We start from the raw sequence: 55,962 nt of genomic DNA on the forward strand, positions 1-55,962 counted from the left end.
TATACCAGTCTCTACGACCACCTGCGGGCAGCGGCGCTCGGAGTGGTCGAGAGCCGGTCACTGATAGCCACGATTGAAGAGGGATACCACGCATGAGCACCACCTTCGAGAACGGGACGACCTGGCGGAAGAGCACCCACAGCGGCGGCAACGGCGCCTGTGTGGAGATCGCCACGCCGGCTGCGGGCGCCGTCGCGGTGCGGGACTCCAAGGATCCCCAGGGTCCTCAGCTGAACTTCTCGGCCGAGGCCTGGAAGGCGTTCGCCGTCGATGCCGGAGCAGGGGTGTTCGGCGGCTTCTGAGCCACCGCGCCGTTCTCGGCGCAGTCGCCCGTAGCGGTGTCCGCCGCCCTCCCCCGGGGCCGCGGGCGCCGCTACCGGCACCTACGCGGCCGCGCGCCGGCGAACCGGGCCGATCGGGCCCAGGGCCCACCGGGCCGGGTGGAACGTCAGCGCAGCACCGGGTAGCGGTCCGCCCAGGCGGCGCCCTCCGGGGTGTCCAGGCCGTGCAGCTCCGGCCCGTGCATCAGCTCCAGGACGAAGTCGTCGGCCAGTTCGAGCAGGGCGCCGCGTCCCTCCAGCGCGGCCACCAGGCCGGGCGGTAGGGCGCTGTCCCCGTGCAGCACCCCGAGCAGGTTGCCGCAGATGGCGCCGGTGGAGTCGCTGTCCCCCGAGTGGTTCACCGCCAGCAGCAGGCCCGAGCGCACGTCGTGGGCGACCAGCGCGCAGTACACCCCGATCGCCAGCGCCTCCTCGGCGACCCAGCCCTCGCCCAGCGCCTCGACCCGTTCCGCCGACGGCTCGCCGGCCCGTACCGCGTCCAGCGCCGCCCGCAGCGCCGCCGTGGTCTCCTCGTGCGCCGGACGCTCGGAGAGCAGGGCGAGCGCCAGGTGGACGCCCTCCTCCAGGGTGCCGCCGCGGGCCACCGTCTGGACGATCACCGCCAGGGCGCCGGCCGAGAGGTAGCCGGTGGGGTGGCCGTGCGTCAGCACCGAGCACTCCACGGCCAGCTGGAACACCAGGCCCGGCTCCCAGGTGGTGAGCAGCCCGAACGGCGCCGCCCGCATCACCGTGCCGCAGCCCTTGGAGTGCGGGTTCTTGGGCACCTCCACGGTGCCGAGGCGGTCAGCGTCCGGGCCGGAGAGGCCGGACAGACAGGCCTGGCCGGGGGCGCGCTGGGCGTACAGCCACTCCTCGCGACCGAGCCAGCCGAGGTCGGTGCGGCGCTCGTCCGGACCCCAGTCCCGCTGGGTGGCGGCCCAGCGCAGATAGGCGAGGTGGAGGTCGGTGGGCGGGTGCCAGCTGCCGGTGTCCCGCCGGATGTGGGCGCGGATCAGCCCGTCGACCGTGAAGAGCACCATCTGGGTGTCGTCGGTGACCGCTCCGAGCCGCCCGTAGGCGGGTATGTAGCCGGTCACGCCGAGCGGGCCGTGCGCGGCCCGGATCTTCTCCAGCGACTCGAACTCGACGCCCGCGCCGAGCGCGTCACCGATCGCCCCACCGAGCAGACAGCCCCGCACCCGGCTGCGGAAGTCCTGCTGCTGGGCTCGTGACCACAGTGGCATCACGACGGAGCGCCTTTCGTCCGGGAACCGGGGAGCGCGACGCTCGGCCGGCCGCGCGCCCTCGCACTGTATTCGAATGACCGAACAAGTCGAGCGATTCCCTCGAACACCACACTTCGACACGATGGTGGCGACCCGCCACGCGCAGGCCGCGGCCGGCCACCCCGGGCTCCCTGCCGTGCCGGGGCCTGCCCGTCTCCGGGCCGGCAGGCCGTGCCGCCGGCGGTCCGCCGGGCAGGGGAGCCCGGCGGGCCGTCACCGGTACCGGGGGGGGAGGTCAGTCCAGGACCGGCAGCAGCTCCGGCAGGTGGCCGTCCGAGGCCAGGGCCGCGGCCAGCCGCTCGGCGGGGACCTCGCCGTAGGTGGTGGTGCGCTGCCGGTGCGGGCGCCCCGCCGCCTCGGCGATCGCCCGCAGGTCCCGGACCGACTTGTAACTGCCGTACGCCGACCCGGCCATCCGCGAGATGGTCTCCTCCATCAGCGTGCCGCCCAGGTCGTTGGCGCCCGAGCGGAGCATCTCGGCCGCGCCCTCGGCCCCCAGCTTCACCCAGCTGGTCTGGATGTTGGGGATGTGCGGGTGCAGGAGCAGCCGCGCCATCGCGACCACCGCCCGGTTGTCCCGCGCGGTCGGCCCGGGCCGGGCGATGCCGGCCAGGTAGACCGGGGCGTTGGTGTGGATGAACGGCAGCGTCACGAACTCGGTGAACCCGCCGGTGCGCTGCTGGATCTCCGCCAGCAGCCGCAGGTGGCCCAGCCAGTGCCCCGGGTTGTCCACGTGGCCGTACATCATCGTGGACGAGGAGCGGATGCCCAGCTCGTGCGCGGTGGTGACGACCTCCACCCAGGTCGCGGCGGGCAGCTTGCCCTTGGTCAGCACCCAGCGGACGTCGTCGTCCAGGATCTCGGCTGCCGTGCCCGGGATGCTGTCCAGCCCCGCCGCCTTCGCCTCCTGGAGCCAGTCGCGGATCGAGAGGCCGGTCCGGGTCGCGCCGTTGACCACCTCCATCGGCGAGAAGGCGTGCACGTGGATGCCGGGCACCCGCTCCTTCACCGCGCGCGCGATGTCGAAGTAGGCCGTCCCGGGCAGGTCGGGGTGGATGCCGCCCTGCATGCAGACCTCGGTGGCGCCGACCTCCCAGGCCTGCGCGGCCCGGTCGGCCACCTGCTCCAGGGAGAGGGTGTAGGCGTCCGCGTCGGTACGGCGCTGGGCGAAGGCGCAGAACCGGCAGCCGGTGTAGCAGACGTTGGTGAAGTTGATGTTCCGGGTGACGCAGTAGGTGACGTCTTCGCCTACCGCGGCGCGGCGCACGTCGTCGGCGATCCGGCAGAGCGCGTCCAGGGCCGGGCCGTCCGCGTGGAACAGCGCCAGCGCCTGGTCGTCCGTCAGCCGGGCGGGGTCGTCGGCGGCCGTCGCCAGCGCCCCGCGCAGATCGCCGGCGAGGCGCTCCGGGGCGCCCTTGGCGAGCACCTGCTCGCGCAGCACCTGCCAGTCCCCGTACACGTCCTCGAAGTCGGCCCGGCGGTCGCCGGTGCGGCCCTCGGTGTCGATGGTGGCGTGCAGGTCCGTCCGCCCGTACGAGGCGGGCAGGTCCTCCGGCTCCTGCCAGGGGAGGCCCTGGACCACGGCGTCCGGGCGGGCCAGCCCGGTCTCCGGGTCGGACAGCGCCCGGACGTGCGGCAGCACCCGCGGATCCAGCCACGGCTCGCCGTGCCGGACGTACTCGGGATAGACGGCGAGCCGCTCGCGCAGCTCGAAGCCGGCCGCCGCCGAACGCTCCGCCAGCCGGTCGATCTGCGGCCAGGGGCGCTCGGGGTTCACGTGGTCGGGCGTCAGCGGCGAGACGCCGCCCCAGTCGTCGATCCCCGCGCCGATGAGCCGCTCGTACTCGCCGTCCACCAGGTTCGGCGGCGCCTGGAGGCAGGCCGCCGGGCCCATGATGTGCCGGGCCACCGCGACGGTGGCGACCAGCTCGTCCAGCTCGGCGTCGGGCATGCCGCGCATCGCCGTGTCCGGCTTGGCGCGGAAGTTCTGCAGGATCAGCTCCTGGATGCCGTGATAGGCCCGGGAGACCCGGCGCAGCGCGAAGAGCGACTCCGCGCGCTCCTCGTACGTCTCGCCGATGCCGATCAGCAGCCCGCTGGTGAACGGCACCGAGCTGCGTCCGGCGTCCTCCAGGACCCGGAGCCGGACGGCCGGCTCCTTGTCCGGCGAGCCGTAGTGCGGGCCGCCGGGCTCGCTCCAGAGCCGGGTCGCGGTGGTCTCCAGCATCATGCCCATGGAGGCCGAGACCGGCTTGAGCCGCTGGAAGTCCGTCCAGCTCAGCACCCCGGGATTGAGGTGCGGCAGCAGGCCGGTCTCCTCCAGGATGCGGATGGACATCGCCCTGACGTAGGCGATGGTGTCGTCGTAGCCGTGCGCGTCCAGCCACTCGCGGGCCTCGGGCCAGCGGTCCTCGGGCTTGTCCCCGAGGGTGATCAGCGCTTCCTTGCACCCCAGTTCGGCCCCGCGCCGGGCCACCTCCAGCACCTCGTCGGGCGACATGAACATCCCGTGGCTGCGCCCGGGGAGCTCCGGCGCCGTGCCCTGCGCGGCCCGGCGCAGCTTGCCGGGGACGGTGGCGAAGGTGCAGTAGTGGCACTTGTCGCGGCAGAGCCGGGTGAGCGGGATGAACACGCTCTTGGAGTAGGTGATGACGCCGGGCCGGCCCGCCGTCGCGAGGCCCGCGTCGCGCACCCGGGCCGCACTCGCGCAGAGGTCCGTCAGGTCCGCGCCTCTGGCCCGGAGCAGCACCGCAGCCTCTGCCGCGTCCAGCGCGACACCGTCCCGGGCACGGCGCAGGGCGCGCCGCATCGCGTTCGCAGTCGGGGTGAAGGTTGCGTCCATGGCGCGACCCTACGCCAGTTCCGGTACCTCCGGAGGAGGTGACCCTGAGGGCCTGTCAGGGTCGTCTGCGCCGGGAGACCGACCCCGATCTGGCCCTGCAGAGCGATGACTCGGGCGCCCCGGGGCCGTGTAATGGAGCGGACAGGCAGTCGGTCACGGTTACGGAGGGGTTGGACGCTATGACGGACGACACGACGACTGAACGACACCCGGGCGGCGGCGTGCCCTACCGCTCGGGCCGGCGCACCGCGGTGCGGGTGGCGGTGCCGCTGGCGGTGGCGGGCACGATCGCCGCGGGCATCGGGCTGGTGCCCGCGCTGGCGGACGACGCCCCGCCGAACCTGCCCGCGTTGACGGCGGAGCAGGTGGTGGCGAAGGCGCTCGGCTCGCAGGCCCAGACGCTCTCCGGGACGGTCTCGGTCTCCGCGGACCTCGGGGTGCCCAGCCAGTTGTTCTCGGCCGCGGGCGGCGGGCTCGGCTCCGGCGGCGCCGGCCAGGGCTCCTCGGCCGCGCCGGAGGCCAAGCTGACCGGCCTGCTCGGCGGGGACCACACCCTGCGGGTCGCGGTGGACGGTCCGGACCGCCAGCGCGTCGGCCTGATCGAGAACCTCTCCGAGTACGAGCTGGTGCACAACGGCGACCAGGTCTGGGCCTGGGACAGCTCCACCAACGAGGCCGTGCACCTGACGGCCCCGCAGGGCGCCCGGTCCGAGGGCCACCGGGGCGGGGCGCCGCTCACCGGGGTGCCGACCACGCCGGCCGAGGCGGCCAAGGAGTTCCTCGCGGCGGGCGCGGGCACCACCGCCTTCACCGTCGACGGCACGGCGAACGTCGCCGGGCAGAAGGCGTACCAGCTCAGCGTGAAGCCCACCCAGTCCGGCTCCACCATCGGCGAGGTGCGGATCGCGGTGGCCGCCGACAACGGCGTACCGCTCGCGGTGGTGGTCAAGGGGACGGACGGCTCCGCCGTGCTGGACGTCCACTTCAAGGACGTCTCCTTCGCCAGGCCGGCCGCCAAGTCCTTCGAGTTCTCGGCCCCCAAGGGCGCCAAGGTGACGGAGCAGCGGGCGGAGGCCGGCGGCGAGGGCCGGCAGGCCCCCGGCGGCGCGCCGGAGCGGGCGGGCGCCGACGGCCTGAACGTCGTCGGCGAGGGCTGGACGACGGTGCTGAGCACCCGGCTGCCCAGCGGCGACGCCGCCCCGGCACCGGCGGAGTCCGGCAAGCAGGGCCGGCACGGGGGCGAGGGCCGGGCGCCGGGCCAGAGCGTGCAGGGCCTGGTCAAGTCGCTCGGCAAGCCCGTCCAGGGCGGCAGCCTGATCAGCACCAAGGTGCTGAACGTGCTGGTCACGGATGACGGCCGGGTGTTCGCCGGTGCGGTGACGCTGCCGGTGCTGCAGAGTGCGGCCGGGGTGAAGTAATGACCCGGGCTCCTGTAACGGGGGACGTTACGGAGCCGGCCGGGGGCCGGGGCGCCGAGGTGCGCCCGGCCCCCGTGGCCGTACCCGCCGTCGCCCCGTCCACTGCTCCCGCCGCCGGCGACGGCCGGTCCGGGTCCGCCGCTCCCTCCGGGTCCGCCGCTCCGTCCGGGTCCGCCGCTCCGTCCTGCTCCCCGTCCGACGCCGTGATCAGCACCCGGGGGCTGACCAAGCGCTTCCGGGGCGGGCAGCTCGCCGTGGACGGGCTGGACCTGACCGTCCCCCGCGGTTCGGTCTTCGGCTTCCTCGGGCCCAACGGCTCCGGCAAGACCACCACCATCCGCATGCTGATGGGCCTGATCGCGCCCACCTCGGGGATGGCCACCGTGCTCGGCGCGTCGATGCCGCAGTCCGTCACCGCGGTGCTGCCGCGGGTCGGCGCACTGATCGAGGGCCCCGCGCTGTACGGCTTCCTCTCCGGCCGGGACAACCTGGCCCGGTTCGACGCGGCCGATCCGACCGCCGACCCGCGCACCCGCCGGCAGCGGGTCACCGACGCGCTGGACCGGGTGGGGCTGACCGCCGCGGCCGGGAAGAAGGCGCGGGCGTACTCGCTCGGCATGAAGCAGCGGCTCGGCCTGGCCTCGGCCCTGCTCCAGCCGCGCGAGCTGCTGGTGCTGGACGAGCCGACCAACGGCCTCGACCCGCAGGGCATGCGGGAGATCCGGGCGCTGATCCGGGAGGTCGCGGCCGAGGGAACGACGGTCTTCCTCTCCTCCCACCTGCTGGACGAGATCGAGCAGGTCTGCACGCACGCCGCGGTGATGTCGCGCGGCCGGCTGCTGGTGCAGGGCACCGTGGCCGAGCTGGCCGCCCGGGCCCAGGGGCGGCTGGTGGTCCGCACCCCCGACGTGGCGCTGGCCGCCGGGGTGCTGGCGGCGCACCGGGTCCGCGACGTGCTGCCGGGCGAGGACCGGGTCGAGGGGGCGCCGGACGCGCTCGCCGAGGACGGCCTGCCGGAGCTCTGCGCGGCGCTGGTCGCGGCCGGGGTGCGGGTGCGGGGCTTCGGAGTGGAGCGGGGCACGTTGGAGGACGCCTTCGTGGCGCTGACCGGGGAGGGCTTCGATGTCGCGGGCTGAGGCTCCGGCCGTACCGGAGACGGTGGGGACAGCGGGTGCGGTGGGTGCGCCGGGCGCGGTGGGTGCGCCGGGCCTGCCGGGCGTTCCCGGGGTGACCGGGCGCCGGGCGCAGACGACGGCCGGGTTCCTGGCGCTGTTCCGCAGCGAGTTGCTGCTGACCTTCCGCCGGATGCGGACGATCGTGCTGCTGGGGATCCTCGGGGTGCTGCCGGTCCTGATCGGTGTGGTGGTCAGGATCGAGACCGACGGGTCGCAGGGCGGCGGGGGCCCGGCCTTCATCGCGCAGGTGACGCAGAACGGCCTCTTCCTTGTCTTCACCTCGCTCGCGGTGGCCCTGCCGATCTTCCTGCCGATGACGGTCGGGGTGGTCGCCGGCGACTCGGTGGCCGGCGAGGCGGCCGGCGGCACCCTGCGCTACCTGCTGGTCGCGCCGGCCGGGCGGACCAGGCTGCTGGCCGCCAAGTTCACGGCCGGTCTGGCGTTCTGCCTGGCGGCGACGGCGACGGTCGCGCTGGCGGCGCTCGCCACCGGCGCCGCGCTGTTCCCGCTCGGGGAGGTCACGCTGATCTCCGGGGAGACCATCGGCCTCGGCCCGGCGCTGCTGCGGGCGGTGCTGGTGGCGCTGGTCGTGGCCGCCTCGCTGTCCGGACTGGTCGCGATCGGGCTCTTCATCTCGACGCTCACCGGCAGCGGCATCGCGGCGATGGCCGCCACCGTCAGCCTGGTGATCACCGTCCAGATCCTCGACAGCTTCCCCCAGCTGCACGCGATCCAGCCGTTCCTCTTCACCCACCACTGGCTGAGCTTCGGGGACCTGCTGCGCGAACCGATGTACTGGGACGGCGTGCTGGAGAACCTCGGGCTGCAGGCCGCGTACGTGGCCGTCTTCGGCTCGGCCGCGTGGTCACGCTTCACCAGCCGGGACATCACCGCGTAGCGGGCCGGCGGGGGCCGGGGCCGCCCCGCCGGCCGGCCCTGCGCGCCCCCGTCAGCGGGTGGGCGCCGGGGCCGCGTCGAGGGGCGGGGTGGGTGCGGTGGCCGGGGCGGTCGGGGCGTCGGCCGGGCTGGCAGTCGGGGCGTCGGCCGGGACGGCGGCGGCCGACCGGGCCAGGACGGCGGCCCGCTCCGCCCGATCGCTCCGCACCCGGCGCAGCGCGTCCCAGGTCAGCAGCGCCAGCGCGGCCCAGACCAGCGAGAAGCCGGCCCAGCGGGCGGGCGGCATGGACTCGTGGAACACCGTGACACCGATCAGGAACTGGAACAACGGCGCCAGGTACTGCAGCAGCCCGAGCACGGTGAGCGGCACCCGGACCGCCGCCGCGCCGAAGCAGAGCAGCGGGATCGCGGTGATCACCCCGCTGAGCATCAGCAGCCCGGAGTGCCCCCAGCCGAACGACCCCGCCACGGTGTGCCCGAAGGTGCCGCGGCCGACGAGTGCCAGGTAGACCAGGTACCCGAGGGCGAACGGGAACATGAAGGCGCTCTCGGCGGCCAGGCTCTCCAGCCCGCTCAGCCCGACCGTCTTCTTGAGCAGCCCGTACGTCCCGAAGGAGAAGGCCAGGGTCAGCGCGATCCAGGGCAGCCGTCCGTAGCCGACGGTCAGCACCGCCACCGCGAGGGCGCCGATGCCGACGGCAGCCCACTGCGCGGGCCGCAGCCGCTCCTTGAGCACCACCACGCCGAAGGCGATGGTGACCAGCGGGTTGATGAAGTAGCCGAGGCTGGTCTCGACGACGTGACCGGCGTTGACCCCCCAGATGTAGACGCCCCAGTTGACCGAGATCACGGCGGCGGCCCCGCCCAGCATGGCGAGCCGGCGGGGCTGGCGCAGCAGCGGGCGTATCCAGCCCCAGTGCCGCTGGGCGAGCAGCAGTACGACGACGGCGACCAGTGACCAGACCATCCGGTTGGCGAGGATGTCGTCGGCGGCGGCCGGCTCCAGCAGCGGCCAGAACAACGGGAAGAGCCCCCACATCCCGTACGCCGCCAGGCCGTACCAAAGGCCCCGGCCGGCCTCCTGCTGGGTTGTCTCCGCCATCGACGGCCTGCCCTCCGCGCGCACCAATGTCGTGCCGACGGTAGCGGGCGCGGGGGCCGACTGTCATCTCCGTATTCGCATTTTGCTCATGACATGAGACGCCGCCCGACCGACCTGCGGTTTCGCGGTCGGCCCGGGCGGTGCTCCGGCGCGTCAGGCGCCCAGCGCCGTGCGCACGCTCTCCGCCAGCGGGACGGTCGGACGGCCGATCAGCCGGGCCAGGTCACCCGGGGTGCCGGCCAGTTCGCCGCGTGCGATACCGGCGTCCACGTCCACCAGGACGTCGGCGAAACCCTCCGGCAGGCCCGCGCCGACCAGGACCGCGCGGTGCTCGGCCGGGGTCACCTCGCGGTGCTCGACGGGTCGGCCGGAGACCCGCGCCAGCTCGGCGGCCAGCTCCGGCAGGCTCCACGCGACGTCACCGCTGAGCTCGTACACGGTGTCCGCGTGACCACCCTCGTCCCCCTCGCCGAGCAGCACCGCGACCGCCGCGGCGGCGTAGTCCGCACGCGGGGCGGTGGCCACCCGGCCCTGCCCGGCGCTGCCGATCACCACGCCGCGCGCCACCGTGCCGGCGGCGTCGCCCAGGTAGTTCTCGGTGTACCAGCCGTTGCGGAGGAACGAGAAGGGCAGCCCGGACTCCCGGATCGCCGCCTCGGTGGCCTTGTGCTCGTCCGCCAGCCGGAAGGTGGCCACGCCGGGCGCACTGGTGTACGCGAGCAGCGCGACGCCGGCGGCGCGCGCCGCCTCGATCACGGCGGTGTGCTGCGGGATGCGGCGGCCGACCTCGCTGCCCGAGATGAACAGCACCCGGTCGCCGGCCGCGAAGGAGCCCGCCAGGCTCTCCGGACGGTCGTAGTCGGCCACCCGGACGGTCACGCCGCGGGCGGCGAGGTCGGCGGCCTTCTCGGCGTCGCGGACGACCACCGCCACCTCGCCGGCGGGGACCTCGGCCAGCAGGCCCTCGACGACCAGTCGGCCGAGCTGTCCGGTGGCACCGGTGACGACGTACATGTTGCTGCTCCCTGGGTCGGGTCAGGTCGGTTCGGTTCGGGCCGTTGCCCGTTGAACTCCCGGTCGGACGGCCGATCCATCTCGGCCTCGACACTCACCCTAGGAGGGGCACTTACTTCTCGAAAGTACGCACTTCAAAGTAGGGTACTGACATGCAGGTAATGACATGCAGGTAATGGCCCAGGGCGCCGCCCCTGCTGCCCCCGCCGCTTCCGACGCCGCCACCCCCTCCCCGGCCCGGCCGGCCGTGCCGCTCGGCGAGCTGCCGCCGCCGGACGTCTACGACCGCATGTGCCCCTCCCGCGGCGTACTGGAGCACGTCACCAGCCGGTGGGGCGTCCTGGTGCTGGCGGCGCTGGACGAACGCGGCTACCGGTTCAGCGAGCTGCGACGGCGGGTGTCCGGGGTGAGCGAGAAGATGCTCGCGCAGACCCTGCAGACCCTGGAGCGCGACGGCTTCGTCCTCCGCGAGGCCCATCCGGTGATCCCGCCACGGGTGGACTACAGCCTCACCCCGCTCGGCCGGGAGGCCGCCCACCTGGTGGCGGCCCTCGCCCGCTGGTCCGAGCAGCGCGTCCCCGTCGTCCAGGAGGCCCGCGCCGGGTACGACGCCCGCCCGCGCTGAGGCGGGGCGGGCTTGAGGGTGGGGCCGGCGCGTTTTATGTCGGTCGGTCTACATATGTCGGTCGGTCTACTGAGATGGGCCTCAAGGGGTGTTTCTGTAGACCGGTCTAGCGATTCCGGGCCCGTGCAGCTGGCGAATATGCAGACCGGTCTACCTAAGGCGTCCAGAATCAACCGACCGGTCTACAGATTCGCGGCCCCGCCGGGTGGCTACCGCTCCGCGATCAGCGCCGCGAACCCGTCCAGCACTCGGGCCAGGCCGAAGGCGTACGCGTGGTCCGCGCTGTACGCGCCGCCGTGCACCTCGCCGGCGGCCGCACCGACACGGGCGGCGACCGGGTACCGCTCGGCGTCGAAGACCCGGGCCAGCAGGTCCGCGTTGGCCGCCCACCACTGCTCGTCGGTCATCGCACTGTCCTGCTGCGCGGCGCGGTCGTCGGCACCCATCCGGGCACAGGTCTGGACGAAACCCAGCAGGTGGGTGAGCGCGGCGTCCAGCTCCACGTCCGGCAGCCCGGTACCCTCCAGGGCGCACAACTCGTACTCGTACTTGGCCATCAGCCCCGGCCCCAGCGGCGGACGGCTGGTCGAGATGCTCGCCACCCAGGGGTGGGCGCGGTAGAGCGCGCGGTTGTCGTCCGCGACCGCGGCGACCCTGGCCCGCCAGCCCTCGTCGGAGGGGGCGCTGCGCGGCATGGTCGCGTAGACGGTGTCCAGCATCAGGTCGAGCAGCTCGGCCTTGCCGGGGACGTACGTGTAGAGCGCCATCGGGGAGACGCCCAGCTCCTGCGCCACTCGCCGCATCGTCACCGCGTCCACGCCGTCGGCGTCGGCCAGCGCGATCGCCACGGCCGCGATCTCCGCGGGCGACTTCGCCTGCCGGGGACCACGACGGCCCGGCTTCTCCTCGGTCGACACGCCCCAGAGCAGTGCCAGCGTCCGCGCCGGATCCCCCGCACTGCTGCGTTCACTCGCCATGGGGGAATCCTTTCACGCGCCCGCCCGGACAGGGCCTGCCGGGCGTACCGCCGGAGCGCACCGGGAGGAGAACAGCGGCGCGTCCGGACTGCGGGGCCGAGCAGGCCCCCGGCGGGCACCGTCGGGCAAGCTCTAGGGTCGACCCATGACCGACCGCGCCCCCGAGCCACTCCCCGGCACCGACTCGGCAGAGGTCGTCCGCTCCCGAGTCACCTGCCGCCGCTGCCACCGCCCGCTGCACGACCCGGAATCCCGCATCCTGCGGCTGGGCCCGGAGTGCCGGGACCCGACCGAACGGGTCGCCCGCCACGAGGTCGACCAGGACCCATTGCCCGGGTTCGGCCCATCCCGGTGACCGGCCGCATCGGCCGGAACCGCAACACCCGGCTCCGCCTCCACCCCGCAGCGTTCCGACGCCGCCTCCTCAGGTGACGCAGGGGCGCTAACGCGGAGCAGGACGTCGGACCGGCCGACTTCCCACTCCGCCCCGGGGCCTTCCGGGCCGGCCGTCACCAGCTCGGTGCGCTCCCGTTGCACGTGGCGCCCGGGCAGCCGGCGGCGTAGAGCTGCGTCACGCCGATCGCCAGCAGGTACCGATGGTTCGCGTAGGCCTTCGCCTGAAGTGCCTCGGCGTCCACGCGCCGCCAGTCCTGGTACACGACCCGCTCGGACTCACCGTCCGCGTAGGGCTTCGCGTCCGGCCCGCGCAGGGTTGACGAGTCGTCCCAACTGCCCCTGATCCTGGGCAGACCCTTGCCGTCCGCGACCGCGACGGTCAGGGTGACGGAGTTCTGCCCGGCGCCGTGCGTGTGGTCGACGGCGACCGAGTTCGGCCGGGCCAGCGCCTCGGCCGTCTGCTCGGCCGAGGCGTCGCCACCCGGGCTGTGCTGGTAGTGCAGCTCCCGCACCAAGTCCCTGCCGCCGCTGCGCGGCTTCCAGCCGTCGCCGGCCAGCGCCCGGTCCAGCTCGGCCAGCCGGGGCTCGATCTCACCGTCGAACGCGGCGTACAGCACCGTCGTCCGCCGGCACATCACCCCCGACCACACCGGCTTGCTGCCGAAGCTGCCGGAGGCGGCCCGGGCCTCGCACAGGTCGGCGACCGAGCTGTCCAGCGCCTCCGCCCAGGGCGCGGCCGCCCGGACCAGTCCGGTCTGCTCGTCGGCGAACGCCACCGCCCGGTCGCGGGCCGCACGCGTGTCGGCGGCCCGGGCGAGCGCGCTCGCGTCCGGTGCGGGGGACACGGTGGTGAGGTCGTGCAGTTGCCAGAGGACGACCGCGACGAGGATCACCGCCCCGGCCACGACCACGCCCGACAACGTCAGCAAGACCCGCCGTACCCCGGCCCAGGCCGATCCGCCCCCCGTACTCATGGCCACCACCGTAGCCAGGCGCGCGGGCGGGGCGTCCGGTCGAGACGCCTCCGAGACGCCTCCGCAACGGGCCCGGCACCCGCCGCGTCCCTCCGTCAGGGCCGGTTCAGCGCCTTGCGGTTCGGCAGCCGGGCGGCCGGGCGCAAGGGGCGCTACTGTACCGGCTCGTCGACAACTCCGACGCGGTCACGTCACATTCGGGCCGAACCGCGCCGAAGCCATGGCCCCCGACCCCCCGGCCCCGCTATCAAGATCTCAGCAGGGCCGCCGCCTGACGGCCCGGAACACGGGGGAACCTCCTATGAACGGCATCCACACCCGCAAGCGCATGTGGACGCTCGTCGGTCTCGCAGCGGTCGGCGCCCTGACCCTCACCGCCTGCAACGACGACCCGGCGGCCGACACGGCGAGCAGCACTCCGCCACCGGCCGCCGCGCCGACGACCCCGGCCGCCTCCGCGAGCACGCCGGCCGCGGCCAGCCCGTCGGGTGCCGCCACCGGCACTCCCACCACCGCGGCCACCAGCGCGCCCGCAGCCGCTCCCGCGGCCGGCGGCGGTACCGACGCCACCCCCGGGCAGACCTTCAAGATCGGCCAGCCCGCCCAGGTGCAGTTCAGCTCCGGCAGCACCAAGGGCGTCATCGCCCTGTCGGTCACCGCGATCGAGACCGGCGACCCGGCCGACCTGGCCGCACTCAAGCTCGGTGACAAGGCCAAGGGGCTCGTCCCGTACTACGTGCGGTACTCGATCACCAACACCGGCACCACCGACCTGGCCTTCACCAGCGTGGACCACGTCAAGGGCCTCCTGCCGGACGGCAGCGAGGCCCAGGAACTGATGATCATCGGCGGCTTCGCCAAGTGCGCGAACCCCTCGCTGCCGAAGGGCTTCACCAACGGCCAGACCGCCCAGGGCTGCGCCGTCGCCCTCGCCCCGGCGGCCACCAAGGTCTCGGGCGCCGAGTACTGGGGCGCGCCCTACAGCCTGGGCAAGGGCGCCATCTTCTGGAAGTAGTGGTGCGAGGTGCGGTCGCCGGGCCGGTCCCACCGGCCCGGTGCCCGCACCTCGCGCTCCGACCCCACCGACTTCACCAACCCCGCCAGCCGCGGCCGCACGCCGACCCCCCGAGGTACCGTCCCCTCATGAACGAGCCCCGCCGCCCGACGCCCCGCCAGGGCCCCGCGGCCCCGCGTGCCGTCCGCTCCGTTCGGGCCCGGTACGCCCGGAACTACCCGTTGCGGGTCGCCGTACTGTTCGCGGGGGCCGCCCGTGACGGGCTCCTCGCCGCCTTCAAGGCCTTCGCCAAGTCGTCCCGCCGCTCCGACCCGGGCGCCTCCGACTCCTGAAGCCCCGCCGCACCCCCACCCCCACCCCCCGGCCCCACTCGGGGTCAGCCCTCGGCCGGCACTGCGACGGGCAGCAGGCCGCGCTCCCCGAAGACCTTCTTGGCGACGAACGTCGCGTTGAGGGCGCGGGGCATCCCGCAGTAGACGGCCGAGTGCAGCAGCGCCTCGACGATCTCCTCCCGACCGAGCCCGACGTTGAGGGCCGCGTTGATGTGCACCTCCAGCTGGGGCTCGCAGCCGCCGAGCGCGGTGAGCATGCCGAGGGTCACCAGCTGCCGGTCGCGCGGCGCCAGGCCCGGGCGGTCGTAGATGTCGCCGAAGGCCCAGGCGACGACCTGGTGGCCGAGTTCCGGCGAGACGTCCGCCAGCGCCTCGATGACCTTCTGGCCGCTCTCGCCGTCGATCCGGGCCAGGACGCCCATGCCGTGGTCGAAGCGCTCCTGCCGGACAGCCGCGGTGGCGGCGGCAGTGGTGGAGGCGGTGGCGATGGCGTTCGTCATGGGTGATCCGTTTCTGCCGTCGGGACGGCCGCAATCAGGGACGGGCGATCGGGCTTCCGGCCCCGGGAGGAGTCCTCCCCGGCCGACATGACGACGGTATGAGTTGGAGTTCACTCCAACACAAGCCCCGATCCCCCGCGCTCCCCGCCCACTCCCCCTCGCAGACCTCTGGCGCAATTCTCCGTACTATGTATAGTGTACTGCGTACGGGATAATCGCCGACGAAAGGGCACTCCTCCATGCAGATCACCGGCGCCGCCGTCTCACTCACCGTCGAGGACGTCACCGCCTCCGCCGACTTCCTCCAGCAGCACTTCGGGTTCGCCGAGCAGATGGCGGCCGACGGCTTCGCCTCGCTCGGGCGCCCGGACTCCGGGATGAACGTCGTCTACCTGCGCCGCGGCCTCGACGTGCTGCCCGAGGGCTTCCGGGACCAGCACGCCGCCGGGCTGATCCTGGCGTTCACCGTGGCGGACGTGGCAGCAGAGGAGGCCCGCCTGCGGGCCGCCGGCGTGGAGATCACCATGCCGCTGCGCGACGAGCCCTGGGGCGAGCGGCTGTTCCAGGTCACCGACCCGAACGGGGTGGTCATCCAGCTGGTCGAGTGGGTCCAGCAGTAGGAGCCCAGCGACAGGAACCGGACGTCCGCGACGACACCCCGGCCGTCGGCCGGGCGACGGGCGCCGGGTCACCCTGGAGCCCGATCCAGTAGCGGCGAACGGCACCGAACTTGGTGTCCTGGACGCTTTCGAGAACACCTCCCCGGCCCTCGATGGTCCGGACCGAGGCGATGTTGTCCACCGCGCAGGCGACCAGGACGCGGTCCAGGCCGACCGTGCGGGCTTCGTCGAGCATCCGGCCCAACGCCCACGCCGCCAGTCCGCGGCGGCGGGCGGAGGGCCGGATGCCGTAGCCGATGTGGCCGAAGTACGGGACGAAGCCGTGCACTCCGTACCGCAGGACGATGCCGCCCAGGACCCGGCCGTCCTCCACGATCCAGCGGTAGCGGAAGGCCAGTGCCCCGGCCTCGGCCGGGTGCGACGGCGCCTCCTCGGCGGCCAGCCGGGAGATCCAGGCGGCGAAGCCGGCCGGGGAGTCGACCTCGTCGCCCGGCGTGAGCCCGAAGCCGTCCTCATGGCTCCCCGGGCCCCATTCCTTGTGCGCCTCAAGCCAGTTGGCGTGCAGACGGGTGGTCGGTGCGATCAGTTCGGCCATACCCGGACGATACCCAGCCGCACCGGACCACGGACCGGCCGACCTCCCCCCGGCCGACCTCCCCCCGACCGACCTCCCCCAACCGACCTCCCTCCGACCGACCGGACGCTCACGACCCCGGGTGCTCACGGGCGGCGGACGCTCACACCGCCGAGCAGGCCCCAGGCCCCCACGTGCACGGTCGGACCGCCGAGTTCGGTACGGCCATCGTCGCGGACGCCGCCGAGGCGCAGACCGCTGACCACGACGCGCACGTTCGGGCGGACCCTCAGCCTCACCCCGCCGATCAGGCTCAGCTTGGTGATCCGGAGCTCGGCGCCGTCGGGGATCTCCACATCCGTCAGGTCGATGTCCGCACCGCCGATCAGCGAGGCGGTCACGGTGCGGCGGTGGACCTCCCGGCCCGCCAGCCGGGTGCCACCGATGATGCTCACGTGGACGTCGGTCCTGGTGTCAACGAGCTTCGTGTTCGTCATGGCAAGAACGGTAGGACCGGGCGGGCGTCGGCCCGTAGTGCCCGGGGACAGCTCTTCGGGATGACACCTGTCATATCGACCCGGCGGTGGCCCCGGCGGGAGGGATCGCTCCCGCCGGGGCGCCGTCGTCCGCCCGGCGACGGTCAGTCGACCGTCCAGGTGTCGCTGCCGGCCAGCAGACCGGCCAGGTCACCGGTGCCGCGCTGCGCCACGGCGGTGGTCAGCTGGGCGGCCATCAGCTCGTCGTAGACCGGCCGGCGGACGCTGCGCAGGACACCGATCGGGGTGTGGTGCAGGGTGTCGGCGTCGGCGATCCGGGAGAGCGCGAACGCCGCCGCGGAGCCTGCGGCGTGGGCGTCGTGGACCACCACCGAGGCCTCGTTGTCGGCCGTGACGGTGTCGACGTACAGCTCGCCGTCGGCGTCCCGGAAGACGCCCTGCGCCCCGTCGGCGCCGAAGCGGATCGGCTGGTCGTGCTCCAGGCGGATCAGGGCCTCGTCCCGGGTGCCGGACTCCTTCAGGATCTCGAAGGCGCCGTCGTTGAAGATGTTGCAGTTCTGGTAGATCTCCACCAGCGCGGTGCCCTCGTGCTCCGCCGCCGCCCGCAGCACGGACTGGAGGTGCTGGCGGTCGGAGTCGATGGTCCGGGCGACGAAGGTGGCCTCCGCGCCGATGGCCAGCGAGAGCGGGTTGAAGGGCGCGTCCAGTGAGCCCATCGGCGTGGACTTGGTGATCTTGCCGACCTCGCTGGTCGGCGAGTACTGGCCCTTGGTGAGGCCGTAGATCCGGTTGTTGAACAGCAGGATCTTCAGATTGACGTTCCGCCGTAGCGCGTGGATCAGATGGTTGCCGCCGATCGAGAGGGCGTCGCCGTCACCCGTCACCACCCAGACGCTCAGGTCCTGCCGGGAGGAGGCCAGCCCGGTGGCGATGGCCGGTGCGCGCCCGTGGATCGAGTGCACCCCATAGGTATTCATGTAGTACGGGAAACGGGAGGAGCACCCGATGCCGGAGACGAAGACGGTGTTCTCCCGCTTGATCCCCAGCTCCGGCATGAAGGCCTGCACCGCCGCCAGGATCGCGTAGTCCCCGCAGCCGGGACACCAGCGGACCTCCTGGTCGGTCTTGAACTCCTTGGCGGTCTGGGGCCCTTCGGCCTTCGGCACCAGCTTCAAGGAGGGGAACTTCTCGCTCATCGGTTGTCCTCCTCGTTCGCCGAAGCAGCACCCGAAGCAGCCCCCGAAGCAGCCGCCGAAGCAGCACCCGAAGCAGCACCCGCCGCGTCCAGGCTGCCGATCGCCGCCCACAGCACGTCCGCCAACTGGGCCGCCTTGAACGGCAGTCCACGCACCTGGTTGTAGGACTGCGCGTCCACCAGGTACTTGGCCCGCAGCAGCAGCGCCAGCTGCCCGAGGTTCATCTCGGGCACGATGACCTTGTCGTAACCCTTCAGCACCGCACCGAGATTGGCCGGAAACGGATTGAGGTTGCGCAGGTGCGCCTGGGCGACCTGCCCGCCGTCGGCCCGGACCCGGCGAACGGCGGCGGTGATCGGCCCGTACGTCGACCCCCAGCCGAGGACCAGGACCCGTGCCTCGCCGCCGGGGTCGTCGACCTCCAGCGCCGGCACCGCGATGCCGTCCACCTTCGCCTGGCGGGTGCGGACCATGAAGTCGTGGTTGGCGGGGTCGTAGGAGATGTTCCCCGTGCCGTCCTGCTTCTCGATCCCGCCGATCCGGTGCTCCAGGCCCGGCGTGCCGGGCACCGCCCAGGGGCGGGCCAGCGTCTGCGGGTCGCGCTGGTAGGGCCAGAACGCGCCGTCCTCGCGATTCGGGCCGGTCGCGAAGTCCGGGGTGATCTCGGGCAGTTCGCCGACTTCGGGGATCCGCCAGGGTTCAGACCCGTTGGCCAGGTAGCCGTCCGACAGCAGGAACACCGGGGTGCGGTAGGTGACGGCGATCCGGGCCGCCTCCAGGGCCGCGTCGAAGCACTCGGCCGGGGTCGCCGGGGCGACGATCGGCACCGGCGCCTCGCCGTTGCGGCCGAACATCGCCTGCAGCAGGTCCGCCTGCTCGGTCTTGGTCGGCAGGCCGGTGGACGGACCGCCGCGCTGGATGTCGACCACCAGCAGGGGCAGTTCGAGCGAGACGGCCAGGCCGATGGTCTCGCTCTTCAGGGCGACGCCCGGGCCGGAGGTGGTGGTCACGCCCAGCGCGCCGCCGAACGAGGCACCGAGCGCCGCACCGATGCCGGCGATCTCGTCCTCCGCCTGGAAGGTCCGTACGTCGAAGTTCTTGTGTCTGCTCAGCTCGTGCAGGATGTCCGAGGCCGGGGTGATCGGGTACGAGCCGAGGTAGAGCGGCAGCCCGGAGCGCTCGGAGGCGGCGATCAGTCCGTACGACAGGGCCAGGTTGCCGGAGATGTTGCGGTAGCGGCCCGGTGGCAGCTTGGCCGGCGGCACCTCGTACGAGACGGCGAAGGACTCCGTGGTCTCCCCGAAGTTCCAGCCCGCCCGGAAGGCGCTGATGTTGGCCTCGGCGATCAGCGGCTTCTTGGCGAACTTGGTACGCAGGAAGGACTCGGTGCCGTGGGTGGGCCGGTGGTACATCCAGGAGAGCAGGCCCAGCGCGAACATGTTCTTGGCGCGCTCGGCGTCCTTGCGGGTCAGCCCGCTGTCCTTGAGCGCCTCCAGGGTCAGCGTGGTCAGCGGCACCTTGTGGAGGTGGTAGGCCTCCAGCGAGCCGTCCCCCAGCGGGTCGGCCGGGTAGCCGACCTTGGCCAGGGCCCGCTTGGTGAACTCGTCGGTGTTGACGATGATCTCCGCGCCGCGCGGCAGGTCCGGCACGTTGGCCTTCAGGGCGGCCGGGTTCATCGCCACCAGGACGTTGGGCGCGTCCCCCGGGGTCAGGATGTCGTGGTCGGCGAAGTGGAGCTGGAAGGACGAGACCCCCGGGAGCGTGCCGGCGGGGGCCCGGATCTCGGCCGGGAAGTTGGGCAGGGTGGAGAGGTCGTTGCCGAAGGACGCCGTCTCCGAGGTGAAGCGGTCACCGGTGAGCTGCATGCCGTCGCCGGAGTCCCCGGCGAAGCGGATGATCACCCGGTCCAATCTGCGGATCGGCTTGGCTCGCCTGGGCTGCGGACCGGCCGGCACGGCGGGGCCGGAGCGGCCCTCACCGGGCCCGGAACGGCCCCCGTCGCCGTCCGGACCGTCCACCGCTTCTGACTGATCGACCTGACTGGTCACTGCCGCGGACCTCCTCGTGGGCACCAGCCGCGGGCGTGAGCCGTGTGCCCCGTCCGCCTGGTGCACCTCTCGCATCCTATGCGGGTAAGGATTGCCTTGGACGGAACTACCCGATGCGGCGGGAAATCACCGCCGGATGTCACGGAAACACGGTAGGTCACCGGCCGGACCCCGGCGGGAACGCCCCTGCTCGGGCGCCCGGACGGGTTCCGCGCGCCCCGCCCCCGCGTGTCGCGGACAGGGACGCGAACGCGGGCCGGAGGCCGTCCGGCGGGCCGGAGACCGCGCGCGCCCGCTGTCACCCCCGCCGTCGGCCCGCGGGCGGCCCCGCTACGAGTTCAGGTAGGTGAGCACCGCGAGCACCCGCCGGTGGTCCTCGGAGCTCTGGGCCAGGCCCAGCTTGAGGAAGATGTTGCTGACGTGCTTCTCCACCGCGCCGTCCGAGACCACCAGCTGCTTGGCCACCGCCGCGTTGGTCCGGCCCTCCGCCATCAGCCCGAGCACCTCGCGCTCGCGCGGGGTCAGCCCGGCCAGGACGTCGCCCTTGCGGCTGCGGCTGAGCAGCTGCTGGACGACCTCGGGGTCCAGCGCGGTGCCGCCCCCGGCCACCCGCACCACGGCGTCGACGAACTCGCGGACCTCGGCCACCCGGTCCTTCAGCAGGTACCCGACGCCCCGGGTGGAGCCGGCCAGCAGCTCGGAGGCGTAGCGCTCCTCGACGTACTGCGACAGCACCAGGACACCCACCTCGGGGTAGAGGCCGCGCAGCGTGACGCAGGCGCGCACCCCCTCGTCGGTGTGGGTCGGGGGCATCCGGACGTCGGCGACCACCACGTCGGGCAGGGCGCCGGCGCCGGCCAGGTCGTGGACGGCCTTCAGCAGCGCCTCGCCGTCGCCGACCCCCGCCACGACCTCCAGACCGCGGTCGGTCAGCAGCCTGGTCAGGCCCTCCCGAAGCAGGACGGAGTCCTCGGCGATGACGACGCGAAGCATGGTGGCCTTCCGGTTGGCGGCGCTGCGGACGGTTGGCGGCGCTGCGGACGGTGCTGACGAGGTCAGTCTTCCCTATCCGCGGACGCCCCGGTCCGCCGGGCGGAGAATCCCGCCGGCCGCGGTCGCCGACCGCCGGGCGGGTGCGCCCGGCCGGTCGGAGCAGCGCCCGGACGGCCGGTCACAGGCGGCGGACGACCGGTCACCTCCGGTGCACGGCCGGGCACATGCGGCGGGCCGCCGGTCACATGGTGCGGATGGCCACCGCGTCGCACAGGCCCTGGAGGGCCGCCTTGGCCGCGCTGTCGGGCAGCGGGTCGAGCAGCGCGCGGGCCTCCTCCGCGTGCCGCAGGGTCTCCCGGCGCGCGCGCTCCAGTGCCGGGTGGCGGCGCAGCAGGCGCAGCGCCTCGGCGTGCAGGTCGTCGTCGGCGAGGTCGCTCTCGACCAGCTCGCGCAGCCGCAGGTCGGCCGGGTCGGACTCGTCGACCGGCATCTGCCGGAGCAGCAGCGTGGGCAGCGTCGGCACGCCCTCGCGCAGGTCGGTGCCCGGGGTCTTGCCGGACTCGTGGCCGTCGCTGGCGATGTCGAGCACGTCGTCGGCCAGCTGGAAGGCGATGCCGATCCGCTCGCCGTACGCGCTGAGGATGTCGGTCACCCACGGCTCGGCACCGGCCATCAGCGCGCCGATCCGGCAGGAGACGGCGATCAGCGAGCCGGTCTTGCCGGCCAGCACGGCGAGGTAGTGGTCGAGCGGGTCGTCCTCCGGGCGGGGGCCGGCGGTCTCCAGGATCTGGCCGGTGACCAGCCGTTCGAACGCGTCGGCCTGCAGCCGGACGGCCTCCGGGCCGAGGTCGGCGAGCACCTGGGAGGCGCGGGAGAACAGGAAGTCGCCGGTGAGGATGGCGACCGAGTTGTCCCAGCGCGAGTTGGCGCTGGGGGCGCCGCGGCGCACGGGGGCCTCGTCCATGACGTCGTCGTGGTAGAGCGTCGCGAGGTGGGTCAGCTCGACCACCACGGCGGCCGGGACCACGCCCGGGGCGTTGGCGTCGCCGAACTGCGCGGCGAGCATCACCAGCAGCGGGCGGAAGCGCTTGCCGCCGGCTTCCATCAGGTGGCTGGCGGTGACGGTGATGAACGGGACGTCACTCTTCACGGCCTCGGTGAGCGCGACCTCCACCGCGTCCATCCCGGACTGGACATCGCGGGTCAGATCGCGGTCCTGCACGTTGAGCCCAAAGGGTCCCACGACGGTCACGAAGACCACTCCTCTGTCCCTGGTCGATCTAGCGGCCTGGTCCCTGAGTGCCGCCGCTGGCCATACAGGCAGGGTATCCGGTCGCGAGTGGATCACTGCACGGGCGTGCGGATCCTGTCATGATCGGGCCGGACCCGCTGGTGGGAGCCGGTCCGGAGACGACACGTCCGGGCCGCGCGGACGAGTGCGCGGCCCGGACGGTGGGGCGCGGCCGGAGCGGTTCCGGCCGGTGGAGCGGGTCCGGGCACTGCCCGGACGGCGGGCTCAGCGGACGAAGAGCGAGGCCTTCGACGCCAGGTCCAGGAAGTACTGCGGCAGCACCCCGAGGCCGATGGTGACCACCACGCCGATGCCGATCGCGGTCGCCGTGAAGGCGCTCGGGATGGCCACGGTGGGGCCGCCGGGCTGCGGGTCCGAGAAGAACATCAGCACGATGACCCGGATGTAGAAGAACGCGGCCACCGCCGAGCTGAGCACACCCACGATCACCAGCGGGGTGGCCCCGCCGGCCGCCGCGGCCTGGAAGACCGCGAACTTCCCGGTGAAGCCCGAGGTGAGCGGGATGCCCGCGAAGGCCAGCAGGAAGAGCGCGAAGACCGCCGCGACCAGCGGGGACCGCCGGCCGAGCCCCGCCCAGCTGGACAGGTGGGTGGCCTCGCCCTTGGAGTCGCGCACCAGGGTGACCACGGCGAAGGCGCCGAGGGTCACGAAGGAGTACGCCAGCAGGTAGAACAGCACCGAGCCGAGGCCCTGCTTGTTGGTGGCGATCACGCCGGTGAGGATGAACCCGGCGTGCGCGACGGAGGAGTAGGCGAGGAGCCGCTTCACGTCCTGCTGGGTGACGGCCAGGATCGCGCCGACCACCATGGTCAGGATGGCCACGCCCCACATCACCGGCCGCCAGTCCAGCCGCAGGCCGGGGAAGGCGACGTAGAAGAGCCGGAGCATGGCCCCGAAGGCGGCCACCTTGGTCGCCGCCGCCATGAACCCGGTGACCGGGGTCGGGGCGCCCTGGTAGACGTCCGGGGTCCAGGAGTGGAAGGGCACCGCGCCGACCTTGAAGAGCAGGCCGACCGCGAGCATCGCCAGGCCGATCAGGAGCAGGGCGTCGTTCTGCGTGGTGGAGAGCAGCGCCGGGGTGGCCAGGGCCTTGCCGGAGATGACGTCCGAGATCTCGCCGAGCCGGACGCTGCCCGCGTACCCGTACAGCAGGGCGGTGCCGAACAGGAAGAACGCCGAGGCGAAGGCGCCGAGCAGGAAGTACTTGACCGCCGCCTCCTGGGAGAGCAGCCGGCGGCGGCGGGCCAGCGCGCAGAGCAGGTAGAGCGGGAGGGAGAAGACCTCCAGCGCCACGAACATGGTCAGCAGGTCGTTGGCGGCGGGGAACAGCAGCATGCCGCCGACCGCGAACATGGTGAGCGGGAAGACCTCGCTGGTGGCGAAGCCGGCCCGGACGGCGGCGCGCTCCTGCTCGCCGCCGGGCGTGGCGGAGGCCTGCGCGGCGAACGCGTCGGCCGGCTCGCCGCCGGCCTTGGGCTCCAGCTTCCGCTCCGCGTAGGTGAGCACGGCGACCACGGAGGCCAGCAGGATCACGCCCTGCAGGAACAGCGCGGGGCCGTCCAGGGCGACCGAGCCCATGGCGAGCAGGTCGACCTTGGTGGAGCCGTAGCCCTGGGCGGCGAGCACCACCAGGGCGGTGAACGCCCCGGCCAGGCCGAGCAGGGCCACCGAGACCTGGGCCCAGTGCCGGTACCGGCGGGGCAGGAAGGCCTCCAGCAGGATGCCGAGCACGGCGGCGCCGAACACCACCAGCATCGGGGAGAGCTGGCCGTACTCGACGTGCGGGGCCGGGATGCTCGACGTGTTGCCGCCCGCGGCGGCGAGCCAACCGGTGGTGCTCACTTGTGCTCACCTCCTGAGGTGGCGGCGACCGGGTGGGCCGGCGCCGGGTCGGTCTCGTGGACCTGCGAGAGCGTCGCGTCCACCGAAGGGTTGACGATGTCGGTGAGCGGCTTGGGGTAGACGCCGAGCAGGATGGTCAGGGCCAACAGCGGGGCGACGACCGCGAGTTCGCGCGCCTTGAGGTCGTGCATGCCGCGCACGCCCTCCTTGACCGGTCCGGTCATGGTGCGCTGGTAGAGCAGCAGCGCGTAGAGCGCGGCGAGCACGATGCCGAAGGTGGCGACGATGCCGATCGCCGGGTACCGGGTGAACGTGCCGACCAGGACCAGGAACTCGCTGACGAAGGGTGCCAGCCCGGGCAGCGACAGCGTGGCCAGGCCACCGATCAGGAACGTCCCGGCGAGCACCGGGGCGACCTTCTGCACGCCGCCGTAGTCGGCGATCAGGCGCGAGCCGCGGCGGGAGATCAGGAAGCCGGCCACCAGCATCCACGCGGCGGTGGAGATGCCGTGGTTGACCATGTAGAGGGTGGCGCCGCTCTGGCCCTGGCTGGTCAGCGCGAAGATGCCCATGATGATGAAGCCGAAGTGCGAGATCGAGGCGTACGCGACCAGCCGCTTGATGTCCTTCTGGCCGATGGCCAGCAGGGCGCCGTAGATGATCCCGATCACCGAGAGGACCAGGATCGCCGGGGCGAAGGTCTTCGAGGCGTCCGGGAAGAGCCCGAGGCAGAAGCGGAGCATCGCGAAGGTGCCGACCTTGTCGACCACCGCGGTGATCAGCACGGCCGTGCCGGCGGTGGACTCGCCCATCGCGTTGGGCAGCCAGGTGTGCAGCGGCCAGAGCGGGGCCTTCACGGCGAAGGCGAAGAAGAAGCCGAGGAACAGCGCCTTCTCGGCGGTGCCGCTGAGGACCAGCTTGCCGTCGGCGATCGCCGAGGTCAGCGTCCGGAGGTCGAAGGTGCCGAACCCCTGGTCCTGCGCGATCACGTACAGCCCGATCACGGCGGCCAGCATGACCAGGCCGCCGAGCAGGTTGTACAGCAGGAACTTCACCGCGGCGTAGGACCGTTGGCGGGCCGACTCGGGGCCGCCCGCCTTGTCGCCGAAGCCGCCGATGAGGAAGTACATCGGGATCAGCATGGCTTCGAAGAACACGTAGAAGAGGAAGACGTCGGTGGCGTAGAAGGAGACGATCACCATCGCCTCGACGGCCAGGATCAGGGCGAAGTAGCCCTGGGTGCGGCGCCGGTTCTCGAAGCTGCCGTCCGGCGCGGGGGCCGGTTCGGCGGGCGGGTCGGCGTCGTGCCAGGAGGCGAGCATCACGATCGGCACCAGGACGGCCGTGAGCAGGGCCAGCACGGCGCCGATGCCGTCCACGCCGAGCGAGAAGGTGATACCGAAGGAGCGGATCCAGCTGTAGGACTCGGTCAGCTGGTAGCGGGCCCCGTCGGGGTCGAACCGGGCCGCCGCGGTGGCCGCCAGGGCCAGCGTGACGGCCGAGACGCCGAGGGCGACGAGCTTGGTGGTCCGCCGCCGGGGCCCGGTCGTCCCGGCGGGCAGCGCGGCGGTGAGCACCGCGCCGGCCGCCGGGACGGCGCAGGTGGCGGTCAGCAGGGCACTCATGCCGCGCCTCCCCGAAGGTCTGTGTAATCCCTGTCCATCAGACGGACCTCATCAGGAGAGTCGTGGCGACCAGCACCAGCGTGCCGCCGAACATGGAGAGTGCGTAGGTGCGGACGTAGCCGTTCTGGATCCGCCGCAGCCGGCCGGAGATCCCGCCGATGGTGGCGGCCAGGCCGTTGACGAAGCCGTCCAGGCCGCGGCTGTCGAAGTAGACCAGCGCCGCGGCGAGCGCGGACCCGGGGCGCACCAGGACGGCGTGGTTGAAGTCGTCCTGGAGGAGGTCCCGGCGGGCCGCCCGGGTGAGCGGGGAGCCGACCGGCGGCACCACGGGGACGGTGGAGCGGCCGTACATCAGGTACGACAGCGCGACACCGGCCAGCATGCAGACCATGGTGAGCAGGGTGACCACCAGCGGGCTGAGCGGGGAGTCTCCCTCGGAGTGCCCGGTGACCGGCTCCAGCCAGGTGACGAAGGAGCTGTTCAGGGCGAACAGTCCGCCGGCGAAGACCGAGCCGAACGCGAGCACGATCATCGGGATGGTCATGGTCCTGGGCGACTCGTGCGGGTGCGGGTCGTTGCCGTCCGCGTCCGGCTGCCAGCGCTTCTCGCCGAAGAAGGTCAGGATCATCACCCGGGTCATGTAGAACGCGGTGATCGCGGCGCCGACCAGGGTGCAGAGGCCGAGGATCCAGCCCTCCGTGCCGCCCTTGGCGAAGGCCGCTTCGATGATCTTGTCCTTGGAGAAGAAGCCGGACAGGCCGGGGAACCCGATGATGGCCAGGTAGCCGAGGCCGAAGGTGACGAAGGTGATCGGCATGTACTTGCGCAGACCGCCGTAGTGCCGCATGTTCACCTCGTCGTTCATGCCGTGCATGACCGACCCGGCGCCGAGGAAGAGCCCGGCCTTGAAGAAGCCGTGGGTCACCAGGTGCATGATCGCGAAGGCGTAGCCGATCGGGCCGAGGCCCGCCGCCAGGATCATGTAGCCGATCTGCGACATCGTCGAGCCGGCCAGCGCCTTCTTGATGTCGTCCTTGGCGCAACCGACGATCGCCCCGAACAGCAGGGTGACCGCGCCGACCACCACCACGGCGGTCTGGGCGTCCGGCGCCAGGTTGAAGATGGCACCGGAACGGGTGATCAGGTAGACGCCGGCGGTCACCATGGTGGCCGCGTGGATCAGGGCCGAGACCGGGGTCGGGCCCTCCATGGCGTCTCCGAGCCAGGACTGCAGCGGGACCTGGGCGGACTTGCCGCAGGCCGCCAGCAGCAGCATCAGCCCGATGGCGGTCAGCTTGCCCTCACTGGCCTGGCCGGCCGCACCGGCCGCGCCCTCGGTGCCGAGGATCGGGCCGAAGGCGAAGGAGCCGAACTCCACGAACATCAGCATGATCGCGATGGAGAGGCCCATGTCGCCGACCCGGTTGACGATGAACGCCTTCTTGGCGGCCGTCGCGGCGCTCGGCTTGTGCTGCCAGAAGCCGATCAGCAGGTACGAGGCGAGCCCGACGCCCTCCCAGCCGACGTACAGCAGCAGGTAGTTGTCGGCGAGCACCAGCAGCAGCATGGCCGCCAGGAAGAGGTTCAGGTACGCGAAGAAGCGGCGCCGGCGCTCGTCGTGCGCCATGTACCCCACCGAGTAGAGGTGGATCAGCGTGCCCACACCGGTGATCAGCAGGACGAAGGTGATCGAGAGCTGGTCGAGTTGGAACGCGACGTCGGCCTGGAACCCGTTGACCGGGATCCAGCTGAACAGGTGCTCGGTGATCGAGCGGTCCTCGGCCTCGCGGCCCAGCAGCTCCGAGAACAGCGCGAGCCCGAAGCCGAACGAGAGCGCGGCCAGAGCGGTGGCCAGCCAGTGGCCGAACCGGTCGAAGCGGCGGCCACCGAGGAGCAGCAGGGCGGCGCCGGCCAGCGGCGCTGCCACCAGCAGCGGAATGAGAGAGTTCACCGAAGGCCCTCCGCCTACAGCTTCATCAGGTTGCTGTCATCGACCGAAGCCGAGTGCCTGGTCCGGAAGATGGACACGATGATGGCGAGACCGACCACTACTTCGGCCGCCGCGACCACCATGGTGAAGAACGCGATGATCTGGCCGTCCAGGTTGCCGTGCAGCCGGGAGAACGTGACCAGGGCCAGGTTCGAGGCGTTGAGCATCAGCTCCACGCACATGAACAGCACGATCGCGTTCCGCCGGATCAGCACGCCGGAGGCGCCGATGGTGAACAACAGGGCGGAGAGATAGAGGTAGTTGACCGGATTCACTCCGCGCCCTCCTCGTCGTGGCCGGCCGACGCCGGCCGGTCGTGCGGGACCGGCTCCAGCTCCTTGCGCGGGCCGGCGACCGGCGGGCGCTCGGACGACGGGCGGCCCAGCCAGTCGGCGGTGGTGTTCTCCAGCTCGGCCATCCGCCGCAGCATCTCCTGGCTGACGTCGCGGATCTGGCCGCGGTCGCGCAGGGTCCCCATCACCGAGTCCTCGGCGACGGTGCCGTCCGGCAACAGGCCGGGGACGTCGACCGCGTTGTGCCGGGCGTAAACGCCCGGCGCGGGCAGCGGCGGCAGCTGGATGTTGTCCTTGACCCGCTGGGCGGCCAGCTCGCGCTGGGTCTTCGGGGCCGTCACGTGCTCGCGGTGGGTCAGCACCATGGCGCCGATCGCGGCGGTGATCAGCAGCGCGCCGGTGACCTCGAAGGCCCAGACGTACTTGGTGAAGATCAGCCGGGCCAGGCCCTGGACGTTGCCCTCGGCGTTGGCCTCGGCGAGGCCGGTGAAGGTGTCCAGCCTGGCGTTGGCGATGCCGGCCACCAGCAGCACGCCGAACCCGAGCCCGCACAGGACGGCGGCGAACCGCTGGCCCTTCAGCTGCTCCTTCAGCGAGTCCGCGCTGGTGACACCGACCAGCATCACCACGAACAGGAAGAGCATCATGATCGCGCCGGTGTAGACGACGATCTGCACCACGCCCAGGAAGACCGCGCCCTGGGCCATGTAACAGACCGCCAGGGCGAGCATGGTGGCGGCCAGGCAGAGCGCGCTGTGCACGGCCTTCTTCATCAGCAGCATGCCGAGCGCGCCGCCGACGGCGATCACCGCGAGCACCCAGAACTGGACGGCCTCGCCGGTGGAGGCCGTCCCGGTGGCGGCGAGGGCCGCGCCGTGTCCGGCGAGGTTCAGGGCGGTCACTGCTGGGCCTCCTTGTCCCGGTCGGTGCTCTCCTGCTGGACCGTCCCGGGCGCCGCCGCGGTGATCTCGCCCCGGTAGTAGGCGCCTTCGTCGGCGCCCGGGAAGATCGAGTGCGGGCTGTCGACCATGCCTTCGGAGAGGCCGACCAGCAGCTGGTCCTTGGTGAAGATGAGGTCCTGGCGCGAGGAGTCCGCGAGTTCGTACTCGTTGGTCATGGTGAGCGCGCGGGTCGGGCAGGCCTCGATGCAGAGGCCGCAGAGGATGCAGCGGGCGTAGTTGATCTGGTAGACCGCCCCGTACCGCTCACCCGGCGAGTAGCGCTCGTCCTCGCGGTTGTCGGCGCCCTCCACGTAGATCGCGTCGGCCGGGCAGGCCCAGGCGCAGAGCTCGCAGCCGACGCACTTCTCCAGGCCGTCCGGGTGCCGGTTCAGCTGGTGGCGGCCGTGGAAGCGCGGAGCGGTGGGCTTCTTCTGCTCCGGGTACTGCTCGGTGAGCCGCTTCTTGAACATGGCCTTGAAGGTCACGCCGAAGCCGGCGGCCGGCCCGAGGACGGACGGCTTGTCGGTCCTGTCGTTCTGGTCGGACGACATCGCGGTCAGCTCCCTTCGGAATGGTCGGACCCGTTGAGGGCGTCCTGGAGTTGCTTCGGGGCGCGGCTGGGCCGGCGCGGGACCGGCGGGAGCTGCTGGCCGGGCAGCGGGGGCACCGGGTAGCCGCCGGCCATCGGGTCGAACTCGCCGCCGGGCGGCGCGCCCTCGGCCTCCGGGCCGGCCGGTTCGGGCCCCTTCTTCAGGGTGTCCCGGAGCAGCGCCAGCAGCAGGACGGCGCCGGCCGGCGCGCCGACGTACAGCACCACCTCGCCGAAGTCGTAGCCCTCGTTGCGCAGCGCCCGGACGCTGGCCACCATGACCAGCCAGACCAGCGAGACCGGGATCAGGACCTTCCAGCCGAGCTTCATGAACTGGTCGTAACGAAGCCGGGGCAGCGTGCCGCGCAGCCAGATGAAGAAGAAGAGCAGCAGCTGGATCTTCAGCGTGATCCAGAGCATCGGCCACCAGCCGTGGTTGGCCCCCTCCCAGAAGGTGGAGACCGGCCAGGGCGCCCGCCAGCCGCCCAGGAAGAGCGTGGAGGCGACGGCCGAGACGGTGACCATGTTGACGTACTCGGCCAGCATGAACATCGCGAACTTCAGCGAGGAGTACTCGGTGTTGAAGCCGCCGACCAGCTCGCCCTCGGCCTCCGGGAGGTCGAACGGCGCCCGGTTGGTCTCGCCGACCATGGCGATGATGTAGACGATGAAGGAGACCGGCAGCAGCACCGCGAACCAGGTCGGCTGCTGCGAGGAGACGATCTCCGAGGTGGACATCGACCCCGAGTAGATGAACACCGCCGCGAAGGACAGGCCCATCGCGATCTCGTAGCTGATCATCTGCGCCGAGGAGCGCAGCCCGCCGAGCAGCGGGTAGGTCGAGCCGGAGGACCAGCCGGCCAGCACGATGCCGTAGATCCCCACCGACGCGGTGGCCAGGATGTACAGCAGCGCCACCGGGAAGTCCGTCAGCTGCAGCGGGGTGCGGGTACCGAAGACCGACACCTCGTCACCGGCCGGGCCGAAGGGGATCACCGCGAAGGCCATGAACGCGGGGATGGCGCAGACGATCGGGGCCAGGATGTAGACCACCTTGTCGGCGCCCTTGACCACCAGGTCTTCCTTGAGCGCCAGCTTCACGCCGTCGGCGAGCGACTGCAGCATGCCCCAGGGGCCGTGCCGGTTGGGGCCGATGCGCAGCTGCATCCAGGCCACCACCTTGCGCTCCCAGACGATCGCGATCAGCACCGTGCCGACCAGGAACGCGAAGCAGAAGACGGCCTTGAGCAGAACCAGCCACCAGGGGTCGCGGCCGAAGAAGCCCAGGGTCTCGTACGCGGCGAGGTTCATCGGTGCTCCCCCTCGGCGGTCGGGGCGGTCGGGGCGGTCGGGGCGGTGGTCGGGGTGCCGGCCGTCGCCGCGCCGGTGGTCGCCGGGGGCTCCGTACCGGCGTCGGCACCGGCGTCGGCACCGGCGACCGGGGTGGCGTCCGCGGTGGCGACGGCGATCGTGTCGGCCGCGATCGTGACCAGGTGGCCCACGGCGGTGCCCAGGGCGCGGTGGGCGCCGCCCGGGGTGGAGTTGAGCGGGATCCAGACCGTCCGGTCCGGGATGTCCTTGGTGATCTCCAGCGGCAGGGTGAGCGACCCGGCCGGGCCGGTCAGCCGCAGGGCCGGGCGCAGCGCCGCGGCGGTCACTCCGGTGGCGCCGACCTCCTCGGCGGTGGCCGGTGAGATCCGGGCGACCGCCGGGTGCCGGGTGCCGGCCAGGTGCGGGTCGCCCTGCTGGAGCGAGCCGTTGTCCAGCAGCTGGCGCCAGCCGGCGAGCACCGCCTGGCCGGTGGCCGGCCGGGGCAGCAGTCCGGGGTGCGCGGCGGGGGCGGCCGGGTGGTCGCCGGTCCACGGCTCGAAGCGGTCCAGCTCCAGCCGGGCGGCCCGGACGTCGGGCAGGCCCAGCCGGTGGCCCAGCGCGTCCGCCAGCATGTTCAGCACCCGCAGGTCCGGGTACAGGTGCCGGCCCATCTGCTGGTCGGGCTTGAGCGCAGCCTCGAACATCCGCGCCCGGCCCTCCCAGTCCAGGAAGGTCCCGGCCTTCTCGGCCACCGCGGCGACCGGCAGGACGACGTCGGCCACGGCGGTGACGGCGGACGGGCGCAGCTCCAGCGAGACCACGAACCGCGCGGTGGCCAGCGCCTCTTCGGCGAGCACCGGGTCCGGCAGGTCGTCCGGGTCGACGCCGCCGACCAGCAGCGCGTCCAGGTCGCCGTGGGCGGCGGCCGCGAGGATCTGGTCGGTGTCCCGGCCGAGCCGGGCGGGGAGTTCGGCCACGCCCCAGGCGGCGGCGGCCTCGGCCCGGGCGGCCGGGGCGGCGACCGGGCGGCCGCCGGGCAGCAGCCCGGGCAGCGCGCCGGCCTCGACGGCGCCGCGTTCGCCGGCCCGGCGCGGGATCCAGGCGAGCCGGGCGCCGGTGGCGTGCGCGAGGCGCAGCGCGGCGGTCAGCGCGCCGGGGGCGGCGGCCAGCCGCTCGCCGGCCAGGATGACGGCGCCGGGGGTGCGGAGCAGTTCGGCGGCGCGGCCCGCGTCGTCGTTCAGCGGCTCGTCGGCGGCGAGGGCGCCGAGCCACTCGGCCTCGGTGCCGGGCGCGGCCGGCAGCAGGGCGCCGCGCAGCTTGCCCAGGCCCCGGGAGCCGTAGGCGGCGATCGAGAACACCTTGAGGCCGGTGGCCCGGGTGGCCTTGCGCAGCCGCAGGAAGACGATCGGCGACTCCTCCTCGGGCTCGAAGCCCGCGAGCAGCACCGCCGGGGCGGCCTCCAGTTGCTCGTAGTCGACGCCGCCCGGACCGAGGTCGGTGCCCCGGCCGGCGACGGCGGCGGCCAGGAAGTCCGCCTCCTCGCCGCTGTGCGGGCGGGCCCGGAAGTCCACGTCGTTGGTGCCGAGCACCACCCGGGCGAACTTGGCGTAGGCGTAGGCGTCCTCGACGGTGACCCGGCCGCCGGTGAGCACTCCGGCGCGGGCGCCGCGCAGCCCCTCGGCGGCCCGGGCCAGCGCCTCCGGCCAGGAGGCGGCGACGAGTTCACCCGTCGCCGGGTCGCGGACCAGCGGGGTGGCGAGCCGGTCGCGCTGCTGCGCGTAGCGGAAGGCGAACCGGCCCTTGTCGCAGTTCCACTCCTCGTTGACCGCCGGGTCCTCGCCGGCGAGGCGCCGCAGCACCTTGCCGCGCCGGTGGTCGGTGCGCTGCGCGCAGCCGGAGGAGCAGTGCTCGCAGACGCTCGGCGAGGAGACCAGGTCGAACGGGCGCGAGCGGAAACGATAAGCCGCCGAGGTGAGCGCGCCGACCGGGCAGATCTGGATGGTGTTGCCGGAGAAGTACGACTCGAAGTCGTCCCCCGCGCCGGTGCCGACCTGCTGGAGGGCGCCGCGCTCGACCAGGTCGATGAACGGGTCCCCGGCGATCTGCTGCGAGAAGCGGGTGCAGCGGGCGCAGAGCACGCAGCGTTCGCGGTCCAGCAGCACCTGGGTGCTGATCGGCACCGGCTTCTGGTACGTCCGCTTCATCCCCTCGAAGCGGGAGTCGGTGTCCCCGGTGGACATCGCCTGGTTCTGCAGCGGGCACTCGCCGCCCTTGTCGCAGACCGGGCAGTCCAGCGGGTGGTTGATCAGCAGCAGTTCCATCACACCGCGCTGGGCCTTCTCGGCGACCGGCGAGCTGACCTGCGTGCGGACCACCATGCCCTCGGCGACCGGGATGGTGCAGGAGGCGACGGGCTTGCGCTGGCCCTCGATCTCGACGATGCACTGCCGGCAGGCGCCGGCCGGGTCGAGCAGCGGGTGGTCGCAGAAGCGCGGGATCTGGGTGCCGATCTGCTCGGCCGCCCGGATCACCAACGTCCCCTTGGGGACCTGCACTTCGATGCCGTCGATGGTGAGCGTGACCAGGTCGACCGCGGCCTTGGAGGTGGCTGGTTCTGTGATCGTCACGCGTGCACCTCCCTTTCGGTGGCGGACTGGTGGCCGGGGCGGGGGCCGTCGGCCCAGACGGTGGAGGCGGCCGGGTCGAACGGGCAGCGGCGCTCGGCCAGGTGCTGCTCGTACTCGGCCCGGAAGTGCTGGAGCGAGGAGACGATCGGGCTGGCCGCACCGTCCCCCAGCGCGCAGAAGGACTTGCCGTTGATGTTGTCGGCGATGTCGAGCAGCTTCTCCAGGTCGCCGTCGACGCCCTCGCCGGCCTCGATCCGCTTGAGCAGCTGGACGAGCCAGTACGTCCCCTCGCGGCAGGGCGTGCACTTGCCGCAGGACTCGTGGGCGTAGAACTCCGTCCAGCGGGTGACGGCCCGGACCACGCAGGTGGTCTCGTCGAAGACCTGGAGGGCCTTGGTGCCGAGCATCGAGCCGGCCGCGCCGACGCCCTCGTAGTCGAGCGGGACGTCGAGGTGCTCGTCGGTGAACATCGGGGTGGAGGAGCCGCCCGGGGTCCAGAACTTCAGCCGGTGCCCGGTCCGGACGCCGCCGCTGATCTCCAGCAGCTGGCGCAGCGTGACGCCGAGCGGGGCCTCGTACTGGCCGGGGTTGGTGACGTGGCCGGAGAGCGAGTAGAGCGTGAAGCCGGGGGACTTCTCGGTGCCCAGGCTCTTGAACCACTCCTTGCCGCGGGCCAGGATCGGCGGCACCGAGGCGATCGACTCGACATTGTTGACCACCGTCGGGCAGGCGTAGAGGCCGGCGATCGCCGGGAACGGCGGGCGCAGCCGGGGCTGGCCGCGGCGCCCCTCCAGCGAGTCCAGCAGGGCCGTCTCCTCGCCGCAGATGTAGGCGCCGGCGCCGGCGTGCACGGTGATGTCGAGGTCGGTGCCGGAGCCCAGGATGTTCTTGCCGAGCAACCCGGCCCCGTACGCCTCGGCGACCGCGGCCTGGAGCCGGCGCAGCACCGGGACGACCTCGCCGCGCAGGTAGATGAACGCGTGGTCGCAGCGGATCGCGTAGGAGGCGATGATCATGCCCTCGATCAGCGCGTGCGGGTTGGCGAACAGCAGCGGGATGTCCTTGCAGGTGCCCGGCTCGGACTCGTCCGCGTTGACCACCAGGTAGTGCGGCTTGCCGTCGTTCTGCGGGATGAACTGCCACTTCATGCCGGTGGGGAAGCCGGCGCCGCCGCGACCGCGCAGCCCGGAGTCCTTGACCAGCGCGATCACGTCGTCCGGGGGCATCGCGAGGGCGGCCTTCAGCCCCTCGTACCCCGCGTGGCGGCGGTAGGTGGCGAGCGTCCAGGGGCGGCTGTCGTCCCAGGACGCGGAGAGCACGGGGGTGAGCAACTTCTCGGCCGGCTCGGCGGAGGTCATCACGCTTCGGTCCCTTCGTGACGGGGCGAGACGACCCGGGTGCCACCGGTCCCGGGCAGGGCCTCGCCCTTGGCGAGGCGCAGGCCGGCCAGCGAGGGCGCGCCGCCGGCACCGGACTCGTCGACGGCGCCGGGGCGCTCGTCGGGGAAGCCGGCCAGGATGCGGGCGGACTCCTTGAAGCTGCAGAGCCGGGCGCCGCGGGTGGGGTGGACCTCCCGGCCGGCCCGCAGGTCGTCGACCAGCCGCCGGGCGCTCTCCGGGGTCTGGTCGTCGAAGAACTCCCAGTTCACCATCACCACGGGGGCGTAGTCGCAGGCGGCGTTGCACTCGATGTGCTCGATCGAGATCTCGCCGTCCTCGGTGGTCTCGTTGTTGCCGACCCCGAGGTGCTGCTGGAGCTCGTCGAAGATCTGGTCGCCGCCGAGCACCGCGCACAGGGTGTTGGTGCAGACCCCGACGTGGTACTTCCCGGCCGGCCGGCGCCGGTACATGGTGTAGAAGGTCGCGACGGCGGTGACCTCGGCGGTGGTGAGGTCCAACTGCTCGGCGCAGAACCGGATGCCGGTCGTGCTGACGAAGCCCTCCTCGGCCTGCACCAGGTGCAGCAGCGGCAGCAGTGCGGACCGGGCCACCGGGTAGCGGCCGATCAGCTCCTCCGCGTCGGCGGCGAGGCGGGCACGCACCTCCTCGGGGTACGGCCTGGCCGGCAGTGCCGGCATCCCCAACTGGACGTCTGTCACCGGTCCACGCCTCCCATCACCGGGTCGATCCCGGCCACCGCGACGATCACGTCGGCGACCTGGCCGCCCTCGCACATCGCCGCCATCGACTGCAGATTGGTGAACGACGGGTCCCGGAAGTGCACCCGGTACGGGCGCGTGCCGCCGTCGCTGACCACGTGCACGCCCAGCTCGCCCTTGGGCGACTCGACCGCCGTGTACGCCTGGCCGGCCGGGACCCGGAAGCCCTCGGTGACCAGCTTGAAGTGGTGGATCAGGGCTTCCATCGAGGTGCCCATGATCTTGCGGATGTGGTCGAGCGAGTTGCCCATGCCGTCCGGGCCGACGGCCAGCTGGGCCGGCCAGGCGATCTTCTTGTCGGCCACCATGACCGGGCCGGGGCGCAGCCGCTCCAGGCACTGCTCGACGATCCGCAGCGACTGGCGCATCTCCTCCAGCCGGATCAGGAACCGGCCGTAGGAGTCGGCGCTGTCGGCGGTCGCGACCTCGAAGTCGTAGTCCTCGTAGCCGCAGTACGGGTCGCTCTTGCGCAGGTCGTTCGGCAGGCCGGTGGCGCGCAGGATCGGGCCGGTGGCGCCGAGGGCCAGGCAGCCGGCCAGGTCGAGGAAGCCGACGTCGACCAGCCGGGCCTTGAACACCGGGTTGCCGGTGGCGAGCTTGTCGTACTCGTGCATCCGCGAGCGGAGGGTCTTCACCGCCTCGTGGATCTGGTCGACGGCGCCGGGCGGGAGGTCCTGGGCGAGGCCGCCGGGGCGGACGTACGCGTGGTTCATCCGCAGACCGGTGACCAGCTCGAAGACGTCCAGGATGAGTTCGCGGTCCCGGAAGCCGTAGATCATCAGCGTGGTGGAGCCGATCTCCATGCCGCCGGTAGCCAGGCAGACCAGGTGCGAGGAGATCCGGTTGAGCTCCATCATCAGGACGCGGATGACGCTGGCCCGGTCCGGGACGTCGTCGGTGATGCCGAGCAGCTTCTCGACCGCGAGGCAGTACGCGGTCTCGTTGAACAGCGGCGTCAGGTAGTCCATCCGGGTCACGAAGGTGGTGCCCTGGACCCAGCTGCGGAACTCCATGTTCTTCTCGATGCCGGTGTGGAGGTAGCCGATGCCGCAGCGGGCCTCCTTCACCGTCTCGCCGTCGATCTCCAGGATCAGCCGTAGCACCCCGTGGGTGGAGGGGTGTTGGGGGCCCATGTTGACGATGATGCGCTCGTCGTCGGCCCGGCCGACGGCTTCGACCACCTCGCCCCAGTCGCCCCCGGTGACGGTGAAGACCCGGCCCTCGGTGGTCTCGCGGGCGCCGGCGTGGGCGGCCTCGCCGGCCGCCGCCTCTTCGTAGTGCCGAGTACTCATCAGCTGTACGACCTCCGCTGGTCGGGTGCCGGGATCTGGGCGCCCTTGTACTCGACGGGGATGCCGCCGAGCGGGTAGTCCTTGCGCTGCGGGTGGCCCAGCCAGTCGTCCGGCATCATGATCCGGGTGAGCGCGGGGTGGCCCTCGAAGACCAGGCCGAAGAAGTCGTAGGCCTCGCGCTCGTGCCAGTCGTTGGTCGGGTAGACGGTGACCACCGACGGGATCCGCGGATCGGCGTCCGGCGCGCTGACCTCCACCCTGATCAGCCGGCCGTGGGTGATCGACCGCAGGTGGTAGACCGCGTGCAGTTCCCGCCCCCGGTCGCCGGGGTGGTGCACGCCGCTCACGCCGAGGCAGAGCTCGAAGCGGAGCGCGGGGTCGTCGCGCAGGATGCGCACCGTCCGCAGCAGGTGTTCGCGGGCGATGTGGAAGGTGAGCTCGGCGCGGTCGACGACGGTCTTCTCGATCACGTCCGCCGGGTCGAGGCCCTGCTCCTCCAGCGCGCCCTCCAGCTCGTCCGCGACCTCGTCGAACCAGCCGCCGTAGGGGCGTTCGCTCGCGGACGGCAGGACGACCGTGGTGTTGAGCCCGCCGAAGCCGGAGGTGTCGCCGCTGCCCTGGGCGCCGAACATGCCCTGGCGCCGGCCGACCACCTCGACGGGGATCTCCCGGCGCGGCTGCTCCGGGTCGCTGCGGGTTCCGGGGACCTGGTCGCTCATCGCAGCTGCCCCCGCATCTCGCTCACCGGGGTGGCCGTGAGGGCCAGTGCCTCGCCCAGCTCCTCGGCCCGGCGCCGGTTCGCGCCCAGCGGCTCGTGCTGGATCTTGTCGTGGAGCTTCAGGATGGCGTCCAGCAGCATCTCCGGGCGGGGCGGACACCCGGGGAGGTAGATGTCCACCGGGACGATGTGGTCGACGCCCTGCACGATCGCGTAGTTGTTGAACATCCCGCCCGAGGAGGCGCAGACCCCCATCGAGATGACCCACTTCGGATTGGGCATCTGGTCGTACACCTGGCGCAGCACCGGCGCCATCTTCTGGCTCACCCGGCCTGCCACGATCATCAGGTCGGCCTGCCGGGGGGAGCCCCGGAAGACCTCCATCCCGAACCGGGCCAGGTCGTAGCGGCCGGCCCCGGTGGTCATCATCTCGATCGCGCAGCAGGCGAGTCCGAAGGTGGCCGGGAAGAGCGACGCCTTGCGCACCCAGCCCGCGGCCGTCTCCACACTCGTGAGCAGAAAGCCGCTCGGCAGCTTCTCCTCGATTCCCATCAGATCCCTCTCAATGCCCTCAGTGCCCTCAAGTCCGGTGGTCCGTACGCTGGTTCGGGCCTCTGCACGCGCCCGGGCTTGTCCGCCCGTTCACAAAGTCAGCGGCCGCCCCGCCCTCAGTCCCACTCCAGACCGCCGCGGCGCCAGACGTAGGCGTACGCGACGAAGACGGTGGCGATGAACAGGAGCATCTCGACCAGCCCGAAGATCCCCAGGGCGTCGAAGCTCACCGCCCACGGATAAAGGAAGACGATCTCGATGTCGAAGACGATGAAGAGCATCGCCGTCAGGTAGTACTTGATCGGGAACCGACCGCCGCCCACGGGCTGCGGGGTCGGCTCGATGCCGCACTCGTACGCCTCCAACTTGGCCCGGTTGTACCGCTTGGGCCCGGTCAGTGAGGCCATCACGACGGAGCCGACCGCGAACGCCGCCGCGATGGCACCGAGTACGAGGATCGGCGCGTAGGCATTCATAGCCCCCGCTCCCTCCGTCCAGTCGTCCTTGACTGCAGATCGGAACCGCCGGGTCACGCTGTGGTGGCCCGCGTTCCAGTTCCCGAGATCCACCCCATGTGAGGCAGTTCACAAAGCCTGGAACGAGCGCATCCTATGCCCGTCGGCTTGTGATCTGCGACACGCAGTTCAGGGCGATCTTTGTGATCTACGCCACCCCTGGAATGCTGCCGAAAGTGAACATGACCAGAGTTGTCGACGCAAAGCAGTCAAATGGTCACAACAAGTCGCATTTATCTGCGAACTGGCAGGTCAGAGCTTCGCTCCTATATCAACTACGCAGCGCCCAGAGCAAATTTCCGGGCGTCATGTTGACGTGTTATGGCGTCTCACCCGCAGGGGTGGCGGGGCTCCGAACGCCCGCTTGACCCTTCGTTCACAAGCGCGCGAGCGTCCGTTTCCACGACCCGGGACCAAGGCTCGACGAACTGCCGCTCAGGGTCGTCGCACAGGGCTGCCGCCCAGGGCCGTCACACAGGGCTGTGACGGCGGGCGGTCGCGGGCGGTCGGTCAGACCGACGCCGGGGCCGGCTCCACCGGCCGGGGTTCGGGCCGGGCGGCGCCGGTGGCGGTGCGGCGCCCCCACTCGGTGGCGACCAGGACGATCGCGCCCCCGGCCAGCGCCACCGGGCCCAAGTGGTTGCCGGCCAGGGCGATCCCGAAGACGGCGGCCCAGAGCGGCTCGGTGCCGAGCAGCAGGCTGACCCGGGACGGCGAGGTGGCCCGGACCGCCCACATCTGCACCAGGAAGGCGAACAGTGTGCAGAGCAGCGCCAGATGCAGCAGCCAGGCCCACTCGGTCGGCCCGTACGAGGCGGCGACGGTCCACGGCAGCGGCCCGGCGAACGGCGCGGCGAGGGCGAACACCACCGTGGCGGTGGCGAGTTGGACCCAGGTGAGACCCAGGTTGTCGGTGTCCCGGATGGCCCGGACCCGGGACATCGCCAGCACGTGCGCCGTCCGCACCACGGCGGCGCCGAGCACCAGCAGGTCGCCGGAGGTGGGCGCCTTCAGCCCGCCACCGCCGGTGAGCAGGGCGACGCCCAGCACGGCCAGGCCGGCCGCCGCGAGGAAGGCCCGCGGCAACGGCTTCCGGGTGAGCGCGCTCTCCGCGAGCGGGGTGAACACCATCGTGAGGCTGATGATCAGCCCGGCGTTGGTCGCGGAGGTGTGCACCGCGCCGTAGGTCTCCAGCAGGAAGACCCCGCCGAGCACCAGGCCCAGCACCGCCCCGCCCAGCCATTCGGCCCGGCCCATCCCCCGCAGCGCCCGCCGGGCGAGGACCCCCAGCAGCGGCAGCACCAGCCCGAAGCGCAGCACCAGCATCGCCACCACCGTCCCCGGCCCGGCCACCTGCTGCACCGCGAGGAAGCTCGACCCCCACACCACCGCCACCAGCAGCACGGGTACATCACGGAGCAGGGCGGGTGACGGGCGCATGGGCGGGACCTCTCCGAAGGCGAACGGGGCGGACGAGGAGACTCCCGTACGACGTCGGACGGATCTCGGAGCACCGCGGGCCCGCTCGGACGGACCCGCGCCAAGGTCCGCCATCCTCGCGCACCGCCCCGCCCGCGATCAACGGCTTTCGGCGCACTCCTCCCATCCGGACGCCCACGGCGACGGGGGCGCCACCCGCCCCTGCCGCCCACCGCCCACCACCGGCCCCCGACGTCTACCGGATCCCCGCCCGACCATGGATGATGTCGCCATGACAATCCAGCCGTCCACCACCCCCCGGAAGGCCCGTCACATGAGGCGCAAGCACTGGGCGCTGCCCGCCGCCGCCACCGTCCTCCTGCTGGCCGCGACCACCGGAACCGCCGCGGCGGACCCCGCGCCGGCCCCGCCCGCGGCCCCCGGCTGCGCGTACACCCCGGCCGTGCCCGCCGACAACTTCAAGGGCATCCCGGTCTTCGACGCCAAGAAGGCCGCCAAGCCCTACCAGGCGACCCTGAAGACCGGCCAGGGCGCGATCACCTTCCGGGCCCTGACCGCCGAGGCGCCCTGCACGACGTTCTCGTTCCGCTTCCTCGCCGAGCACGACTACTTCGACAAGAGCCACTGCCACCGGCTCACCACCCAGCGGATCTTCGTCCTGCAGTGCGGCGACCCGACCGGCACCGGCAGCGGCGGCCCGGGCTACTCGTTCCCCGACGAGAACCTCACCGGTGCCACCTACCCCGCCGGCACCGTGGCCATGGCCAACGCCGGGCCGAACACCAACGGCAGCCAGTTCTTCATCGTCTGGAAGGACACCAAGCTCTCCCCCGCCTACACCCCGTTCGGCCGGGTGACCGCCGGCCTGGACGTCCTGCAGAAGATCGCGGCCGGCGGCGAGGACGACCAGAACGGCCCCGGCGACGGCTTCCCGACCCTCCCGGTGAAGTTCCGGAACGTGCGGATCAGCGCCCGCTGAACCCCGCTCCCGTACGGCGGCCGGCGTCACCGGAACCGTACGGGAGCGCCCCCGGGGCCGCCCGGAGCTCCGGGCGGCGGCGGATCAGGCGTTCGGGGCGACCCGGGCGAGGCCGTTGATGATGCGGTCCATGGCGTCGCCGCCCTGCGGGTCCGTCAGGTTGGCCAGCATCTTGAGCACGAACTTCATCAGCATCGGGTGGGTCAGGCCGCGCTGGGTGGCGAGCTGCATCACCTTGGGGTTGCCGATGAGCTTCACGAAGGCGCGGCCGAGGGTGTAGTAGCCGCCGTAGACGTCCTTGAGGATGCGCGGGTACGCCTGGAGGGCGCGCTCGCGGCCGCCCTCCGTCACCCGGGCGTTGGCCTGGACGATGACGCCGGCCGCGATCTGGCCGGATTCCATCGCATAGGCGATGCCCTCGCCGTTGAACGGGTTGACCATGCCGCCCGCGTCACCGACCAGCAGCAGGCCGCGGGTGTAGTGCGGCTGCCGGTTGAAGGCCATCGGCAGGGCGGCGCCGCGGATCGGGTCGGTCATGTTCTCGGGGGTGTAGCCCCACTCCGCCGGCATGCTCGCGCACCAGGCCTTGAGCACGTCGCGCCAGTCCAGCTCGCCGAAGGCGGGCGAGGAGTTGAGGATGCCGAGGCCGACGTTGGACGTGCCGTCGCCCATGCCGAAGATCCAGCCGTAGCCGGGCAGCAGCTTGCGCTCCCCGGCGCGGGTGTCCCACAGCTCCAGCCAGGACTCCAGGTAGTCGTCGTCGTGGCGCGGGGAGTTGAAGTACGTCCGGTAGGCGACGCCCATCGGACGGTCCTCCCGGCGGTGCAGGCCCATGGCCAGCGAGAGCCGGGTGGAGTTGCCGTCGGCCGCGACGACCAGCGGGGCGCGGAAGGTCACCGCACGCTTCTCGTCGCCGAGCCGGGCGGTGACGCCGACGATCCGGCCGGTCCGGTCGTCGAGCACCGGACCGCTGACGTTGCACCGCTCGTACAGCCGGGCGCCGGCCTTCTCCGCCTGACGGGCGAGCAGCTCGTCGAAGTCGGCGCGCTTGCGGACCAGCCCGTAGTCGGGGAACGCGGACAGCTCCGGCCAGTCCAGCTCCAGCCGGACCCCGCCGCCGATGATCCGCAGGCCCTTGTTGTGCAGCCAGCCGTTCCCGGTCGACACGTCGATCCCCATGTCGACCAGCTGCTTGGTGGCACGGGGCGTCAGACCGTCGCCGCAGACCTTCTCGCGGGGGAACGACGTCTTCTCCAGCAGCAGCACGTCCAGCCCGGCCTGGGCGAGGTAGTACGCGGTGGTGGCGCCGGCCGGGCCCGCGCCGACCACGATGACGTCCGCGGTGCTCTCCACGGGGCTGTCCGGCTTCGTCAGGTCGGCTGCGGTCTCGGACACGGTGGGCACTCTCCTGGAGCTACGGCTGGGGACGGAGGCGTTGACCCCGGCAGTCTAGTTGCCGCCCCCGGGACGGGGTCCGAGGGCGGCGTCCGCGGCGTCCGCCGCGCGCGGCGACCCCGGTGGTGTCCCCGGTGGTGTCCCCGCGGTCCGCGCCGGCGCCGTCCGGCACCACCGTGAGCACCACCGGCGCCGCCTCCCGCCGCCGGCGCGGGACGAAGGCGATGACCAGCACCCCGAGCGCCGCCGCCCCGGCACCGATCGCGAACGTCGCCCGGAAGCCGCCGAGCGAGGGCACCTGCGCCGGCCCGAAGGGGATCGCCGTGCGCGCGAGCACCGCACCGATGACGGCACTGGCGAAGGAGGTGCCGATCGAGCCATGCGGAGCCCGGCCACCACCATCGAGCGGCCCAGGCCGTAGCCGGGCCGACCGTTCACGCCGCACCAGCGCGCGGACCGTCGGACCGGGCCCTAGGAGACCTTGTACGCCCGGTGCAGGGCGACGATCCCGCCGGTCAGGTTGCGCCAGGCGACCTTGGACCAGCCGGCCTCCTGGAGCTTCGCGGCCAGCTCCGGCTGGTCCGGCCACTCCCGGATGGACTCGGCGAGGTAGACGTAGGCGTCCGGGTTGCTGCTGACCGCGGTGGCCACCGGCGGCAGCGCGCGCATCAGGTACTCGGTGTAGACCGTCCGCAGCGGCGTCCAGGTCGGCGTCGAGAACTCGCAGATCACCAGCTTGCCGCCGGGCTTGGTGACCCGGAACATCTCGCTCAGCGCCGCGTCGGTGTCCTGCACGTTGCGCAGCGCGAAGGAGATCGTCACCGAGTCGAAGGTGCCGTCGGCGAACGGCAGCCTGGTCGCGTCCCCCGCGGTGAGCGGCAGTTCGGGGTGGCGGCGCTTGCCCTCGGCGAGCATGCCGACCGAGAAGTCGCACGGGACGACCGTGGCGCCCGCCTCGGCGAAGGGCAGCGAGGAGGTGCCGGTACCGGCCCCGAGGTCGAGCACGACGTCGCCCGGACCGGCGGCCACCGCCTCGGCCACCGCCCGGCGCCAGGCACGGGCCTGGCCGAGGGAAAGCACGTCGTTGGTGCGGTCGTACTTGGCCGCGACGTCGTCGAACATGGCGGCGACTTCGTGCGGCTGCTTGTCCAGAGAGGCTCGGGTCACGTCCCCATTGTTCACCCTGCCACCGGCGGGTTCGGCAAGGGGGCACGCCGCCCGCCCGTCGCGGGCGCTCCGCGCGGCCCGTCACCGCCCCGGCCGGGGCGTGCCCCGGAGGGCGCGCGGCCTCAGTGCAGGCCGCGCCGCCCGCCCGAACGCCGCCTGCGGCGCGAGCGCTTGCCCTGCGTTATCGCGGGCATCCCCTCGGCCAGCGCGCCGGTCGCCAGCGCGACGGTGGTCGCGAACCGCCCGGTGCCGCTGCGGATGGCGACCGCCCGGCGGTGCCGGCGGATCCTCAGCACGCAGACCAGGAAGAGCACGACGGCCACCGGCACGCTGAACCGGGCCAGTCCGACGCCGACCGGCTGCGGGTAGGTGGCGCCGCAGATCCGGACCGCGCCCGGGTCGTCGGCGGCGTGCTCCAGGCAGACCGCGTCACCGACCTTGGCGCCGTCCGCCAGCGGCAGCGCGGCGGCGGTGTGCTGCTGGCCGGCGGCCCGGTAGCTGACGGTGCTGTAGGAGCCGCCGCCGGAGGGCATCTGGGTGACGACGCCGTCCACTCTCACCGGGTGCGCGCCGATCCGGTCGGCCTGCTCGGTCTGGCGCCAGCCGAGCAGGCACATGCCGACGGCCAGCACGGCACTGAGCACGGCGGTGAGGTACCAGCCACGGCCCAACCGCGGGAAGCGCGGCGGGGGGACGGTCGCGGATCGCATGGTTCCTGTCCTGGCTAGCCTTCGGGGCCTGGGACGGGGCCCCGCCACCCGCGGGGACGGGTGGTGCGTGGTGAGGGTACGGACTGAGCTGCCGGGATCGTATCCGCTGGCGGGCCCTCAGGTCACGGCGAAGGGTGAATCAGACAATATGGCCGACACCGCAGTTCGGCGGCACACGAAGGAACGTCCGTACGTCGCACAGGAGTCCGGCTACCCGCGAGTAGCCGGGGCTCAGCGTCGGCGGTACACCAACCGCCCGGCCAGGACCGTCGCCAGGCAGCCGGCCGGCCGTGGGGCCGGCCCGCGAGCGCCGTCGGAGGCACCGGCACCGGACGCACCGGCGGCGCCGACCGGCGCGAACACCGCGAAGTCGGCCCGCCCGCCCACGGCCAGCCGCCCGTGCACCGCCGCCGCGAGCGGCAGCACGGCGAGCGGGTCCAGCGGCCCCTCCGCACCGGGGGGACCGGCCGGACCGGGCAGCGCGGCCAGCCCGGACCGGGCCACCGCCGTCCGCACCGAGGCCCGCTCGAACGGGCCGGCCACCGCCGTCACCCCGGAGCCGAGCATCCGCTGCAGCCCGCGCCGGGCGCTCGCGCCGCAGCGCGCCTCGTCGGCCTCCCCCAGCAGTCCACCGGGCACCGGCGCGTCCCCGAGCTCCTCGCGCGGGTCCGGGTGGTACGCGCTCTCCAGCAGCCAGTGCCCGTACGGGTTGCGCAGCCCGGGGGTGAGCAGGGCGTCGCCCCAGTCGCGCAGCCGGACCCGGGGGTGGGCGGCGGCCAGCTCGGCGTGGCGGCCCAGGGCGGCGATCAGTTCGCCGTGCACCAGCACCGCCCCGTCGGCGACGGACGGGGCGGTGGGGTCGGCGGGGTCGGGCAGCACGAGGGCGGCCCGGTGCAGCGTCAGCATGGCGAGGTCACCGTTGCGGGGCCGGCGGGGGCGCCCCTGCGGCGGGCGCCCCGGACGCCGGCGTCAGCCGTTGTCGAGGATCTTCAGCTCGGGGTGCGCGGTGCCGCCCGCGATCGCCGTGGAGGCGATGTGCGAGGCGACCCGCGGGTCGACCGGGTCGTTGGCCGGGTCGTCCAGCACCCGCAGGTGCTCGTAGGTGGTCGAGCGCTGGGCCGGGACGCGGTCGGCGGCCCGGATCAGGTGGATCAGCTCGGTGAGGTTGGACCGGTGCTTGGCGCCGGCCGCCGAGACCACGTTCTCCTCCAGCATGACCGAGCCGAGGTCGTCCGCGCCGTAGTGCAGCGACAGCTGGCCGGCCTCCTTGCCGGTGGTCAGCCAGGAGCCCTGGATGTGCGCGACGTTGTCGAGGAACAGCCGGGCGATCGCGATCATCCGCAGGTACTCGAAGACGGTCGCCTGGGTGGAGCCCTTGAGGTGGTTGTTCTGCGGCTGGTAGGTGTACGGGATGAAGGCGCGGAACCCGCCGGTGCGGTCCTGCACGTCGCGGATCATCCGCAGGTGCTCGATCCGCTCGGCGTTGGTCTCGCCGGTGCCCATCAGCATGGTGGAGGTGGACTCCACGCCCAGGCCGTGCGCGGCCTCCATGATCTCCAGCCAGCGCTCGCCGGACTCCTTGAGCGGTGCGATCGCCTTGCGCGGCCGGGCCGGCAGCAGCTCGGCGCCCGCGCCCGCGAAGGAGTCCAGGCCCGCCTTGTGGATCCGGGTGATGGCCTCCTCGACCGACACCCCGGACAGCCGGGCCATGTGGTCGACCTCGGACGCGCCCAGCGAGTGGATCACCAGCTGCGGGAAGTCCGCCTTGATCGCCGCGAAGGCGCGCTCGTAGTACTCCACGCCGTAGTCCGGGTGGTGGCCGCCCTGGAACATGATCTGGGTGCCGCCCAGCTCGACCGTCTCCGCGCAGCGGCGCAGGATCTCGTCGAGGTCGCGGGACCAGCCCTTGTCGCTCTTCGGCGGCACGTAGAAGGCGCAGAACTTGCACGCCGTCACGCAGACGTTGGTGTAGTTGATGTTCCGCTCGATGATGTACGTCGCGATGTGCTCGGTACCGGCGTAGCGGCGGCGGCGCACCGCGTCGGCCGCCGAGCCGAGCGCGTGCAGGGGCGCCGAGCGGTACAGCTCCAGGGCCTCCTCCGGGCTGATCCGGCCACCGCCGGCCGCCCGGTCGAGCACGGCCTGCAGGTCGGTGCTGGGCGCATCGAGGGTGGTCGCTGCGAGCTCGGACACCTGGCGGCCTTCTCTCTCTCGGTACTGCTGTGCGTTTCAGTGCTTCCGGGTACGGCCGAACCAGCCTACGCCAGCGCTTTCGCGCGTCGGCGTCAGGCCGCTTTCCGCATCGTCCCGGTCGGGTTCCCGGCCGCCGGATCGGCGGAGGAGAACCGGATCGTGCCGTCCTTCTGCAGGGTGAGCGTCTCCGCGTTGGAGCCGCCGCTGCACGCCCCCGGCAGCGAGGAGCGGACCAGCCGGGAGGTGAACACCAGCTTCCCCTCGGACGCCGAGTCCAGCGTCCAGGCGCCCTCGCAGCTGACCGAGATCAGCCCGGTGACGGCGTTGCGGCTGGTGGTGTTCTCCTGCCCGACCGCGGCCGGGCCGATCACCAGCGTGGTGGTACCGGCGGGCAGCCCCTTGTCGGTGGTCATCTCCCCGCGCCAGGTGCCGAGGAAGCCGGCCGGCACGACGCTCGGGCCGCCGGTGCCCGGCGGCACCGGGCCGGGCGGCAGCGTGGTGGAGGAGGAGGTCGTGGACGAGGAGGTGGTGGAGGTCGAACTGGCCGACCAGCTGAACGAGGACGTGACCGTCGGCCCGTCGGTGGGCGGGTGCTCCACCGCCGCCTCGCCCCGGAAGCCCCGGTAGGCGCCGTAGCCGCCGGCCGAGAGCACCAGGAGGACGGCCACCGCGACCAGCGCCGCGTTCCGCACCCGGTGCCCCGGCCGCTCCGGCCCGGTCGGCGCCCGGTCCTGCGGCACGGCGTCGCGGGGCGGATCGTCGTACGACCCGTGGCCGACCGGCGGGTGACCGACCGGGCCGCCGCCGAGCGGCACCCGGTCGGTCGGGGTCCGGCCGCCCGGCAGGTCCGGCGCCGCGGCCGGGCGCCGCGGGGCGCCGGCTCCCCCGGCCTCCACCTCCCCCTCCAGGTCGAGCAGTTCGACCGCGCTGCGGCCGACCCCCGCCGCCAGCGCGGGCGGCAGCCAGCCGCCCCGCCCGAGTCGTACGGTGGCCGCGCCGTCGGCGTCCAGCCGCTCCCGGAGCTGCCACGGGGCCGGGCGGGCGGCCGGGTCCTTGGCCAGGCAGTCCAGCACGATCGGGCGCAGCGGCCCGGCCAGCCCGGAGAGGTCCGGCTCCTCGTGCAGCACCCGGTAGAGCAGCACCGCCACGCTCACCCCCTCGCCGAAGGGCTGCACCCCGGTGGCCGCGAAGGCCAGCACCGCGCCCAGCGAGAAGACGTCGCTCGGCGGCCCGGCCGGCTGCCCGTTCGCCTGTTCGGGCGACATGAAGCCGGGCGAGCCGACCACGTAGCCGGACTGCGTGAAGCCGCTGGTCGCGTCCAGCGCGCGGGCGATGCCGAAGTCGATCAGACGCGGCCCGTCCAGCGTCAGCAGGACGTTGGAGGGCTTGACGTCCCGGTGCACCAGTCCGAGGCCGTGGACATGGCCCAGCGCCTCGGCGAGCCCGACGCCGAGGGTCCGTACGGCCTGTTCGGGCAGCGGGCCGAAGTCCCGGACGGCGGTGCCGAGCGCGGGACCGGCCACGTAGCCGGTGGCCACCCAGGGGTGCTCGCCCTCGGTGTCGGCGTCCAGCACGGGCGCCGTCCAGGCACCGCCGACCCGGCGGGCGGCAGCGACCTCCTGCCGGAACCGCGCCCGGAACTCGGCGTCCTCCGCGAGCTCGCCGCGGACCAGCTTGACGGCCACCGTGCGGCCGCCGGCCGTCCGGCCGAGGTAGACCCGGCCCATCCCGCCCGCGCCGAGGCGCCGCAGCAGCCGGTACCCGCCGACCTGTCGCGGGTCGTCCGCCCCCAGTGCCTGCATCCCGCACGCTCCCCTCGACCGCCCGGCGTCGCCGGCGCCCTCCAGGCACCGCCGACCGCACGGATCTCGCGTGCAGACGCTACCGGGCCGCGCGGGGCGGGAGGGGTGGCGCGGAAGGACCGGTGCACCCCTTCCCCCGCGGTCGGACCTCCCGGCGGGGTCAGACCACCGCCGGTGCCGGCTCCAGCAGCCGGACCGTGACGTCCGGGGCGAAGCCGCTGTCCGGGGCGACCCGGCGGGCGAACTCGGCCATGCCGGCCAGCTGCCGCTCGCCGAGCGAGAAGTCCAGCGCCTCGCTGAAGTAGCGCTCCAGCACCCCGGCGTCGAACTCCTCCCAGCGGGCCGCGTGCTCGGCCACCGCGCCGGCCTCGACCAGTGAGAGGTCGCGGGACTCCAGGAAGGCCCGGTGCACCGCCGCCGTCAGCTCGGGGCTGCGGTCGGCGAAGTCGCGGCGGGCGGCCCAGACGGCGAAGACGAAGGGGAGACCGGTCCACTCCTTCCACATCGCGCCGAGGTCGTGCACGGTCAGGCCCTGGTCGGCCGCCTGTCCCAGGTAGGCCCGCAGCGCCGGGTCGCCGATCAGCACGGCGGCGTCGGCCTCGGCGAGCATCGCGTCCAGGTCGGGCGGGCAGCTGAAGTACTCCGGCCGCACCCCCTCGCGCTCCTCCAGCAGCAGCCGGGCCAGCCGCACCGACGTCCGGCTGGTGGAGCCGAGGGCGACCCGGCGGCCGTCGAGCTCGGCCAGCGGGACCTTGCTGACGATCACGCAGGACATCACCGGTCCGTCGCTGCCGACCGCGATGTCGGGCAGCACCAGCAGCTCGTCCGCGTGCCGCAGGTACTCGACGCAGGTGATCGGGCCGATGTCGAGGGAGCCGCCGACCAACTGGTCGCTGAGCTTCTCCGGAGTGTCCTTGGTGAGGTCGAGATCGAGCAGATTGCCCGTCCTGGCCAGCCCCCAGTAGAGGGGTACGCAGTTCAGGAACTGAATGTGTCCGACCCGCGGCCTGACCGGGGGGTTCTGCCGGGGCTCGTGCGTTTCCGCATCCGGTACCGCCACTGCGCCGCTCCCTTGCTGTTCGTGGGCCTCCAGGCAGGGTATGCCCGCCCTTCCGGAAGCCCCGCACCGGCCTTGCGACACGCCCTGTCCGGCCCGTAAGTCACCCCTGGTCGTCACCGCGACCGCATGCTAGCGTTGCCCTCAGTTGCAGTTTGATTCCCCTTGCAGTACTTGAAGCCTGCGGAGCATGTAACCGCAGGCTTTTTGTAGTTTTTCAGCAATATCGAAAAACTCCGGACCCGTCCGGAGGCAGGGCGATCAGCGCAGCGGACCGGGTGCCACACGGTGTGGCCCCCAATACGTCCCTCGCAAGGAGAACGGCATGGCTCAGGGAACCGTCAAGTGGTTCAACGCTGAGAAGGGCTTCGGCTTCATCGCCCAGGAGGGCGGCGGCCCCGACGTCTTCGTCCACTACTCCGCCATCAACGCGAACGGTTTCCGCTCGCTGGAGGAGAACCAGGCGGTCAGCTTCGACGTCACCCAGGGTCCGAAGGGCCCGCAGGCGGAGAACGTTACCGCTATCTGATCATCCTCTGATGACCTGATCGCTCGGGACCCCTCGGGTCCGCAGACGGCCCCCGCGGCCGTCATCATGAGCACAAGAGCAGTACCCAAGGGGGCCCGGCCAGCTGCCGGGCCCCCTGCCTTTCCCGGCCCGGCGCCGGTCTCGCGGAACCACGCACAGGTGCCCACTCCCGGCGGCCGCGGACCCCTCCGACCCTCTCCCGGCCCGGCCCGCCCCCGTTCCGCCGCCGGTCGACGGCGTGACCGACGGCCCGCCCCGGGACGGCGGGCTCCGGTGCCCGACCGGCACCACTCGCGACGACACCGCCTGGAACGTAAAGGTGTTGTCGGACTGTCAGACGTGATCCCTATGCTGTGCTGCCGCCTCCCGGCCCGGTCACCGGTGCCCGGGCGCGCGGCACAGCCGTGAGCCCCGGCACCGCCGGGGCCGTTTCCCCAGGGAGAACGTCATCACCACGCATTCCGGCGCTCGCCGCCGAATACTCACCGCCCTCGGCGCGACGGCGGTCCTGTCCGTCGCGGCTCTGGGACCGGCGCAGGCCGCGCCCGGCACCTCGCCGGCCCCCGGCAAGAACGTCTCCTACCTCGGACACACGTTCACGGTGCCGGCCGACTGGCCCGTGACCGACCTGACGGCCGATCCGACGGCCTGCGTGCGCTTCGACCAGCACGCCGTCTACCTCGGCACGCCGGGGGCCCGGCAGGACTGCCCCGCCCACCTGGTGGGCCGGACCGAGGCGCTGCTCCTGGAGCCCGGCGCCGAGGGCGCCCCGTCCGCCACGACCGTGTCGGAGATCGACCGCGAGGTCCGCGCCACCGCCCCGGGCGTCACGGCCACCGGCGTGTACGGCGACGACCAGGCGCTGGTCCGGACGATCCTCGCCTCGGCCGGGTTCTCGGCCGGCCCGGCGCGGAAGCCGGGCCCGGCCGCCGCGGCGCCGGCCGCGGGAGCGCCCGCCACCGGGTCCGCCGCCGCGACCACGGCCGCCGCGCCCGCGCTGCCGGCCGACGCGACCAGGTACACCGGCAAGGGCTTCGACGCCTGCACCGCACCCGACTCCGCCGCGATGAGCGCCTGGCGCGCCGACTCGCCCTACCAAGCCGTCGGCATCTACATCGGCGGAGCGGCCCGGGCCTGCGCCCAGCCCAACCTGACGGCCGCCTGGATGCAGCAGCAGTACACCGCCGGCTGGCGCTTCCTGCCGGTGTACGTCGGTGCCCAGGCATCGCGGATCACCTCGCCGGCCGCGCAGGGCACCGCCGCGGCCGACGACGCCGTGGCGCAGGCCGCCGCCCTCGGGCTCGGCCCCGGGAGCGTCCTGTACTACGACATGGAGTCCTACAACGTCGCGGCCTACTCCGGGGTGGTCCAGCCGTTCCTCTCCGCCTGGACGACCGAACTCCACGCGCTGGGCTACAACTCGGGCCTCTACAGCAGTGCCGCCACCGGCATGGCGGACCTGGTCGCCACGGCCGCGAGCGGCAAGGGCTACGCCATGCCCGACGCGCTGTTCACCGCGCGCTGGAACGGTGTCGCGGACACCGCCGACCCGGCGCTCCCGAGCACCGCCTGGGCCGGGCACCAGCGGGCCCACCAGTACGACGGCAACGCCACCGAGACCTGGGGCGGCGTCACGATCGGCATCGACCGGGACTACCTCGACGTCCAGGTCACCACCAGGCCGACCGGCAAGCCCACCCAGACCGGCATCTACCGCCCCGCGAGCCAGACCTTCGCGCTGGCCGACAGCGTCGGCAACCTCACCCACGCCGCGCCGTTCGGCTCGGCGAACGACATCCCGCTCACCGGGCACTGGAGCGGGCCGGGCCGGGACACCATCGGCATCTACCGGCCGGGCGACCGGGCGTTCTACCTGACCAACGACAACGCCAACGTCACCTTCTCGGTCCCGTTCGGCGACACCGGCGACATCCCGCTGGTCGGGGACTGGAACGGCGACGGCAAGGACACCATCGGCATCTACCGGCCGGGCGACCGGGCGTTCTACCTGACCAACGACAACGCCAACGTCACCTTCTCGGTCCCGTTCGGCGACACCGGCGACGTCCCGATGGTGGGCGACTGGAACGGCGACGGCAAGGACACCATCGGCATCTTCCGGCCGAGCACGCACGGGTTCTACCTGAGCGACTCCAACACGTCGATCGGCGTCGACCACACGGTCCTGTTCGGCGACACCGGCGACATCCCGGTCAAGGGCGACTGGAACGGCAGCGGGACGGACAAGGTCGGCATCTACCGGCCGGGCGCGGCGAGCTTCTACGGCGCGTTCCAGGACTCCGGCGCTCCGCTCTACAGCCTCCGCTTCGGCGAGGCCACCGACACCCCGCTCACCGGCCGCTGGTGAACCGGCGGCCGTCGCCCGGGCGGGCCGCCGGGCCGTCCGCCCGCTGAACCGACGGCAACGGGCCCTCTCCCGGCGTGGGGAGAGGGCCTGTGGTGCTGCGGGCGCGGCTGTCAGGCCGCGGCGGGGGCCTTCGCGGAGGCCTGCGCCGGAACGGTCGCCGCGGGGGCGTCGTCGTACAGGTCACCGTGCGGGTTGTTGTAGGCGACCAGGTCCAGCGTCTTCTCCCGGGCCGCCACCAGGACCGGCACGACCGCTTGACCGGCGACGTTCGTCGCCGTGCGGACCATATCGAGGATCGGGTCGATGGCGAGGAGGAGGCCGACGCCCTCCAGGGGCAGGCCCAGGGTGGAGAGGGTCAGGGTCAGCATCACGATCGCGCCGGTGAGGCCCGCGGTGGCGGCCGAGCCGATGACCGAGACGAAGGCGATCAGCAGGTAGTCCTTGATGCCGAGGTCGATGCCGTAGACCTGGGCGACGAAGATCGCGGCCAGCGAGGGGTAGATCGCGGCGCAGCCGTCCATCTTGGTGGTCGCGCCGAACGGCACGGCGAACGAGGCGTACTCGCTCGGGACGCCGAGGCGCTCGGTGACGCGGCGGGTGACCGGCAGGGTGCCGACCGAGGAGCGGGAGACGAAGGCCAGCTGGATGGCCGGCCAGGCGCCCTTGAAGAAGTTCAGCGGGTTGAGGCCGCCGACGAACTTCAGCAGCAGGGAGTAGACCACGAACAGCACCAGGGCGCAGCCGACGTAGACGTCGATGGTCAGCGTGGCGAAGGGCTTCAGCAGGTCCCAGCCGTACTTGGCGACGGACTTGCCGATCAGGCCGAGGGTGCCGAGCGGCGAGAGCCGGATGACCCACCAGAGGGCGGTCTGCACGAGCTCCAGGACGGACTCGCTGAGCTTGAGGACGGGCTCGGCCTTCTTGCCCAGCTTGATGATCGCCGCGCCGGTCACGACCGCCAGGAAGACGATCTGCAGGACCTCGACCTCGGTGAAGGCGGTGACGATGTTGGTCGGGAAGATGCCGGTCAGGAAGTCGATCCAGCTACCGGTGGACTTCGGCGCCTTCAGGCCCTCGGTCTTCAGGTCGGTGCCGTGGCCCGGGTTGGTCAGCAGGCCCAGGCCGAGGCCGATCGCGACGGCGATCAGCGAGGTGATCAGGAACCAGAGCAGCGTCCGGGCGGCCAGCCGGGCCGCGTTGGTGACGTTGCGCAGGTTGGCGACCGACACCACGATCGCGGTGAAGACCAGCGGCGGGACGGCCAGCTTCAGCAGCTGGACGAAGATCTTGCCGATCGTCTCCAGGGTGGTGGCCAGCCAGGAGATGTCGGCCGCGCGGGCCAGGTAGCCGAGGCCGACGCCGAGCACGAGGCCGGCGACGATCTGGACCCAGAACGGGGTCTTGCGGATTCTGGCGAGCACGGACGGCGACGAGGTCGCCTCGGGCGCTGTGGACATGACGGTGCGGCTCCGGGGAGGGCGTTGCTGACGGTGGGGTGAGGCGGGGAAGGCGGCACGGCGGGTGGGCCGGACGGGAGGACGCGGCCCCGTCAGGGGCGTGCCGCCTGGATACAGCTCATGGCACGACAACGGCGCGCGCTGTCCACAGCACCCGTCAGGCAGCACGCGCGGGCGGCCGTGGGCACCGGGCCCGAGCCGTACATCCGCGCTGCTCCTGAGGTGGTCATGGCCGATACGTTAGCAGTAAAGGTTTGAGATGTTCAAAGTACTTGTTTGAGATGTGACCCGCGCAAGGGTAAATCCGGACACGAACGAGGCTGACGCACCATCAGATCACGCCAGGGGTCCGATTGACCGCTCAGCAGTTATACGTATAACTTGGAGAGAGTCCCCGCCCTCCCCTGCCCCGACCCGGAGAACCGTCCATGGGCTATGTCGCCCTGCTCCGCGCCCCGCACGTCAGCCGTCTGCTCCTCGGCACCCTGCTCGGCCGCCTCCCCGCCGGTATGACCGCCCTGGTGATCGCGCTGGCCCTGCGCGAGGCCGGCACCCCCTACAGCCGGATCGGGCTGGCCACCGCCGCCTACGCGATCTCGGCCGCCGTGGGCGGGCCGGTCCTCGGCCGGATCGTGGACCGCACCGGCCAGCCGCGGGTGCTGCTCGCCTCCGCCGTGGTCGCGGGCGGCGGGTACGCGCTCCTGGCACTCGCGCCGGGCTCGGCGCTGGCCGCACCGGTCGGCGCCGCGATCGCCGGACTGGCCATGCCGCCGCTCGAACCCTGCCTGCGCTCGCTCTGGCCGGATGTCGTCGCCGAGGAGCAGCTCGACACCGCGTACGCCTTCGACTCCGCCTCGCAGCAGATCCTCTACGTGGCCGGCCCGCTCGCGGTGGCCGGGATCGCCGGGGCCTTCAGCCCGGTCGCGGCGCTCTGGGTGGCGGCCGGGCTGGGGCTGGCCGGGGCCCTGGTGGTGGCCACCGCCGGACCGGCCCGGGCGTGGCAGGCACCGCCGCGCGCGCACTCGGCCGGTCTGCTCGGGCCGCTCCGCTCGCCCGGCCTGGTACTGCTGCTGATCGGCCTGGCCGGCGCCGGCTGGGCGGTCGGTGCCCAGAACGTGCTGTTCATCGCCTACGCGGAGGCGCACGAGGGCGGCCTGCCGGGCGGCGCGGGAACGCTGCTGGCGCTGGCCGCGCTGGGCGGACTGCTCGGCGCGCTCGGGTACGGGGCGGTGCGCTGGCGCAGCGGAACGGCGACCCGCACCTGGGTGATGGCGCTCGGGATGGCCGTCTCCTACCTCCCGCTGGTGCTGCTGCCCGGGCCGTACGCGATGGCCGCGCTGGCCTTCCTGTCCGGGATCGGGCTGGCCCCGCTGCTGGCGGCCGCGTTCGTCCTGGTCGCCGAGCTGGCCCCGGTGGGCACGGTGACCGAGGCGTTCGCCTGGCTGGTGACGCTGTTCGCGACCGGCAACTCGCTCGGCTACGCCGTCTCCGGCAACCTCGCCGAGGACTCGCTGCGCCCGGTGGCGCTCTGCGCGGCCGGCGGGATCGGCCTGGGCGGGCTGCTGCTGTTCGGCGCCCGCCGCTGGTTCCAGCCGCTGCCGGCGGCCCCGGTGGCGCAGCCGGTACCGGTGGGCTGAACCCACCCCTCATACGTGACCGCGCCCGTCGGACCGGGTGGTCTGGCCGACGGGCGCGGTCACTGACCGTCGACGGGGTCCGGCCGGCGAACTCCGTCCCGACCGGCAGGGGTGTCGGTGATCAGACCGTTGATCGGAGCGTCCGCACGCCGGAATCTCATCGTCGGCTCATTCGCCCGCCGCTGCGGCGCGAGACGCCCTGACGGCATTTCACCTGTCCGAGCTAATCCGAACGGCCGGTCCCGGTGGGCGAGGCGCCGGAGGCGGGGCTCCCGGCCGCGGGGGTACCGGTCGCGGCGGTCCCGGTCGCGGTCGAGGAGCGCAGCACCAGCGAGGTCGCCAGCGGCGGCACCGGCGCGACCGGCTCGCCGCGGAGCAGGTCCGCGAGGGCCGCGACCCCGGCCCGGCCCAGCTCCTCGCCGGGCAGGTCCACGGTGGTGAGGGGCGGGGTGAGCAGCTCGGCCACCGGGATGTTGTCGATGCCGACCACCGAGAGGTCCGCGGGCACCCGCAGACCGAGTTCGGCGGCCGCCTGGTAGACCCCGGAGGCCACCACGTCGTCGTCGCAGATCACCGCGTGCGGGCGGTCGGGGCCCGCCAGCATCCGGCGGGCGGCGCCGCGGGCGGCGGGCTGGCCCTCGTTGAGGCTGACGCCCAGCTCG

At 72.8% G+C, this 55,962-nt stretch carries 51 protein-coding genes and 1 pseudogene (2 of these 52 running past the window's edge); 14 read left to right on the forward strand and 38 right to left on the reverse strand.

Annotation, left to right across the window (positions count from 1 at the left end):
• Window positions 1–96 carry the final stretch of a helix-turn-helix transcriptional regulator gene (locus tag ACIF6L_RS25525; RefSeq protein WP_329489266.1) on the forward strand. 768 nt of this gene lie to the left of the window's left edge, so the window shows 96 of its 864 coding nt (coding positions 769–864); its start codon lies beyond the left edge, outside the window; it ends in the stop codon at window positions 94–96.
• Window positions 93–302 (forward strand): DUF397 domain-containing protein, encoded by a 210-nt coding sequence (locus tag ACIF6L_RS25530; protein ID WP_329489265.1) that lies wholly within the window; start codon window positions 93–95, stop codon window positions 300–302. The genes ACIF6L_RS25525 and ACIF6L_RS25530 overlap by 4 nt, the downstream gene beginning before the upstream one ends.
• 146 nt (window positions 303–448) lie before the next feature.
• On the opposite strand, the gene ACIF6L_RS25535 is transcribed toward ACIF6L_RS25530, so the two are convergent.
• Entirely contained in the window at window positions 449–1,564 is a 1,116-nt protein-coding gene (locus tag ACIF6L_RS25535; protein WP_329489264.1) for an ADP-ribosylglycohydrolase family protein, read from the reverse strand.
• Window positions 1,565–1,841: 277 nt separating this feature from the next.
• Window positions 1,842–4,448 carry a bifunctional FO biosynthesis protein CofGH gene (locus tag ACIF6L_RS25540; protein ID WP_396488764.1) on the reverse strand — a complete coding sequence of 869 codons (2,607 nt, stop codon included), beginning with the start codon at window positions 4,446–4,448 and terminating at the stop codon, window positions 1,842–1,844.
• A 179-nt stretch (window positions 4,449–4,627) separates the two neighbouring features.
• Between ACIF6L_RS25540 and ACIF6L_RS25545 the strand changes: the two genes are divergently transcribed.
• From ACIF6L_RS25545 to ACIF6L_RS25555, 3 genes are read left to right on the forward strand one after another with little or no spacing between them, the layout of a single operon-like run.
• Window positions 4,628–5,866, forward strand: a complete 1,239-nt coding sequence (locus ACIF6L_RS25545; RefSeq protein ID WP_396488765.1) for an outer membrane lipoprotein carrier protein LolA — start codon at window positions 4,628–4,630, stop codon at window positions 5,864–5,866.
• On the forward strand, window positions 5,866–7,002 hold the full coding sequence (locus ACIF6L_RS25550) for an ABC transporter ATP-binding protein (protein WP_396488767.1): 1,137 nt from the start codon (window positions 5,866–5,868) through the stop codon (window positions 7,000–7,002). Before ACIF6L_RS25545 ends, ACIF6L_RS25550 begins: the two co-directional genes overlap by 1 nt.
• The gene (locus ACIF6L_RS25555; RefSeq protein ID WP_396488768.1) at window positions 6,989–7,939 is read left to right on the forward strand and encodes an ABC transporter permease; all 951 of its coding nucleotides are present in this window, start codon (window positions 6,989–6,991) and stop codon (window positions 7,937–7,939) included. Before ACIF6L_RS25550 ends, ACIF6L_RS25555 begins: the two co-directional genes overlap by 14 nt.
• A 51-nt stretch (window positions 7,940–7,990) precedes the next feature.
• Here ACIF6L_RS25555 and rarD read toward each other — a convergent pair whose 3' ends face one another.
• Together rarD and ACIF6L_RS25565 are read right to left on the reverse strand one after the other, a co-directional pair.
• The gene (gene rarD / locus ACIF6L_RS25560; RefSeq protein WP_396488770.1) at window positions 7,991–9,040 is read right to left on the reverse strand and encodes an EamA family transporter RarD; all 1,050 of its coding nucleotides are present in this window, start codon (window positions 9,038–9,040) and stop codon (window positions 7,991–7,993) included.
• 153 nt (window positions 9,041–9,193) lie between these two features.
• Entirely contained in the window at window positions 9,194–10,054 is an 861-nt protein-coding gene (locus ACIF6L_RS25565; protein WP_359803762.1) for an SDR family oxidoreductase, read from the reverse strand.
• Between the two features lie 289 nt (window positions 10,055–10,343).
• Between ACIF6L_RS25565 and ACIF6L_RS25570 the strand changes: the two genes are divergently transcribed.
• Window positions 10,344–10,679 carry a helix-turn-helix domain-containing protein gene (locus ACIF6L_RS25570; RefSeq protein WP_352290672.1) on the forward strand — a complete coding sequence of 112 codons (336 nt, stop codon included), beginning with the start codon at window positions 10,344–10,346 and terminating at the stop codon, window positions 10,677–10,679.
• Window positions 10,680–10,888: 209 nt separating this feature from the next.
• Here the strand turns inward: ACIF6L_RS25570 and ACIF6L_RS25575 are convergent, their stop codons facing one another.
• A complete protein-coding gene (locus ACIF6L_RS25575) occupies window positions 10,889–11,656 on the reverse strand; it encodes a TetR/AcrR family transcriptional regulator (protein ID WP_329489257.1) in 768 nt (255 codons plus the stop codon).
• A 145-nt stretch (window positions 11,657–11,801) separates the two neighbouring features.
• Here ACIF6L_RS25575 and ACIF6L_RS25580 point away from each other — a divergent pair, with 145 nt between their 5' ends.
• Window positions 11,802–12,011: a DUF6011 domain-containing protein gene (locus ACIF6L_RS25580; RefSeq protein WP_329489256.1), complete on the forward strand. Its 210-nt coding sequence runs from the start codon at window positions 11,802–11,804 to the stop codon at window positions 12,009–12,011.
• A 154-nt stretch (window positions 12,012–12,165) separates the two neighbouring features.
• Here the strand turns inward: ACIF6L_RS25580 and ACIF6L_RS25585 are convergent, their stop codons facing one another.
• On the reverse strand, window positions 12,166–13,026 hold the full coding sequence (locus tag ACIF6L_RS25585) for a hypothetical protein (protein WP_396488773.1): 861 nt from the start codon (window positions 13,024–13,026) through the stop codon (window positions 12,166–12,168).
• Window positions 13,027–13,327: 301 nt separating this feature from the next.
• Here ACIF6L_RS25585 and ACIF6L_RS25590 point away from each other — a divergent pair, with 301 nt between their 5' ends.
• Window positions 13,328–14,041, forward strand: a complete 714-nt coding sequence (locus ACIF6L_RS25590) for a hypothetical protein (protein WP_396488775.1) — start codon at window positions 13,328–13,330, stop codon at window positions 14,039–14,041.
• A 128-nt stretch (window positions 14,042–14,169) separates the two neighbouring features.
• Window positions 14,170–14,373, forward strand: coding sequence for a hypothetical protein (locus tag ACIF6L_RS25595; RefSeq protein ID WP_396488776.1), 204 nt, complete (start codon window positions 14,170–14,172; stop codon window positions 14,371–14,373).
• Window positions 14,374–14,417: 44 nt separating this feature from the next.
• Here the strand turns inward: ACIF6L_RS25595 and ACIF6L_RS25600 are convergent, their stop codons facing one another.
• Window positions 14,418–14,873, reverse strand: a complete 456-nt coding sequence (locus tag ACIF6L_RS25600; RefSeq protein ID WP_396488778.1) for a carboxymuconolactone decarboxylase family protein — start codon at window positions 14,871–14,873, stop codon at window positions 14,418–14,420.
• A 239-nt stretch (window positions 14,874–15,112) separates the two neighbouring features.
• Between ACIF6L_RS25600 and ACIF6L_RS25605 the strand changes: the two genes are divergently transcribed.
• The gene (locus ACIF6L_RS25605; protein WP_396488780.1) at window positions 15,113–15,493 is read left to right on the forward strand and encodes a VOC family protein; all 381 of its coding nucleotides are present in this window, start codon (window positions 15,113–15,115) and stop codon (window positions 15,491–15,493) included.
• Here the strand turns inward: ACIF6L_RS25605 and ACIF6L_RS25610 are convergent.
• From ACIF6L_RS25610 to ACIF6L_RS25710, 21 genes and pseudogenes are all read right to left on the reverse strand, one after another.
• Window positions 15,462–16,088, reverse strand: a complete 627-nt coding sequence (locus ACIF6L_RS25610; protein ID WP_396488782.1) for a GNAT family N-acetyltransferase — start codon at window positions 16,086–16,088, stop codon at window positions 15,462–15,464. The genes ACIF6L_RS25605 and ACIF6L_RS25610 overlap by 32 nt on opposite strands.
• Window positions 16,089–16,213: 125 nt before the next feature.
• The gene (locus tag ACIF6L_RS25615) at window positions 16,214–16,564 is read right to left on the reverse strand and encodes a hypothetical protein (protein WP_329489250.1); all 351 of its coding nucleotides are present in this window, start codon (window positions 16,562–16,564) and stop codon (window positions 16,214–16,216) included.
• Window positions 16,565–16,707: 143 nt separating this feature from the next.
• Entirely contained in the window at window positions 16,708–17,760 is a 1,053-nt protein-coding gene (locus tag ACIF6L_RS25620; RefSeq protein ID WP_396488783.1) for a 2-oxoacid:ferredoxin oxidoreductase subunit beta, read from the reverse strand.
• Between the two features lie 98 nt (window positions 17,761–17,858).
• Window positions 17,859–19,808, reverse strand: a pseudogene (locus ACIF6L_RS25625) (2-oxoacid:acceptor oxidoreductase subunit alpha); the annotation flags it as partial.
• A 330-nt stretch (window positions 19,809–20,138) separates the two neighbouring features.
• Window positions 20,139–20,801: a response regulator transcription factor gene (locus ACIF6L_RS25630; RefSeq protein WP_329489248.1), complete on the reverse strand. Its 663-nt coding sequence runs from the start codon at window positions 20,799–20,801 to the stop codon at window positions 20,139–20,141.
• 241 nt (window positions 20,802–21,042) lie between these two features.
• Window positions 21,043–22,053, reverse strand: coding sequence for a polyprenyl synthetase family protein (locus ACIF6L_RS25635; RefSeq protein WP_329489247.1), 1,011 nt, complete (start codon window positions 22,051–22,053; stop codon window positions 21,043–21,045).
• Window positions 22,054–22,317: 264 nt separating this feature from the next.
• The gene (gene nuoN / locus ACIF6L_RS25640; RefSeq protein WP_396488785.1) at window positions 22,318–23,955 is read right to left on the reverse strand and encodes an NADH-quinone oxidoreductase subunit NuoN; all 1,638 of its coding nucleotides are present in this window, start codon (window positions 23,953–23,955) and stop codon (window positions 22,318–22,320) included.
• On the reverse strand, window positions 23,952–25,580 hold the full coding sequence (locus ACIF6L_RS25645; RefSeq protein ID WP_396488787.1) for an NADH-quinone oxidoreductase subunit M: 1,629 nt from the start codon (window positions 25,578–25,580) through the stop codon (window positions 23,952–23,954). The genes nuoN and ACIF6L_RS25645 overlap by 4 nt, the downstream gene beginning before the upstream one ends.
• A 37-nt stretch (window positions 25,581–25,617) precedes the next feature.
• The gene (gene nuoL, locus ACIF6L_RS25650) at window positions 25,618–27,531 is read right to left on the reverse strand and encodes an NADH-quinone oxidoreductase subunit L (RefSeq protein WP_352290596.1); all 1,914 of its coding nucleotides are present in this window, start codon (window positions 27,529–27,531) and stop codon (window positions 25,618–25,620) included.
• A gap of 14 nt (window positions 27,532–27,545) precedes the next feature.
• Entirely contained in the window at window positions 27,546–27,845 is a 300-nt protein-coding gene (gene nuoK, locus ACIF6L_RS25655; RefSeq protein ID WP_209412994.1) for an NADH-quinone oxidoreductase subunit NuoK, read from the reverse strand.
• Window positions 27,842–28,765 (reverse strand): NADH-quinone oxidoreductase subunit J, encoded by a 924-nt coding sequence (locus ACIF6L_RS25660; protein ID WP_396488788.1) that lies wholly within the window; start codon window positions 28,763–28,765, stop codon window positions 27,842–27,844. The genes nuoK and ACIF6L_RS25660 overlap by 4 nt, the downstream gene beginning before the upstream one ends.
• The gene (gene nuoI, locus ACIF6L_RS25665; RefSeq protein ID WP_329489242.1) at window positions 28,762–29,355 is read right to left on the reverse strand and encodes an NADH-quinone oxidoreductase subunit NuoI; all 594 of its coding nucleotides are present in this window, start codon (window positions 29,353–29,355) and stop codon (window positions 28,762–28,764) included. The genes ACIF6L_RS25660 and nuoI overlap by 4 nt, the downstream gene beginning before the upstream one ends.
• Window positions 29,356–29,360: 5 nt before the next feature.
• Entirely contained in the window at window positions 29,361–30,704 is a 1,344-nt protein-coding gene (gene nuoH / locus ACIF6L_RS25670) for an NADH-quinone oxidoreductase subunit NuoH (RefSeq protein ID WP_329489241.1), read from the reverse strand.
• Entirely contained in the window at window positions 30,701–33,331 is a 2,631-nt protein-coding gene (locus ACIF6L_RS25675; RefSeq protein WP_396488790.1) for an NADH-quinone oxidoreductase subunit G, read from the reverse strand. Before ACIF6L_RS25675 ends, nuoH begins: the two co-directional genes overlap by 4 nt.
• Complete coding sequence (gene nuoF / locus ACIF6L_RS25680; protein WP_329489239.1) at window positions 33,328–34,689, reverse strand: NADH-quinone oxidoreductase subunit NuoF; 1,362 nt, start codon at window positions 34,687–34,689, stop codon at window positions 33,328–33,330. The genes ACIF6L_RS25675 and nuoF overlap by 4 nt, the downstream gene beginning before the upstream one ends.
• On the reverse strand, window positions 34,689–35,429 hold the full coding sequence (nuoE, locus tag ACIF6L_RS25685; RefSeq protein WP_329489238.1) for an NADH-quinone oxidoreductase subunit NuoE: 741 nt from the start codon (window positions 35,427–35,429) through the stop codon (window positions 34,689–34,691). The genes nuoF and nuoE overlap by 1 nt, the downstream gene beginning before the upstream one ends.
• Window positions 35,426–36,781: an NADH-quinone oxidoreductase subunit D gene (locus ACIF6L_RS25690; RefSeq protein WP_329489237.1), complete on the reverse strand. Its 1,356-nt coding sequence runs from the start codon at window positions 36,779–36,781 to the stop codon at window positions 35,426–35,428. The genes nuoE and ACIF6L_RS25690 overlap by 4 nt, the downstream gene beginning before the upstream one ends.
• Entirely contained in the window at window positions 36,781–37,500 is a 720-nt protein-coding gene (locus tag ACIF6L_RS25695; RefSeq protein ID WP_329489236.1) for an NADH-quinone oxidoreductase subunit C, read from the reverse strand. The genes ACIF6L_RS25690 and ACIF6L_RS25695 overlap by 1 nt, the downstream gene beginning before the upstream one ends.
• Window positions 37,497–38,051: an NADH-quinone oxidoreductase subunit B family protein gene (locus ACIF6L_RS25700; RefSeq protein ID WP_329489235.1), complete on the reverse strand. Its 555-nt coding sequence runs from the start codon at window positions 38,049–38,051 to the stop codon at window positions 37,497–37,499. The genes ACIF6L_RS25695 and ACIF6L_RS25700 overlap by 4 nt, the downstream gene beginning before the upstream one ends.
• A 116-nt stretch (window positions 38,052–38,167) precedes the next feature.
• Window positions 38,168–38,527 (reverse strand): NADH-quinone oxidoreductase subunit A, encoded by a 360-nt coding sequence (locus tag ACIF6L_RS25705; RefSeq protein WP_014137597.1) that lies wholly within the window; start codon window positions 38,525–38,527, stop codon window positions 38,168–38,170.
• Between the two features lie 549 nt (window positions 38,528–39,076).
• On the reverse strand, window positions 39,077–40,006 hold the full coding sequence (locus ACIF6L_RS25710; protein ID WP_396488793.1) for a DMT family transporter: 930 nt from the start codon (window positions 40,004–40,006) through the stop codon (window positions 39,077–39,079).
• 271 nt (window positions 40,007–40,277) lie between these two features.
• Between ACIF6L_RS25710 and ACIF6L_RS25715 the strand changes: the two genes are divergently transcribed.
• Window positions 40,278–40,985 carry a peptidylprolyl isomerase gene (locus ACIF6L_RS25715; RefSeq protein ID WP_329489233.1) on the forward strand — a complete coding sequence of 236 codons (708 nt, stop codon included), beginning with the start codon at window positions 40,278–40,280 and terminating at the stop codon, window positions 40,983–40,985.
• Window positions 40,986–41,069: 84 nt separating this feature from the next.
• Here the strand turns inward: ACIF6L_RS25715 and ACIF6L_RS25720 are convergent, their stop codons facing one another.
• The 8 genes from ACIF6L_RS25720 to ACIF6L_RS25755 all read right to left on the reverse strand — a co-directional run bounded on the left by ACIF6L_RS25720 (window position 41,070) and on the right by ACIF6L_RS25755 (window position 49,312).
• Window positions 41,070–42,359 (reverse strand): geranylgeranyl reductase family protein, encoded by a 1,290-nt coding sequence (locus ACIF6L_RS25720; RefSeq protein ID WP_329492213.1) that lies wholly within the window; start codon window positions 42,357–42,359, stop codon window positions 41,070–41,072.
• A 40-nt stretch (window positions 42,360–42,399) separates the two neighbouring features.
• On the reverse strand, window positions 42,400–42,717 hold the full coding sequence (locus ACIF6L_RS25725; RefSeq protein ID WP_396488795.1) for a hypothetical protein: 318 nt from the start codon (window positions 42,715–42,717) through the stop codon (window positions 42,400–42,402).
• 134 nt (window positions 42,718–42,851) lie between these two features.
• Window positions 42,852–43,547 carry a demethylmenaquinone methyltransferase gene (locus ACIF6L_RS25730; RefSeq protein ID WP_329489232.1) on the reverse strand — a complete coding sequence of 232 codons (696 nt, stop codon included), beginning with the start codon at window positions 43,545–43,547 and terminating at the stop codon, window positions 42,852–42,854.
• A 122-nt stretch (window positions 43,548–43,669) separates the two neighbouring features.
• Window positions 43,670–44,257: a hypothetical protein gene (locus ACIF6L_RS25735; RefSeq protein ID WP_329489231.1), complete on the reverse strand. Its 588-nt coding sequence runs from the start codon at window positions 44,255–44,257 to the stop codon at window positions 43,670–43,672.
• Between the two features lie 231 nt (window positions 44,258–44,488).
• Window positions 44,489–45,163 carry an imidazolonepropionase-like domain-containing protein gene (locus ACIF6L_RS25740; RefSeq protein WP_396488797.1) on the reverse strand — a complete coding sequence of 225 codons (675 nt, stop codon included), beginning with the start codon at window positions 45,161–45,163 and terminating at the stop codon, window positions 44,489–44,491.
• 63 nt (window positions 45,164–45,226) lie between these two features.
• Window positions 45,227–46,450 (reverse strand): cyclic dehypoxanthinyl futalosine synthase, encoded by a 1,224-nt coding sequence (gene mqnC / locus ACIF6L_RS25745; protein ID WP_329489229.1) that lies wholly within the window; start codon window positions 46,448–46,450, stop codon window positions 45,227–45,229.
• Window positions 46,451–46,542: 92 nt separating this feature from the next.
• The gene (locus ACIF6L_RS25750; protein WP_396488799.1) at window positions 46,543–48,252 is read right to left on the reverse strand and encodes a serine/threonine-protein kinase; all 1,710 of its coding nucleotides are present in this window, start codon (window positions 48,250–48,252) and stop codon (window positions 46,543–46,545) included.
• 160 nt (window positions 48,253–48,412) lie between these two features.
• On the reverse strand, window positions 48,413–49,312 hold the full coding sequence (locus tag ACIF6L_RS25755; RefSeq protein ID WP_359836694.1) for a menaquinone biosynthesis protein: 900 nt from the start codon (window positions 49,310–49,312) through the stop codon (window positions 48,413–48,415).
• A gap of 322 nt (window positions 49,313–49,634) precedes the next feature.
• Between ACIF6L_RS25755 and ACIF6L_RS25760 the strand changes: the two genes are divergently transcribed.
• A complete protein-coding gene (locus ACIF6L_RS25760; RefSeq protein WP_057227626.1) occupies window positions 49,635–49,838 on the forward strand; it encodes a cold-shock protein in 204 nt (67 codons plus the stop codon).
• Between the two features lie 619 nt (window positions 49,839–50,457).
• Window positions 50,458–52,206: a DUF1906 domain-containing protein gene (locus tag ACIF6L_RS25765; RefSeq protein ID WP_396492588.1), complete on the forward strand. Its 1,749-nt coding sequence runs from the start codon at window positions 50,458–50,460 to the stop codon at window positions 52,204–52,206.
• Between the two features lie 110 nt (window positions 52,207–52,316).
• Here the strand turns inward: ACIF6L_RS25765 and ACIF6L_RS25770 are convergent, their stop codons facing one another.
• Window positions 52,317–53,663, reverse strand: coding sequence for a dicarboxylate/amino acid:cation symporter (locus ACIF6L_RS25770; protein ID WP_396488802.1), 1,347 nt, complete (start codon window positions 53,661–53,663; stop codon window positions 52,317–52,319).
• A 428-nt stretch (window positions 53,664–54,091) separates the two neighbouring features.
• On the opposite strand from ACIF6L_RS25770, the gene ACIF6L_RS25775 reads away from it, so the two are divergent.
• The gene (locus tag ACIF6L_RS25775; protein WP_396488804.1) at window positions 54,092–55,300 is read left to right on the forward strand and encodes an MFS transporter; all 1,209 of its coding nucleotides are present in this window, start codon (window positions 54,092–54,094) and stop codon (window positions 55,298–55,300) included.
• Window positions 55,301–55,523: 223 nt separating this feature from the next.
• On the opposite strand, the gene ACIF6L_RS25780 is transcribed toward ACIF6L_RS25775, so the two are convergent.
• Window positions 55,524–55,962 carry the 3' end of a LacI family DNA-binding transcriptional regulator gene (locus ACIF6L_RS25780; RefSeq protein ID WP_396488805.1) on the reverse strand. Its footprint extends 761 nt past the window's final position, so only the last 439 of its 1,200 coding nucleotides appear in the window; the start codon falls outside the window, past its right edge; its stop codon occupies window positions 55,524–55,526.

It is taken from the genome of Kitasatospora sp. NPDC086009 (assembly GCF_044540385.1).
GTDB lineage: Bacteria > Actinomycetota > Actinomycetes > Streptomycetales > Streptomycetaceae > Kitasatospora.

Bases quoted from the DNA above. Each gene is read 5' to 3' on its own strand.
- ACIF6L_RS25530 (WP_329489265.1), top strand. From the start codon at position 93: ATGAGCACCACCTTCGAGAACGGGACGACCTGGCGGAAGAGCACCCAC.
- ACIF6L_RS25535 (WP_329489264.1), bottom strand. From the start codon at position 1,564: ATGCCACTGTGGTCACGAGCCCAGCAGCAGGACTTCCGCAGCCGGGTG.
- ACIF6L_RS25540 (WP_396488764.1), bottom strand. From the start codon at position 4,448: ATGGACGCAACCTTCACCCCGACTGCGAACGCGATGCGGCGCGCCCTG.
- ACIF6L_RS25545 (WP_396488765.1), top strand. From the start codon at position 4,628: ATGACGGACGACACGACGACTGAACGACACCCGGGCGGCGGCGTGCCC.
- ACIF6L_RS25550 (WP_396488767.1), top strand. From the start codon at position 5,866: ATGACCCGGGCTCCTGTAACGGGGGACGTTACGGAGCCGGCCGGGGGC.
- ACIF6L_RS25555 (WP_396488768.1), top strand. From the start codon at position 6,989: ATGTCGCGGGCTGAGGCTCCGGCCGTACCGGAGACGGTGGGGACAGCG.
- rarD (WP_396488770.1), bottom strand. From the start codon at position 9,040: ATGGCGGAGACAACCCAGCAGGAGGCCGGCCGGGGCCTTTGGTACGGC.
- ACIF6L_RS25565 (WP_359803762.1), bottom strand. From the start codon at position 10,054: ATGTACGTCGTCACCGGTGCCACCGGACAGCTCGGCCGACTGGTCGTC.
- ACIF6L_RS25570 (WP_352290672.1), top strand. From the start codon at position 10,344: ATGTGCCCCTCCCGCGGCGTACTGGAGCACGTCACCAGCCGGTGGGGC.
- ACIF6L_RS25575 (WP_329489257.1), bottom strand. From the start codon at position 11,656: ATGGCGAGTGAACGCAGCAGTGCGGGGGATCCGGCGCGGACGCTGGCA.
- ACIF6L_RS25580 (WP_329489256.1), top strand. From the start codon at position 11,802: ATGACCGACCGCGCCCCCGAGCCACTCCCCGGCACCGACTCGGCAGAG.
- ACIF6L_RS25585 (WP_396488773.1), bottom strand. From the start codon at position 13,026: ATGAGTACGGGGGGCGGATCGGCCTGGGCCGGGGTACGGCGGGTCTTG.
- ACIF6L_RS25590 (WP_396488775.1), top strand. From the start codon at position 13,328: ATGAACGGCATCCACACCCGCAAGCGCATGTGGACGCTCGTCGGTCTC.
- ACIF6L_RS25595 (WP_396488776.1), top strand. From the start codon at position 14,170: ATGAACGAGCCCCGCCGCCCGACGCCCCGCCAGGGCCCCGCGGCCCCG.
- ACIF6L_RS25600 (WP_396488778.1), bottom strand. From the start codon at position 14,873: ATGACGAACGCCATCGCCACCGCCTCCACCACTGCCGCCGCCACCGCG.
- ACIF6L_RS25605 (WP_396488780.1), top strand. From the start codon at position 15,113: ATGCAGATCACCGGCGCCGCCGTCTCACTCACCGTCGAGGACGTCACC.
- ACIF6L_RS25610 (WP_396488782.1), bottom strand. From the start codon at position 16,088: ATGGCCGAACTGATCGCACCGACCACCCGTCTGCACGCCAACTGGCTT.
- ACIF6L_RS25615 (WP_329489250.1), bottom strand. From the start codon at position 16,564: ATGACGAACACGAAGCTCGTTGACACCAGGACCGACGTCCACGTGAGC.
- ACIF6L_RS25620 (WP_396488783.1), bottom strand. From the start codon at position 17,760: ATGAGCGAGAAGTTCCCCTCCTTGAAGCTGGTGCCGAAGGCCGAAGGG.
- ACIF6L_RS25630 (WP_329489248.1), bottom strand. From the start codon at position 20,801: ATGCTTCGCGTCGTCATCGCCGAGGACTCCGTCCTGCTTCGGGAGGGC.
- ACIF6L_RS25645 (WP_396488787.1), bottom strand. From the start codon at position 25,580: ATGAGTGCCCTGCTGACCGCCACCTGCGCCGTCCCGGCGGCCGGCGCG.
- nuoI (WP_329489242.1), bottom strand. From the start codon at position 29,355: ATGTCGTCCGACCAGAACGACAGGACCGACAAGCCGTCCGTCCTCGGG.
- nuoH (WP_329489241.1), bottom strand. From the start codon at position 30,704: ATGAACCTCGCCGCGTACGAGACCCTGGGCTTCTTCGGCCGCGACCCC.
- nuoF (WP_329489239.1), bottom strand. From the start codon at position 34,689: ATGACCTCCGCCGAGCCGGCCGAGAAGTTGCTCACCCCCGTGCTCTCC.
- ACIF6L_RS25690 (WP_329489237.1), bottom strand. From the start codon at position 36,781: ATGAGTACTCGGCACTACGAAGAGGCGGCGGCCGGCGAGGCCGCCCAC.
- ACIF6L_RS25695 (WP_329489236.1), bottom strand. From the start codon at position 37,500: ATGAGCGACCAGGTCCCCGGAACCCGCAGCGACCCGGAGCAGCCGCGC.
- ACIF6L_RS25700 (WP_329489235.1), bottom strand. From the start codon at position 38,051: ATGGGAATCGAGGAGAAGCTGCCGAGCGGCTTTCTGCTCACGAGTGTG.
- ACIF6L_RS25705 (WP_014137597.1), bottom strand. From the start codon at position 38,527: ATGAATGCCTACGCGCCGATCCTCGTACTCGGTGCCATCGCGGCGGCG.
- ACIF6L_RS25710 (WP_396488793.1), bottom strand. From the start codon at position 40,006: ATGCGCCCGTCACCCGCCCTGCTCCGTGATGTACCCGTGCTGCTGGTG.
- ACIF6L_RS25715 (WP_329489233.1), top strand. From the start codon at position 40,278: ATGACAATCCAGCCGTCCACCACCCCCCGGAAGGCCCGTCACATGAGG.
- ACIF6L_RS25735 (WP_329489231.1), bottom strand. From the start codon at position 44,257: ATGCGATCCGCGACCGTCCCCCCGCCGCGCTTCCCGCGGTTGGGCCGT.
- ACIF6L_RS25740 (WP_396488797.1), bottom strand. From the start codon at position 45,163: ATGCTGACGCTGCACCGGGCCGCCCTCGTGCTGCCCGACCCCGCCGAC.
- ACIF6L_RS25750 (WP_396488799.1), bottom strand. From the start codon at position 48,252: ATGCAGGCACTGGGGGCGGACGACCCGCGACAGGTCGGCGGGTACCGG.
- ACIF6L_RS25760 (WP_057227626.1), top strand. From the start codon at position 49,635: ATGGCTCAGGGAACCGTCAAGTGGTTCAACGCTGAGAAGGGCTTCGGC.
- ACIF6L_RS25770 (WP_396488802.1), bottom strand. From the start codon at position 53,663: ATGTCCACAGCGCCCGAGGCGACCTCGTCGCCGTCCGTGCTCGCCAGA.
- ACIF6L_RS25775 (WP_396488804.1), top strand. From the start codon at position 54,092: ATGGGCTATGTCGCCCTGCTCCGCGCCCCGCACGTCAGCCGTCTGCTC.